We start from the raw sequence: 57,671 nt of genomic DNA on the forward strand, positions 1-57,671 counted from the left end.
CTTCAACTTATACAAAGTCGCTACGTATTAGTTTTTTTAATCCGAGACATTATAATTTGTCCGTTGAGGAAGCTCCAGCAAATACCTATAGTTGCCGCACTTCCTGAGCCGGAACGAAAAGATTTCTAGAAACGTGCGAGAGATCGCAGACATTTGGAGAGCTTTTGGCTTGTGGTCGTGATGTTGTGTTTGCATTTTGATCTGACGATTGCAGATCAAGCTTTTAATTCCTGTAGATTTACCCTGTCTGTCCATAGTGATTTTAAATAGCACCGCAAATTGCGGTGCTTTTTTTTATCTAAAAAACAGACCTTACTGGCCCATCTCTACCATCTCTTTGACGTCAGAGCGGTTAATCTGTTGCTTGTTGCCATTGGCATCTTGATAGCTGATCATACCGGTTTCGTCATCAACTTTAGGTTTGCCATCCGCAACAATGGTGCGACCATCATTGGTGTGCATCACGTAATTGCTTGAACATGCGGCCAGGGTAAAGGCCATGGTGCACACGGCCAGCACTGCGGTGAGTTTATTCATCTTCTATCTCCTTGCAGATTGATTGCATTAAACCACCCGCATGCGCGTGCCAGCGTTGGCAACAGTGAAATCAACTATGAATAGCGATTCGTTATGCGGGTTTCGGTTCAAACCTTGCAATAATTAGCATAACGCGCTTTTCCAGCTTTGCCAGGCAACAGGCCAGCTTTCGTCCTGGTCTTAAATCATTAACAGTGGACTGAGTATGACGCTTTTTTCTCCCACCACCTTTCGCCAACAGTTTCCAGCGCTGAGCGATGCGGGTATCTATCTCGATAGCGCCGCCACCACGTTGAAGCCGCAAGCGGTGATTGATGCCACCGCGCAGTTTTACAGCTTGAGCGCAGGCACCGTTCATCGCAGCCAATTCGCCGCCGCACGTGTCTTGACTGAAAAGTATGAACAAGCGCGCGGGTTGGTGGCTCGCTTACTGCATGCAGCTGATGACCGGCAAATCGTCTGGACGCGCGGCACCACCGAAGCCATCAATCTGGTGGCGAACAGTTGGCTGATGCCGCGTCTGCAAGCGGGCGACGAGATTGTGGTGAGCGAAGCTGAACATCACGCCAATCTGGTGCCGTGGTTAATGGTGGCGCAAGCCAGTGGTGCGAAGGTGGTGAAATGGCCGTTGGGCGCCGATCGGCTGCCGGATATCACACAACTGCCTGCGCTGCTTAATCAACACACTAAATTGCTGGCGATTGGACAGATGTCCAACGTCACCGGCGGCTGCCCTGATCTGGCGCAAGCCATTCAGCTAGCGCATGCCGTCGGCGCGAAAGTGATGGTCGATGGCGCACAAGGCGTGGTGCATTGCCCGCCGGATGTGCAGGCGCTGGACATCGACTTCTACGCCTTTTCCGCACATAAACTCTACGGACCGATGGGCATTGGCGCGCTGTACGGCAAAGCCGAATTGCTGGAAGCCATGCAGCCGTGGCAAGGCGGCGGCAAGATGCTGACGCAGGTGGATTTCAACGGCTTCACACCGCAGCCAGTGCCGTGGCGCTTTGAAGCCGGAACGCCAAACGTGGCGGGCGTAGTGGGATTAAGCGCCGCGCTGGAGTGGCTGGCACACAATCACACCAATAAAGCCGAAATGTGGAGCCAGCAACTGGCAAGCCTGGCGGAAGAACAGCTCAGCGAGATCCCCGGTTTCCGCAGTTTCCGCTGCGGCAACGCCAGCCTGTTAGCCTTTGATATTGATGGTATTCATCATAGCGATATCGTTACATTGCTCGCTGAACAAGGCATCGCGCTACGCGCCGGACAGCATTGCGCGCAACCGTTAATGGCGGCGCTCGGCGTCAGCGGCACGCTACGTGTCTCATTCGCCCCCTATAATAATTTGCAGGACGTGGATGCGCTGGTGCGCGCCATGCACCATGCCGTGGACTTATTGAGTGAATAACATGACCGCAACCATGCTCGCCCCGCATCCGTTTGGCGATTTGATTACCGCAACCAGCCTGACGGAAAAATTCAGCCATTTTCATCAATGGGAAGATCGCTATCGCCAGCTGATCCAACTTACCCGCCAGCTACCAGCGTTAGCGGAAGAACTTAAAACGCCCGATATCGAATTAACCGGTTGTGAAAATCGTGTCTGGCTGAGCAGCCAGTTGTTGAATAACGGTACGCTGCACTTCTATGGTGACAGCGAAGGCCGCATTGTGCGCGGTTTGCTTGCGGTGTTATTGACAGCGGTGGAAGGCAAAACGCCAGCCGACTTGTTGCAACACGATCCGCTGGCGTTGTTTGATACTTTAGGCCTGCGCGCGCAGTTGAGTGCGTCACGCAGCAGTGGTTTACAGGCGCTGGCGGATGCCGTGAAACGCGCCGCGCAGTTGCACAATCAAGCGGCCTGACGCGCCGCCTTAGCCAGAAACTTCTTCAGCGCATGGGAAACAGCCACAAAACCAAAGGTGGCTGTCACCATGGTCGCGGCACCAAATCCGGCGGCACAATCCATACGTTTCGGCCCTTCGGCGGTTGAACGTGAGGTACACACACTGCCATCCGGCTGCGGATACATCAGCGCTTCGGTCGAGAACACGCAGTCGATACCCAACTTGCCTTTACTGTTCTTCACCACGCCAAAATCGCCCTTCAATCGTTCACGCAGCTTTGCTGCCAGCGGATCCTGAATGGTTTTCGCCAGATCGCTAACCTGGATCTGCGTGGGATCGATCTGTCCGCCTGCGCCGCCGGTGGTAATCAGCGGGATCTTATTGCGACGGCACCAGGCAATCAGCGCCGCCTTTGGCCGCACGCTATCAATCGCATCAATTACGTAGTCAAAACCAGCAGACAACAGCTCGGCGGTATTTTCCGGCGTGATGAAATCATCAATGCAGATCACTTCACATTCGGGATTAATGGCGCGCATACGCTCGGCCATCACCTCGGTTTTCGCCTGCCCCACTTTGCCTTGCAAGGCGTGAATCTGGCGATTGGTATTAGTAATGCAGACATCGTCCATATCAATCAGCGTAATTTTGCCGATGCCGGTGCGTACCAGCGCTTCCGCCGCCCACGAACCGACACCACCAATGCCAATCACGCAAAAATGCGCGTCGGCAAAACGCTGTAACGCGTCCTGCCCATACAGACGCGCCGTGCCGCCAAAGCGTTGTCGCCAGACGTCGCTAACCACAGTCATAACCAACCTTTCTCTATAGAGCGGACCAAATGCCCGCCACCAACATTAATTAGAACCTAACAGCAGCGAACCGTTGTTGCCATTTTGTGGGTTGCTGAACACTGGTTGACCGGTGCCCGGCGCCGCTTTCAGCACCCAGACGCGACCATAATGATTGTAGAAGCCGGCCAAGTGGGCAGCATCCGGGCCAACCCCTTGATAGATATCAAAATGCTGACCTTTAATCGCGCCGCCCACATCCAGCGCCACCATCAAACGCATCTCATATTTGCCATTGAATTTGCCCTTCTCATTCAACTGCGGCACTTCCGCCAGCAGCACGGTTCCGGCAGGAATCAATGAACGGTCGGACGCGACAGACGCTTTGGCAATCAGTGGCACCGCGCTAGCGCCGCGTACGGGAACATACTCTTCAGGTTTGAAGAACACGAAGGATTGGTTGGTTTCCAATACCGAACGGACCTCTTCCGGCGAATGCTCTTGCGCCCACTGGCGAATCGCTTGCATCGACATATCTTCGCGCTTCACTTCGCCGCGATCGATCAGCTCTTTACCGACGCTGTGGTACGCCCAGCCATTTTTGCCGCCATAACCAAAGAAGCGCAGCGGGCGGCCATCACCAAAGTCGACGTAACCGCTGCCCTGCACATCCATCATAAAGTTATCAATCAGCGAATTGCTGTAAGCGATAACGTAGCGATCGTCGAGACCACCACTATAGATAGAAGCGCGGCTCGGCAATTTCTGCCCGCGCGTGCGCGGCGGCATGCGATAGATCGGATACTGGAACTCGCCCTGACGGGTATAACGCGCTTCGACCACTGGCGTGTAGTAACCGGTAAACTGTACGTTGCCGTAATTGTCGGTGCCTTCCATCTGATAGGCGTTCAAACCAAACTGGTTGAGCTGACGCGTATCGGCACCCGATAACAGCCAGTTTTGAATCGCGCTGTACGTGCCGTTGTTACGACCGAACAAGCCAGCCGATGCGGTTTGAATCTGCACCACCTGGTCACTAAAATCTTTGCCATTCACCGGACGCCCTTTGGCATTCGGCTGATTGACCAGCCCGAGCGGTTGCTCCAGCTTGCCATCTATATATTGTTGACCGCGATCGGTCGGTTTGGAGCTACAACCCGCGAGTAGCGCGAGAAACGCGCCCGTCAGTGCATACTTCGCCCAATGTGCTTTCATAACTTTCTCTTTTTATCGATTGTTTGCCCGGCGACGATAGCAAAGGGGCGCAGAGAATGAAATCCGTCGCTCGCGGCCTTGCTCACATCTGTATAATAAATAATCGAATGGTGGGTTTGTTCACCAACTGACTGTAAATTTGAAGCTTTGTCTCAAAAAGGGGTTGCATCACAGCGCGCCGAGAGTATAGTGCGCATCCACGGACGCGGGGTGGAGCAGCCTGGTAGCTCGTCGGGCTCATAACCCGAAGGTCGTCGGTTCGAATCCGGCCCCCGCAACCAATTCTTCTTAAATGAAGAGACAATGTGAAGTGTCGTGTAACGCGTCAGTCGGACGCGGGGTGGAGCAGCCTGGTAGCTCGTCGGGCTCATAACCCGAAGGTCGTCGGTTCGAATCCGGCCCCCGCAACCAATTGTCTTAAGAAGAATGGATGGGAAGTAAAATTTCGCGAAATGCGTCATTCGGACGCGGGGTGGAGCAGCCTGGTAGCTCGTCGGGCTCATAACCCGAAGGTCGTCGGTTCGAATCCGGCCCCCGCAACCAATCATTTAAACACCTTAACGGGTGTTTTTTTGTTTCTGCTGTTCGGAAAAAAGCGGCATTGCTGCCACTTTTCCTCTTATCGATGTGCCAGCGCCGCGCCCTTATCAAAATACGCCTTAATGCCATGCAGAATCGCCTCAGCCACTTCATGCTGATAGCGCGGTGTGCGCAGTTTGCGCTCCTCTTCCACGTTACTGATAAATGCGGTTTCCACCAGGATGGACGGTATATCCGGCGCTTTTAATACTGCAAATCCCGCCTGATCTACCGTGCGTTTGTGCAGATGGTTGATGCGTCCCATACGCGTCAGCACCTCTTTGCCAAACTTCAAACTGTCGCTAATGGTCTGACGCTGCACCATATCGAACATGGTGTGATCGAGGTAGCGATCGCCGCTCATACTGACGCCGCCAATCAAATCGGCTTCATTTTGTGTTTGAGCAAGAAAACGTGCCGCCGCTGAAGTCGCGCCGCTGGTTGAAAGCGCAAATACCGACGAACCACGCGCAGCTCGGCTGGTAAAGGCATCGGCGTGAATCGAGATAAACAGATCAGCACGCTGTTTACGCGCTTTCGCCACCCGCACGCGCAGCGGAATAAACACATCCTCGTTGCGCGTCATATAGGCTTTCATGTTGCGTTCTTTGTCGATCAGCGACTTTAGATAGCGACCAATCTTCAGCACAATATCTTTCTCACGCGTTTTGTTTTTGCCGTGCGCGCCGGGATCTTCCCCGCCATGACCGGGATCGATCATGATGATAATCGGTCGATCGCGCCCCGCTTTACCAGGTAACGCGGCTTGCACCGGCTGATCGCGCTCCAGATCGCCCTGATTGTAATCCTGTAGTAATGCCAGTAAGGGATCCTCTTCCTGCGACTTTTGGCTCGGATAGAGATCGATCACTAATCGATGCTTGATGCCCGCGACAGGCGCCAGCGTGAAGGTCTTCGGCGTAATACTGCGCTTTAGTTCCAGCACGATACGCACGGTATTGGCGTCGAATTGGCCGACACGCGCGGTTTTAATGTAGGGATCGTCAACACGCACCAATTTATCGACACCTTTCAGTACCGGATTAATGTGCATATTTTCGATATCAATCACCAGCCGATTAGGATTACTCAGCGTGAACTGCTTGTACTTGAGAGGAACGTTGGATTCCAGAGTAACGCGGGAGTAAGTCGATGATGGCCAGATGCGCACCGCCACAATATGCTGGCTAGCTGCCATCCCGGTGCGCGTGACGCTAAGCAGCCATAATGCGCCTGCGCCTTGTAATAATCGTCGTCGTGTAAAAGCTTCGGACATGCCGCTCCAACTGCTGTGCTTTGTCTAAAATATCGTCATTTGATGACCAGAAGGCGAAAACTTTATTCAATCAGGAATGTCTTGTCTTGCCGGAAAAACCAGATAATGCAGGCTGTTAGCGTGGGTTGCATCAGGAAAATCGTAAAGTAACGTCAGGTCCGACGCTTGCATTAATCGGCAAAAGAGCATAAAAATACGAAAATTACGAATAAACATGCATAGAGGGTTTGCCGTGAAGGAACGTAGTACAGAGCTGGTTCAGGGTTTTCGTCATACCGTTCCCTATATAAATACCCACCGTGACAAGACCTTTGTCATCATGCTGGGTGGTGAAGCCATCGAGCATGAGAACTTCTCTAGCATCGTAAATGATATTGGCCTATTGCATAGCCTTGGCATTCGCTTAGTGGTGGTATACGGCGCACGTCCGCAGATCGATGCCAGCATGGCCCAGCAAAATCTGGAACCGATTTACCACAAACACACGCGTGTGACTGATGCACAGTCGCTGGAACTGGTGAAGCAAGCGGCGGGCCGTTTGCAGCTGGACATCACCGCGCGTCTGTCGATGAGCCTCAACAATACGCCGCTGCAAGGCGCGCATATCAATGTGGTCAGCGGTAACTTCATTATCGCGCAGCCGTTGGGTGTCGATGATGGCGTAGATTATTGTCACAGCGGCCGTATCCGTCGTATTGATGAAGAGGCGATTCATCGTCAACTGGATAACGATGCGATTGTGTTACTCGGCCCGGTGGCCGTTTCAGTGACTGGCGAAAGCTTTAACCTAACCTCAGAAGAAGTGGCGACGCAGTTAGCGATTAAGTTGAAGGCCGAGAAAATGATCGGCTTCTGCTCTGAGCAAGGCGTAACCGATCGCGAAGGCAACATTATCTCCGAGCTGTTCCCGAACGAAGCGCAAGCGCGCATCGACGAAATGGAGAGCGATGGTGATTTCCTCTCCGGCACAGTGCGTTTCCTGCGTGGTGCGGTGAAAGCCTGCCGCAGCGGCGTGCGTCGCAGCCATTTAATCAGCTATCAGGAAGATGGCGCGTTGCTGCAAGAGTTGTTCTCGCGCGACGGTATCGGTACGCAGATTGTGATGGAGTCCGCTGAACAGATTCGCCGGGCCAACATCAATGATATTGGCGGCATTCTGGAGCTGATTCGTCCGCTGGAACAGCAAGGTATTTTGGTGCGTCGTTCACGCGAGCAACTGGAGATGGAGATCGATAAATTCACCATCATCCAACGCGATAATCTGACCATCGCCTGTGCGGCGCTTTATCCGTTCCCGGATGAGTTGATTGGTGAGATGGCGTGCGTTGCGGTACATCCGGATTACCGTAGTTCTTCGCGTGGCGAGTTATTGTTGGATCGCGTGGCGCTCCAGGCACGTCAGATGGGCTTGAAGAAGCTGTTCGTGTTGACCACGCGCAGTATTCACTGGTTCCAGGAGCGCGGATTTACGCCGGTGGATATTGAGTCGCTGCCTGAGAGCAAGAAGCAGATGTACAACTATCAGCGCCGCTCGAAAGTGCTGATGGCCGATTTGGGTTAACGCCTGATGTAAGTGGTCGCCATGAATGGCGACCCTACAACATCTCGGACGTAAGGTCGCCATTTATGGTGACCTGGCTGAAAACCGCACGGGATTGCCAACAATCACTCCCCGCCCAACCGCTCCAGCAATCCGCTGCGACGCTGCGTACGTAACTGCACCGCACGACGGAATACGCTTTCATCGCTATACAACGTCAACTGCTTACGCGCACGGGTAATCGCGGTATAGATTAATTCGCGTGTCAGCACCGGCAGGAATTGTGCGGGCAACACCAGCGCGGTGTGATCAAACTCCGAACCTTGTGATTTGTGTACCGTCATTGCCCATGCGGTATCGTGGGTAGGTAAACGGCTTGGCTGTACCGCTTTGATGCTGCCATCTGGCAACGGGAAAAAGACTTTCAACAAACCTTCATCATCGAACAAGGTAATGCCGATATCACCGTTAAACAGGCCAAGCGCATTGTCATTGCGTGTCACCATCACCGGACGTCCTTGATACCAGCGGCTGCCGCCCGTTGGACGGCGAATCAGTTGCAACTGAATCAATTTCTGCTCAATACGCTGATTTAATCCCTGCACACCAAACGGGCCCTCACGCAATGCGCACAACAACTGATAACGACCAAACGCCGCGATGATCTCCGCCGGATCGGCGCGCTGACTAATCAGCTGCAAGAACGGCTGATAACCTGCGGCAATCTCCGCTAACATCGCTTGATAAGCATCGCCATCATTCAACGGCTGCCGCGTGATATCGCTGAATCCTGCCATGAATGCTGCATCAACCGCTTTGGCATCACCGCGATTGACCGCAGTGGCAAGCTGGCCAATACCTGAATTGGCATCAAAGCGGTAACTTTTGCGCAGCAGACAAATCGCATCACGCACCGCAGGCGCGCTGTCATCATCAACACCTTCCACATTGCAGCCGGTTAACTCGCTCAACTGCACAGCGCGCGCCATGCTGTAACCGGCTTCGGCGCAACGACAGATATCGCCCAGCACCGCACCGGCTTCTACCGACGCCAACTGATCGCGGTCGCCGAGGAAAATCACCCGCGCCTGCGGTGGCAGTGCCGCGATGAGGTTTGCCATCATGCCGAGATCGACCATTGAGGCTTCATCCACCACCAGCACATCCAGATGCAATGGATTGCCCGCGTGATAGCGCAATCGCTGCGTTTCGGGCTGTGCGCCAAGCAAGCGGTGCAAAGTGGTGGCATCGGTAGGGAAGCGCTGGCGCTCTGCCTCGCTAACCGGCAGTTTTTGTAGTGCTTTACCCAATGATTCAGTGAGTCGCGCCGCCGCTTTTCCGGTTGGTGCCGCTAATTGAATGCGCAATGCACCTTGGCTAAGACGAATCAGCGCCGCCAACAGTTTTGCCACCGTGGTGGTTTTGCCTGTGCCGGGACCGCCGGAAATCACCGCGGTTTTCTGCGTCAGGGCCACAGCCGCCGCGATTTTCTGCCAGTTGTCTGACTCGGTGCCAAAAAGCTGATCCAGCACCGCCCTGACCTCTTCTGGCGCAAAATGTTGCATAGTGGATGCAGACTGGAAGAAGCGCGCCACTTGCCCTTCGTTTTGCCACAGTCGATGCAAATACAAACGGCCGTTACTCATGACAATCGGTGCCGCCTGTTCATCGCTACTCAGCGCAGACCAGCCATTAACCATCGAATGCCAATCTTGCGGCGATCCCGCTGCCTGCCAAATCGCATTGGCTAATTCTGAATGACGGCCATTAAAAAGATTGTCGCGGCTTAATTGCGTTAGCGGCAAGCAGACGTGCCCGTCGCCCGCTTCGGCACTTAGACATGCCGCAAGTAATAGTCGCGCAGGTTGCTGATCATCAGCCAATAGTTGGGCGAACTGCACATCCAGCGATCGCAGCAATCGCAGTTCAGCCGCCTGAGCTAATAACGCCGTCATCCCGCTCATGCTGCGGCTCCCGGCCCGCGAAACAGGCTATCCAGTTGTGAAACGAAGTCGAAAGTGGGTCGCGTATGGAACACGCCATTGTCCGGCGAGCTGCCATCCATGCCGCGCAGGAACAGATAGAAGACGCCGCCAAAATGCTGCTCATAATCGTAATCCGGCACGCGATGTTTTAAATAGCGATGCAGCGCCAGCGTGTAGAGTTGATACTGCAAATCGTAGCGGTGGTCGATCATCGCTTGCGCCATGGCTTGAGGCGTATAGGCTTCATGGCTTTCACCGAGCCAGTTAGATTTGTAATCCAGCAGGTAATATTTACCCTGCCAGCGGAACACCAGATCGATAAAGCCTTTCAGCATGCCTTGCACCTGACGAAAATCCAGCGGCGGCGCCTGTGCGGACAGTGCATCCTGCGCAATCAACGTGCTCAAATCACGTGCCGTCAGCACATTATCAATCGGCAGATAAAATACCATTTCCACTAAGCAATCACTGCGCTGCACGCCTGCCAGATGAATACCTTCTGCATTTAGCGGTGTGCTAACGACACGGGCGATCCACTCGCTGAGCATCGGCTGCCAGTGCAGCGGATAACCGTTGTTTTGTAGATGCTGCGCTAGCTTCTCGTCTGGCGGCGGCTGCGGGAAATCCAGTGATTCGAACAGTCCATGCAAGAAGGTGCCGGGAGCCGCACCGCGCGGAAAATGATGTGGCGTCAGCGCGGCCTGCAAATCATCTTCACGATCCTCTTCACCCGCCGCTTCAACATCAAAATTGGGCATCACCTCTAACACACGATGGGTGCCATGCTGCTGCAATCCAGAATAACTGGTGACGCGCCATGGATCGGCCAACAAACGCGTTATGCTGCGAGCATCAAGCTGGCTGTCAGCAACCGCGTCAATCTGCCAGCGCTCGGCCTGAATATTGTCTGCCACCACCACATCGGTGCCGCTGGCAGCTATTTCGTTGAGTAAGCTGGCGAGTTGCTCTGACGTTGCCGCTTCGCCACGTTGTAGCAAGTAACCCAGCGCACTTTTGTGCAAATCGCTCTCGCCCTCTTTTTTGCGCGTGCCTCGAAACAGCGGCGCGACGCCCACGCTACAGTGATAGATCGAACGCGTCAGCGCCACGTACAGCAAGCGCAGATCTTCAGCCAGACGCTCCTGCTCGGCCAGCGCCAAACTCTCCTTGTCGGCTTGCAGATCCAGCACCGCGTCAAAATTTTCACGGTCGTGATACAGCGCGGTATCCGCTTCCCGAAAACCGGCAGCAAACGGCAACCACACCAACGGATATTGCAGCCCTTTGGATTTATGGATGGTGACGATTTGCACCAGATGGCGATCGCTTTCAAGGCGCAATTGCTGGCTGGATGATTGGCTATCGGGCCGCGCAATTTGCTGTGCCAGATGACGCACTAATGCATGCGGACTGTCGAGTTGAGACGCGGCTTCCTGTAACAGTTCGCCGAGATGCAGCAAATCGGTCAGGCGTCGCTCGCCGTTTTCCGATGCCAGCAAGTTTTCCGCCAACTGACGCTCCAGCATCATTTCGCGCAGCATCGGTAATACGCCACGCTGCTGCCACACCAGTTGCCAGCGCGCAAAAGTATCCACCAGCTCATCCCAACCGCGTGCATCCTGATCCAGTGCATCAAGTTGCGCGGCGTCGAAGGCAAACAGCGACGTTGCCAGCGCGGTTCGTAGCATGCGCTCTTGCTCTGGCGCTAATATCGCCTGGAGCAACCACAGCAGTTCACGCGCTTCCGGCGTGGTGTAAACACTGTCGCGGTTGGAGAGATACACCGATGGGATGCCCAATTGATTGAGCGCCTCACGAATCAGGTTGGCTTCATTGCGACTGCGCACCAGCACCGTGATGTCAGACGCTTGCACCGGCCTTAACGCTGGCGCTTTGCCCAACATGGCACGCTGTTGCTGTCCGGCTTGCAACCAGCGGCTGATATCCGCAGCACATTGCTGCGCCATGCGCTGTTGATAATCGGCCACGCTGCAACTTTCCGGCTGTAACCAAAAACGCAATGCCGCTTGTTCAAGCTGATCGATACTCAGCGACAGCGGCTGATTCGGCGGCGCAAAATGCACCGGTAAGAAGGGAATTTCGCTGAATAAAAACGGTGAATCGAGGCGCGCAAACAGCTGGTTAACGCTATTCACCATGGCGGGAGAGGAGCGCCAATTAGTGTCGAGCGTGTAGTGGGCGCTAACTTCATTACGCGCGCGAATGTAGGTAAAAATATCCGCGCCGCGAAAGGCATAAATCGCCTGCTTGGGATCGCCAATCAGCAACAGCGCGTGCTGCGGTTGGTTGACATACAGCGTGCTGAAAATGCGATATTGCAGCGGATCGGTATCCTGGAACTCATCGATCAACGCCACCGGGAAACGCTGACGAATCGCTTGCGCCAATTGCTCGCCGCTCGGCTGTTGCAGCGCTTCGTCCAACCGACTGAGCAAATCGTCAAAACCCAATAACGCCTGCTGGCGTTTCTCTTTGCGTACCGCAGCGCGAATGTCCACTAACGCGCGCGCAATCACCAGATCGCGCAGCGACAGCGGCTGGGCGATAAAGCGGTCGATAGCGTCGAATAAGGCATGCTGCGGCGGATGGCCCTTTTTGGTCTTCTCATCCAGCATGCGTTGGCCGAAGCGCGCCAATTCAGCCGGCACCTGATAATCATGCGTTTCGCTCTGCGCCCAGAAACTGATTTTGTTCACCCAAACGGGCAAGTTTTTACTGCTGTAGCTGCGCTTATCCACATCGGATTGCCCAACCAGCGTCAACACATCGTCACCAACCGCTTGCCATTGCGCTTTAATCGCGGCGATACGCGCCAGGTTTTCGCTGTGACGTGATGCCAGCGTTTCATTATCGCCAGGTGGCAAAAGCAAGCTAGGTGATTCACCTTGCAGCCACGGGCGCAAGGTTGCCAACAGTTGTTCAGGGCCACTCCACTCGCTGACAATCACCCGTGCGACATCCAATGTTAGCGGATAGCAATGTCGACGCCAGAAATCTGCCGTCGCCTGGCGCAGCAGCAGTTGTTCATCTTCAATAAGCTGCTGTTCAAACAGCATGCCGGACTCAAACGCATTGAGATTCAGCATGCGCTGGCAGAAACCGTGAATGGTGAAGATTGCCGCTTCATCCATCTGACGTTCCGCCGCCAGCAACAACGAAGCGGCATCAGCGGGTTGCGGAATCTCTTGCAGCAGTTGCATCAGCATTGGGTTACTGCTGACGCCGCGCAGGCACGCTAATCGCAGCTCGTGGATATTGGCGCGAATACGCCCGCGCAGTTCAGCGGTGGCGGCCTCGGTAAAGGTCACCACCAGAATCTCCTCCACCGACAGCGGGCGAGAATAGGCGTTTGGCCCACCCAAGCCCAGCAGCAAACGCAGGTAGAGCAAACCGATGGTGAAGGTTTTGCCTGTTCCGGCGGAGGCCTCAATCAGACGTTCACCGCACAGCGGCAGCGTCATAGGATTGAGCGATTCAGGCAGTTGACTCATTGCGCATCACTCTTCACAGGCAAGGATTGTTGTAACTTCTGCACTTCGTCCCACGTGGTCCAGCCCGGCAGTTGCGCATAATCATCTTTGGTGGCGCCATCATGGCTACCGCCAATTTGCGAGATCATCGCCATGCCTTGTTGGCTTAACACCGCCTGATGGAAGAAATCCGCCAGACCAGTTGGCGTCAGTTTCTGGATCTGCTCAATGGCTTTTTCACGCGTATCGAAGGCAAAATTCTGCCGTTTAAAATCGCGATTGAAGCGGTTTGCTTCTTCATCAAGCGTTTGCGGGCGCTGCTTCATATCGTTGATCAGCGACTGTTGATACTGGGCGAAATCTTCCGCTTTCATGCTGCGCAGACGCTGTTCCGCCTGCGGATAGAACGCCTGGAAGCGTTGCAACAAATAGGCTGGCTGCTTGCTGTTACTTTGCAGCAAGAAACCGATGCCCCATTGGCGGCCAATCGGCATCTGATAAGCAAACACCGCGTAGCCAAGCTGCTCCTCGGTACGTAGCTGATTGTAGAACCATGGCTGCACGATCTGGCTCAACATAGTGCTGTTCGCCATGCTTTGGTACTCGTCATAGCCCAACGGCACATACAGCGCGGCCAATGCCGAATCGGTGCTGCTACCGGCTTTTTGCAGGTTGGCTTTCATCGCTTTATCCACCACCACGTAATCGCTGTGCCAGTAGCCATGACCATCGCTTTGTAACTGTTGCTGTAGCTCGCCGCCGAGCGTTTTGACGCGGTCGGCAGAGAGATTTCCCACCACCATCATTTCCGGCGTCGCGTGATGAATCAGCGCATCACGATAATCTGTGACCTCTTTCAGCGTAATGTCTTTCACCAGATTGCGACGGGTTTCGCGCTGGGTGTAAGGCAGTTGTGACAGCATCTGCATCGGCTGAATCGCCTGCTCGAAGGCTTTGCCTTTTTCTGCCGCTTCCAGACGATCCAGATACCATGATTTGGCCTGTTCCAACTGCTGCTGATCCGGCGTAAAGGTAGCGTAGCCTTCCACCAGTTTTTTCAGCAATTCCGGCAAGCGCTGCGTGAAGCCACTGGCGCTAAATACGATGCCATCATCTTCGCCAGTGGAGAAACTGATGCCGCCGACAGAAGCCTGCGAGTTGAGTTCATCCAGTGCCACGCTGGAAAGGTAGTCATTGAGACCAAACAGCACCTGCTGACGCGCATCGCTGATTGCCGCTTTGTTGCGCAGCGCCAGCGTAATCGCCGCTTTGGGTTCGCTGGCGAACAGCTGGCTTGGCATCCAATAGATACGCATGCTATCGCCATTAGTCAGGGCAACCGGGTGCTGATAGGTTTTGCCGTCTGAAGGCATGATTGAGAAATCAGAAGGAATGTAGGGATTCAACGTCGGCATCGACAGGTGTAGCTGTGTAGCGCGTTGCTGCCAATCGCTGAACTGGGCGGCGCTGATTTTATCCACCTGATACGGCGCATTGACAAAGTAGGCTTCTTTATTGTGCGGCTCTTGCGGGCTGATATACCAGATACGCGCATTTTGCGGCGTCATTTCATCAAGGCGAGATTTGATGGCGGCCGGATCAAACTGATCGGCGAGATAAGGCGCATCCAGCGTGTGTTCGACCGGCACGCGCAGCATGGTATCCACTAACCATTCGATGTAATCCATGTCACGTGTGATCGACGGATAACGGAAATCCAGCGCCAATACATGTGAGACTTCATCAAAGTAATCCTGACTGATGCCTTTATCGCGCAGCATGTTGAGATAGCTAAACACCGCTGCTACCACTTCGTCGCGCTGCGCCAGGCCTTTATCGGTTAACGATACGCTGATGGCAAACACGCCGCTGTTGCGTTCGGTCATTGGATCGGCTCCGGCACTGACACCGTCAGCTAAACCTTGTTTTTGCAGCCAATCATTCAACGTGTTTTTGCTGCGATTGCCGAGAATGTAACTGATCAGCGTATCGGTTTTACTGCGGAATTTGTCGCTGTTGTTGGCGATGCGGAATTCAATTTTTAACTGCTTGCGCGGCTGAGCGGGTACGTAATGGATGATGATGCCTTTCTGCGCATCGGTCACCACCGGCACTTCAATCTCCGGCACTTTGGTTTGGCTATTGGCCACGCGGCCAAAGGTTTTCGCCGCAATATCCGCCATTTCAGGCAGTGGTTTGTTGCTGTAGATCACCGCCTTCATCAGATTGGCTGAATAGTGGCTGTGATAAAAATCGGTCAACGCCTGATGCAGTTTGCTGTCCGGTTTGTCGCTCAACGTATCAAGGTTACCGCCTGAATAGCGCGAACCTGGGTGCGCGGGATTGAGGGTTTCCGCACCGACCTGCGCCATACGCAAGCCATCACGAGAACGCGCCATGGTCAATTCGGCATTGACCGCATGACGTTCACGATCGGCATTAACCGGATCGAGTAACGGTTCAGCAATCGCATCCGCCAGACGATCCACCGCCGGTTGCAACGCATCGTTCTCCACTTCCAGATAGAATGCGGTGCGATACGAAGCGGTGCTGGCGTTATGGCTACCACCGTGTTTTTTCAGGAATTCGGCGAGATTGTCAGGCTGTGGATACAACTTTGAACCCATCAACACCATGTGTTCGAGATAATGCGCCAGTCCCAATTGCTGATTGGGATCATCCAGTGAACCGATGGGTAACGTCAGCGCTGCCAGTGATTTTGGTGCATCAGCATCCGAAACCAGCAGAACCGTCATGCCGTTGCTTAATGTGATCGCCTGATAGCTGCGCGGATCGTGGTCACTTTTACGAATAGTTTCTTTGATAGGTTGCCAACCGCTATCGACATCGGCAAAGGCATTCAGCGCTACGGTACTCAGCAGCAGCGCGCCTATCCAGCGTGCGTTAATCCGCATTTAAACCCCTTTCATTACCCTATATCGCTGGCTGTGTGCCCAGCGATGAAATAAAACCAATTTTTATAGTGTTGGTAGCCGCGTAATACATGCGACCACCTGTTGCTATGCATCATTTTGCTGTGCGAGACGCACCGGTAAATACCATTGTTTTGCTGACGCGATAATCGCCTGAACCGCATCGTCATCTAAAGTTCGGCTTAGGCGCTGCAAATAAGGATCGCTGCCCTCGCCTTCCACTTGATAACCACCCTGCCAGGCTTGCAGCAGTTTGTTAAGTGCCTTTTTCTGCGTTGCTTCGTCTTCCAGCAATTGCTGTGACTTGCTATCAAAGCTGGCATCCAGCCATGCACCACCACTTTTATTCAACAACATCAGCGGCTGTATTAATCCGGCCTGATATCCTTCAACGTATTGATTAAGCAGATATAATGCCTGCTCGGCTGGCAGTACAGCAAAGCGCCAATGGCTTTGCTTGCGCCCATACATGCGACTTTCCCCATTGCCGCCTAAAGCGCAGTACACCAGATGCTCCAGCCAAAGTAGCAAACCATCGTTCATGTTCAGCACGCCAGGCCGCCAGCGCAGCAATCCGTCAGCTTGCACCTGAGTCAGCCAGCCGGTCAATTGCACGTCACCCAAGGTGAGGTTGATTTCCCAACTTTTAGCCGCTTGACGCTGACCGCTGACTTCTGCCGCCACTTCCTGCATCTCTTCGGTCTGACTCTGCCAGAAAAGTTCCCCAAACGCGCCATAGGGCAGATTGCCTGCGGCACGGTGGCGCGCATATAACTGCGCCGGATCGTCGCCGTTGACCAGCGTATTCAGCAGCTGAGCATTGATTTGGTAACGTTCTAAACTGTCAGGTGCGAACGGTTCGCTATCCGGCAGTTCGCTATCCTCCATCCAGAAAGCCACACCCAAACGCTGCTGGAACCAGGCGCGCACCGGATGACGCCAGAAGCGTAACAATTGCTCTAGCGATACGGTTTCCACTGGCTGCGCAGATAACGGCTGAATAAAATCAGGCTGCGCCACACCGCTGCCGGTGGCGGCTGGCAACCATTCCGCAGCAAAGCTTTGTCCATACGCGCCCGGCTGGAAGTTCTCCGCCGCAAACGGCATACGGCTATGCAGCGTTTGCAGATGCTCACGCACGCGTTGTTCGCTGACATCTGGCTCGCACGGTTCATCGCCCGGCAAACAAAAACTTTGCCCCAAGTAATCGGCCAGTTCGCTCACCAGAACCGATGGATAGCGTTCGGTATTGTCCTGAATCGCACGACCGATGTAGCTGATATACAGCTGTTCTTGCGCCGAAATCAGCGCTTCGAGGAACAGATAACGGTCATCATCGCGACGACTACGATCGCCTTTGCGCATTTGCTGCTGCATAAGATCGAAGCCAAGCGGCGCTAATGTTCGTGGGTAAACACCGTCGTTCATTCCCAGCAAACACACCACCTTGAAGGGAATGGAACGCATTGGCATCAACGTACAGAAGTTGATTGGACCGGCCAGAAAACGCTGGCTAATGCGCTGTTGGTCAAGGCGCGATCGCAGCTCATCGCGTAAGAGCGTGACCGGAATGGGTTGTTGATATGCTGCCTGCATTCCCTGTTCAATGATCTGCTGCCATTGCGTTTCCACCAGCAACAGCGCGGCATCGCTTTCCGCATCGCCAGCGAAGAAGCACTCCACCAGCTCACGGCACAACGGTAGCCAATCGGCCAGCGTGCGCTCAGCGGCCAGTTTTGCCCGCCAGTCTTCAAGCCGTGACAACAATTCCGCCAGATGTCCCGCCAATTCAGCAATTAAACCGCTGGATTCGTCATACGGCAGAATGCCTTGCCAGGCACCGTTGTGGCTCTCTAGCGCGTAGCCGAGCAGCATGCGCTGCAAGCCGAATCGCCAGGTATGTTGTCCGGTTACCGGCAACGCTAATGCTTCCACGCTGGCATCATCCAGGCCCCAGCGAATCCCCGACTCCATCACCCAACGGCGTAGCAAGCGCAATCCACTTTCATCCACTGAGAATCGCTGCGCCAGAGCCGGAACTTCCAGCAGCGCTAACACGTCTTCCGAAGCAAAACGGCTGTCTGGCAACGCCAGCAAGCTAAGTAACGCCAGAATCGCCGGGTGCGCCTGGCTAGCGCGGCGATCCGAAATCGCGAAGGGCAAATAGCGTTCGGCTGGCGCGCTGGCAAATGCTGCCTGAATAAAGGGCGCGTAGCTGTCGATATCCGCCACCATCACGATAATGTCGCGTGGCTTGAGGTCAGGATTTTCCTCCATCAATGCCAGCAGATGATCTTGTAGCACTTCCACTTCGCGTTGCGCGCTGTGGCACACTTGCAATGTAATTGAGCGATCTTGTGGATCGAGCTGACGTTTTTCGCTGCTGTTAGCCAGCTCACCGGCATTGAGGCCGATCACCGCTTTGTCATCCAGATTCAGCAGATCCGCTTGAAGGCTATGCAGCAGGTTGTCCGGCGTGAGCTCAACAAAAGCGTCAATATCGTTAGCGGCTGACTCCATCTGGCTGAGCAAAAACAGGTTGTCTCGCCCCAACTTGCCCCATGACGCCAGCAACGGATTTGTCAGTTGTTGCTCGCCAAGATCGTTGAATAACGCGGTCGCGCCCGCAGGATCGCGGAATAGCGGCTGCATCTCGTCGGATTGGATGCGGCGGCGCTGGCGGCTTTGCAGCTTCGCCAAAAATGCATAATCCTGAATGTCGCCCCAATAGTGGCGACAAGGATTGGTGAACAGCAGATGGATATCAATGTGACGGCCCAGTGCTTCCAGAGCCTGAAGATAGACCGGCGGCAGCGCGGATATGCCGCAGATGAACACGCGCTGCGGCAAACCTGGCGGCGGCGTTTGCGCCTGTTCCAGCTCGCGAATAAAGCGTGCATAGAGATTGGCGCGATGCCACATCGGCTGGCCGAGACTTTCGGTGAAACTGACCAGATCACACCACAGCGGCGCTTGCCACAACTGTGATTCACCTAAGCCGTCAATAAGTTCGCCACGCTCCCAACTGTTAAGCCAATCCGAGCGGTACACAAGATATTGGTCAAACAGGTCGGCAACGCGGGCGCTGAGTTGATACAGCTTGCGCTTGTCGTCATCATCGTTGAGATAGTGACGCAGCGGCTGAAATGCTTCTTGCTTCAGCAGAGTCGGCAAGCGATGCATTAGCTTCCAGCTCATGCTGGCTTTGGTAAAAGCGCTCTCTTCGGGAATATCCGGCAGCACCTTAACGAACATGTTCCAGATAAAACTGGCGGGCAGCGGGAAGTCAATATTGGCGGCGATGCCGAAACTGTTTGCCAGTTCCATTTGCAGCCATTGCGCCATACCGGGGCTTTGCACCAGCACTTGCTCAGCCGCGAGAGGATCAGCAAGCGGTTGATTTTCAATCAAAATGCCTGCCAGATTTTTCAACAGATCAAGTTGATTGGAATGGTATACCCGGAACATAAGTCTCCTTTGAGAGATATAACAGCGCAGCCGAGCCACTCTACCGTTTATCACCGGTGATGCCTACCGCTAGTGGCAATTGAGCTGCGCCAGCAAAGCGCTACGTTGCTGTGGCCCTGTAACGGTAACGCGCTCCAGCACGCAACCACCCGAAAAGCTTTGCTGCTGGCGCTGTATCTGCCAATCAGCAACCTCCCGCCCCAATAGCGCCTGACCTGCGACGCGCCATGCCTGTCGCTGCTGCCATTGCTGACTGAAACCCAAGGCTAAAGCGCGATGGTATTGCAGCAGCGTGCTGATGGTCATCGCCAGCAGCAGCATCGCCACCAAAGTTTCCGCTAAGCTAAAACCCTGCTGCTTCGTGCTGACACAAGGTTGTCTGCGACAGCGGACAGTAATCGATCCAGCCGTGTTCTTGTAATTGCGGCTGCGTATTGCGCATTGATACCCAGCGATACAGCCACAGCGCGCGCCCTTCTCCACGTCCCGATAACAACGCATTGTCATCCTCCATGCGTAATAAGCAGCTTTGCCATTGTTCAGCCGTCCATTGCTGGCATTGCCAGCCGGTTTGCTGTGGCCAGTTTTGCACGCTGCCCCAGGTTAAGGCGGAGTGCGCCAGCCAGAAATCCTGATGATGTTGTTGTTCATCCGCCACCAACACCATGTTTTGCGACAGTTGGCTGCGCGTCGCGTGCAACGTCAATCCGCCCATTAACAACATCATCAACACCATGCCGAGCGTACTGTTCCCTGTTTGCTTCACAGATTGATTCCTTCAATCCAGCTTTCAAGCTCAACGCTTTGATTGCTGGCTTTGGCAGCCAGTTGCAGGATAAGACGTGAACCTTGCCGCTCAAGTTTGAAAGCGCTGATGGTGAGAAAGGCCGGATCGGATAATCTCTCCCAGCCAGCGCTGTTACATTCATCGACACCGCGTTGCATTTCTAGCTGTCCACTGCGCAGCCGATAGCCGTAATAATCACTTTCACTGTGGCCAACACCCTCCCAGTGCCCGTTACTGTTCTCATCCCAACGCAGCAATACACAGCTTCCGTTGGCCGCCAGCGTCAATGCCGAACCGCTGCATTGCCCATGACAATAGCCTGCGCGGCGTAGCGCCTTGTGCAGTGTGTTGGCGATCTGCTGCAACTCTTGTTGTAGCTGCACGCGCTGTTGCAGGCGCAGATTTTGTTCCAGCAGCAGCGGCAGAAATCGGCCAACGCTGACCATCAAAACCGCCCCGACCGCCATGGCGATCAGCATTTCCAGTAGGCTGAATCCGCTTTGCCGCACTCTGCAACTTACTCGCATCCTTTCTCTCCCGGCTGGCAGGCGCGAATACGCGCTCTGGCGGAGATGATGAGACGCCAGCGTCCTGCAGCGCTTGCAATATCAACGCTGCCAGGACGAGCCACATCACGTCGGCCATAAAAACCCACTTCACCATTGAGCGCGACCAAGCGCACGCCTTCATGCGGCAGTTTGAATAACCAGCGTGAGGCATCGGCACAGCCTTCTGCGGGTTTTGGCCCCGCGCCCAGACAGCCGTTTTCGCCCGGCTGTAACCACAATACCAAGTCGCGATTGTGCCAGTTGGTATGCGCGCGTAATCGCAGTAGAAATCCCTGCAATTGCTGCACGCTGTCGCGCAGTTGTTGATACTGCTGCCAGCGCTGCCAACCTTGTAATGCGCCAACGCTGAGTATGCCGGCAATCACCATCACCAATAACAGTTCGGGCAAGGTGAAGCCGTGGTTAGGGTTTCTGTTCATGGCGAGTAATTTGCGCGTCAGGAAGAGAGACAACAAGTGAGAGAAATTGGTGTTGGAAAGCGTTACGCAAGGAATCGTTGCGGTGTGCAGCGGGATACAGATTTTTGCGAGCGGGATTCAGAATCAGGATGGTGCGAGGGTTCGGTCACCATAAAAAAGCCCTGCACGCTGGCAGGGCTGATATTCAATTGCGGAAGGGTTAAATCGCGACCGGCGCTTTAATTGCCGGGTGTGGATCGTAACCTTCAATCTCAAAATCATCGAACTGATAGTCAAAGATTGAGGCGGGTTTACGTTTGATCACCAGCTTCGGCAGCGGACGCGGTTCACGCGTCAGTTGCAGACGTGCCTGCTCTAAGTGATTGCTGTACAAGTGAGTATCGCCACCGGTCCAGACAAAATCGCCCACTTCGAGGTCGCACTGCTGTGCCACCATATGCACCAACAACGCATAGCTGGCGATGTTGAATGGCAGGCCAAGGAAGATATCGCACGAACGCTGATACAGCTGGCAAGAGAGCTTGCCGTTCGCCACGTAGAACTGGAAGAAGGCGTGGCAAGGTGCCAATGCCATTTGGTCCAATTCACCAACGTTCCACGCCGAAACGATGATACGACGCGAATCTGGATCGCGCTTCAACTGCTCAATCACTTTGCTAATCTGGTCAATCTCTTCACCAGAAGCCTTACCCCAGCTGCGCCATTGCTTGCCGTACACCGGGCCAAGATCACCGTTTTCATCCGCCCATTCGTCCCAAATGGTCACCTTATTATCTTTCAGATAACCAATATTGGTGTCGCCTTTGAGGAACCACAGCAGCTCATGAATAATGGAGCGCAGGTGCACTTTCTTGGTAGTCACCAGCGGAAAACCGTCTTGCAAATTGAAACGCATCTGGTGGCCAAAGATTGAGAGCGTGCCGGTTCCGGTGCGGTCGGCCTTTTCTGCGCCTTCATTCAGCACATGTTGCATTAGGTCCAGATACTGTTTCATTTTACCTCACGAGTTTGCTGCTGCGGATGGCGGCGATAGGCCCAGATCATCATAATCACGCCGGCCAGAATCATTGGAATCGACAAGATTTGTCCCATGCTGACGCCGCCTTCAAACAGACCAAGCTGCGCATCCGGCTGACGGAAGAACTCCACGATAATGCGGAAAGCGCCGTAACCAATCAGGAACAGGCCAGAAACGCTGCCCATTGGACGTGGTTTGCGAATAAACAGGTTGAGAATGATGAACAGCACGATGCCTTCCAGGCACAGTTCATACAGCTGTGACGCGTGACGCGGCAGCACACCGTAGGTGTTCATTAACTCTTGATATTGTGGATTATTGGCCGCCAGCGCGAGATCTTCGCTGCGTGAACCCGGGAACAACATGGCAAATTTGAAATCGGGTGCCACACGGCCCCACAGTTCACCATTGATGAAGTTGCCGAGTCGACCTGCGCCCAAACCGAATGGAATCAACGGAGCAATGAAATCACTCACCTGGAAGAAGGTGCGTTTGGTGCGGCGTGCGAAGATCAGCATCACCACGATTACGCCGATCAAGCCGCCGTGGAACGACATGCCGCCATCCCAAACCTTGAACAGATACAGCGGATTTTCCAGGAACAGCGGCAAGTTATAGAACAGCACATAGCCGATACGTCCGCCGAGGAATACGCCAAGGAAACCGGCATACAGCAGGTTTTCAACTTCCTCTTTTTTCCAGCCGCTGCCGGGTTTATTGGCGCGGCGCGTTGCCAGCCACATGGCAAATACAAAGCCCACCAGATACATCAAACCGTACCAGTGAAGCGAAACCGGTCCGATTGAGAAAATTACCGGATCGAATTGGGGAAACGAAATGTAGCCGTCAGTCATCTTTCACCATCGTTTATTCTGCCGTGAAACGGGTTTTGGCAATAAAAGGCTGCGCATAATAGCACAGCCGGTTTTTACACAGGTCGCGAAGAATGTAACTAACGTCCGCCGCGAATCAGACCGCCTAAACCTCGGCGCTCCATAAAGGTTGAAACCAGATGGCGCACTTCCGATGCGGTATGTGCCGCCAATCCATGCTCGCTCAGCTTCTGCGCTTCTTCAAAATCGAGATGACGCAGCAGATATTTCACGCGCGGAATGTTTTTGCCGTTCATGCTGAGGTGGTGATAACCCATGCCCACCAACAGCGCGACACACATTGGATCGCCGGCCATTTCACCACACAAACACAGCTCTAATTTGGCCTGGCGGGCTTCATGGGCGATGGTGTGCAGCGCGCGCAACATCGCCGGATGCAGCGAATCATACAGATTGGCGACACGCGTATTGTTACGATCAACCGCCAGTAAATATTGCGTCAAATCGTTGGTGCCAACCGAAACGAAATCCACGCGATCGGCCAGATGCGGAATCATAAACAGCATGGATGGCACTTCGATCATGATGCCGATTTGCGGTTTAGGAATCACATAGCCGAGCATCTCTTCCACTTCACGACCGGCGCGATCAATCAAACGACGCGCATCATCGATCTCATCGATGTGGCTGATCATCGGCAGCAAAATGCTCAGGTTGCCCGACGCCACGTTAGCACGCAGCATGGCGCGCACTTGCACCAGGAAGATTTCGGGTTGATCGAGCGTTAAGCGAATGCCGCGCCAGCCGAGACACGGGTTTTCTTCGCTGATCGGCATATACGGCAACTGCTTATCCGCGCCGACATCCAGCGTACGCAGCGTGACCGGTTTGTTGTAGAACAGCTGCAACATACCTTGATACTGCGCCACCTGCTCCTCTTCGGACGGGAAGCCGTTGTGCAGCATAAACGGGATTTCGGTGCGATACAGACCAATGCCGTCGACCCAATTATCCAGCGCCTGTTCATGCTCCGGGCTCAGTCCGGCATTCAGCATCACCTGCACACGTTCGCCGCTTTTCAGCTCGCCCGGCTGCTCGACCACGCCTTCCGCCATTTTGCTCAGCGCGTTCTCTTCGCTGATCAAACGCTGATATTCCTGCACCAATACCGGTTCAGGATCGATCAACACTTCGCCGCGATAACCATCAACGATCAACAAACGTTTGTTGAGCTGCGCCGGCAGGATATCCGCGCCCATTACAGTGGGAATGCCCATCGCGCGCGTCAAAATCGCCGCATGCGAGTTAGCGGCACCATCGCGCACCACTACGCCAGCGAGACGTTCCTGCGGCAATTCTGCCAGCGTGGTCGCCGTCAGTTCATCGGCCACCAGCACAAAGCGTTCTGGCCACGCGTTGGTGCCCACCAAAGTATCATCGAGGTGAAACAGCAGGCGTTGTCCGAGCACGCGAAGATCGCCGGCACGCTCGCGCAGATATTGATCCTGCAAGTTGGCGAACTGTTCGGCGAACTTCTCGATCACCGTTTTGACCGCCCATTCGGCTACCGATCCGCGTTCGATCTCGTCGAACAGATCTTTTTTCAAGCGCGCGTCGGTGAGCAAGTGCGAATAGAGATCGAAGATCGCCGCACTCTCTTTCTGCACGCTGGCGGCAAAACGCTTGCTGAAGCGGCGGAACTCGTTACTCGCATCCCCCATCGCCTGCACCAGACGTTCTCGCTCACGCGCCACATCTAATGTTGAAGCCGCAGAAACCTGATCAAGCAGCGGCTGGGTTTCATCTACCCAACCCGGCGCAACCGCCACGCCTGGCGCGGCAGCAATCGCTTTTACCCGCGTTTGGCGGAACTGACCAAACAGTTGACCAAGTTGCGATTGCGACAACAATCCGGCCATTTGTGTGGCAAGCGTGACGAGGAAAGACTCTTCGCTTTCATCAAACTGACGGTGTTCGCGCTGCTGAACCACCAGCACGCCAAGTAACTGGCGACGGCTGATAATCGGTACGCCGAGGAAGGAGCGATAACGCTCTTCTTTTACAGAAGGAATGTATTTGAAGCTGGGATGGCTTTGCGCGTCGGCGAGGTTGATCGGTTCGGCTAAACGTCCGACGAGGCCAACAATACCTTCGTCAAACGCCAGCGTGACCGTACGACCACGCGGCTTTTTTAGCCCGCGCGTCGCCATTAAGTAGTAGCAACGACGATCGTGATCGGCGAGATAAACCGAGCAAACCTCGGTTTCCATCGCAAGGCAAATTTCGTTGACCAGAATGTCGAGTGCTTCATTTAAACGTGGAGCACTCGCCACTTTTTCGACAATTTCGCGTAACTGAGTGAGCATAAAGGGCGTGGCCTATCCTCTTTTACGTCGTTGGGCGGCGTTATTACGCTGCCCGGCACTCTCCTGCATCGACATCACTACGCCCGCGAATTCTTTCATCACGCGGCGATAGACATCGCGTTTGAAAGAGACCACCTGACGTACCGGATACCAGAAGCTCACCCAGCGCCAGCCGTCAAACTCGGGCGTGCTGCTGTGTTGCACATTGATCTCCGCGTCACTACACATCAACTGCAGAAGAAACCACTTTTGTTTCTGGCCGATACACACCGGCTTTGTGTCCCAACGCACCAAACGTTTTGGCAACTTGTAGCGTAACCAGTTACGGGTGGAAGCAAGTATTCGAACATCTTTGCGGTGTAAACCCACTTCTTCGAACAGTTCGCGATACATCGCCTGTTCAGCGGTTTCACCCGGATTGATGCCTCCCTGAGGAAATTGCCAGGAGTGCTGTCCAAAGCGCCTGGCCCATAACACTTGTCCTTGCCTGTTACAGATTACGATACCAACATTCGGGCGGTAGCCATCATCATCGATCACTGGACTACCTCAAAGCTAAATTTGAATAGCCTGATTGTTTCACACTCCTTACAGGCGGTAAACCACTGGATATCGTGGCGATCGCGGAATAAAAGCAGGATAACTCACAGAGAATAGCCAAGTTATAAACAGCAAGGCAGATTTAAGGGTGATCTTATTCACCTTTTCTGTGGATAGCTTTGTGCAGAACACGGGAATGAATTGAATAACCTCTTCAGAAATATCTTAGTACCAATGATAAAAATAGCTATAAAGATGTTTTATTTCATAATGATATAAATAATTCACAGCCAAAATGCCATCAGGATCAAGTGCGGTATAGTTTTGCATTTTGGCGTTCGGTTAAAGATCCATCACCGTCGTTTTTATCCACAGAGAATGCCCTAAACCTGGTCAAAGAAAGGAAAAAAAGCGTTCAAAACGCGAAAGTCAAGGCTGTAAATGGAAACAGGGGTCGTTGCGCAGGGGGGTTATCCCACTTTTCTGTGGATAACTAGGCTCAACATCTGTTCATTGTCGATAACAAGCTGGGATAACCTTGGCATACCATTAACGGCATTCATCCTATCGCGATAAAAAAGCATGCTGAATCATGCTATTATCACGGTTATTCACCTTAATGCCGTGTGGACAAACTGATCACGAATTTACTGTTCACTCTTCAACCAATGTGAGTTTTAGCATGTCATCCGCCGCTTTATTGCCACCACCGCCTGAAAATGAAACAGAACTGCTGCAACGCGCGCAGGGGTTAGCAGGCCAAACCTTCGCTGCATTGGCGGCACAGATCAATCTGCCGATCCCGGCGAATCTAAAACGCGATAAAGGTTGGGTTGGCATGTTGTTAGAGCTGCATTTAGGTGCCAGCGCCGGCAGTAAAGCCGAGCAGGATTTCGCCCATCTCGGCATTGAACTGAAAACCATTCCGGTCGATGCGCAAGGTAAACCGCTGGAAACCACCTTTGTCTGCGTAGCGCCGTTAACCGGCAACAGCGGCGTCACCTGGCAAACCAGCCACGTGCGCCACAAACTGGCGCGCGTGTTGTGGATTCCGATTGAAGGCGATCGCGCCTTGCCGCTGGCGGAACGCCGCGTGGGATCGCCGCTGTTGTGGCGTCCTAACGAAGAAGAAGAGCAGCAGCTACGCGAAGATTGGGAAGAGTTGATGGACATGATCGTGCTCGGCCAGGTTGAGCGCATCACCGCACGCCACGGCGAGTGGCTACAAATCCGTCCGAAAGCCGCCAACAGTAAAGCCTTAACCGAAGCGATTGGTGAACATGGCGAACCGATCATGACCTTGCCGCGTGGCTTTTATCTGAAGAAAAGCTTCACCGGCCCGCTATTGGCGCGACATTTTTTACTGTAAATGCATATTGCTGCCGATAATTTTAGGAATGATGCGATTACTCCTAACGACGAAAGCATTTATTACTACACTTTTGCTGTTGAAGTTGCGTGAAGGAGAAAGGAATGAAAGGGTTGGCGAGTGCAGTGGGTTTAGCATTGGTAGCAGTATTGCTGAGTGGTTGCAGCAGTGATTACGTGATGGCGACCAAAGATGGCCGCATGATCATGACAGATGGCAAACCGGCCATTGATAAAGAAACGGGTTTGGTGCAATACACCGATGAGAAAGGCCATCAGATGCAGATCAATGGTGACGAGGTTTCCACCATCATTGAGCGTTAAGTGCCAAATTGCCTTGCCTGCACGCGTTTTCCCCCTGTGCAGGCGATTTCCCGAACTTTCCCCTCTTCCTTCCGCGCGGCTTCACACGTTATAGTCCCACAGGACACAACATTCCCTTTCATAATGAAAAAAGGATGCCGGCAAATGCACTATCACCGTATTCCCCATAGCACGCTGGAAGTGAGTCAGCTGGGGCTAGGAACCATGACGTTTGGTGAGCAGAACAGCGAAGCCGACGCCCACGCACAGCTTGATTACGCGGTTAGCAGTGGCATTAACCTGATTGATACCGCGGAAATGTATCCGGTGCCGCCGCGCCCGGAAACGCAGGGATTAACTGAACAGTACATCGGTAGCTGGCTGAAGAAGCGTGGCAGCCGCGACAAAATCATTCTTGCCAGCAAAGTGGCCGGTCCGGTACGCGGCGCTGATGCGTCGATTCGTCCCAATCAGGCGTTAGATCGTAAAAACATCCGCGAAGCGCTGGATGCCAGCCTGAAACGCCTGAATACCGATTATCTCGATCTCTATCAGCTGCACTGGCCGCAGCGTCAAACCAATTTCTTCGGCAAGCTGGGTTATCAATACAGCGATAACAGCGTGCCGGTTACTTTGCTGGAAACGCTGGAAGCGCTGACCGAACAAGTGCGCGCCGGTAAGATTCGCTACATTGGCGTCTCGAACGAAACTGCGTGGGGCGTGATGCGTTATTTGCAGCTGGCTGAGAAGCACGAACTGCCGCGCATCGTCACCATTCAAAACCCGTACAGCCTGCTGAACCGCAGCTTTGAGGTCGGTTTGGCGGAGATCAGTCAGCACGAAGGCGTTGAGCTGCTGGCCTATTCCAGCCTGGCGTTTGGTACCTTGAGTGGCAAATATCTGAACGGTGCGAAACCCGCTGGTGCGCGCAATACTTTGTTTAGTCGCTTTACCCGTTACAGCGGCGAGCAGTCAAATCAGGCCATTGCCGCCTATGTGGATTTGGCGAAGAAGCACAATCTCGATCCTTCGCAGATGGCGCTGGCCTATGTGCGTCAGCAGCCGTTTGTTGCCAGCACCTTGCTGGGCGCAACGACGCTGGAGCAGTTGAAGATTAACGTGGAGAGTTTCAATCTGACGCTGAATAGCGAAGTGTTAGAGGAACTGGAAGCGATTCATCGCCAATATACTTACCCGGCGCCATAAAAAAGGTGCGCATGAATGCGCACCCTACGATTTTCTGCCGTAAGGTCGCCATTCATGGCGACCTTGTTAATTACCGCACCCGCTAACGACGGCCTTTCCACCACAACACCGCAATCGCCACGGCGAAAATCGCGCCGAAGCCCACGCCGGTTGCCACCGCTGGCGCACCCAATTTTATCGCCACGGTATACAAACCCAGCATCAGCAACATCGCGGCATTCTCGCCGAGGTTCTGCACCGCAATCGCGTTACCGGAACCAACAGATTCCTTGCCGCGTTCCTGCAACAGCGCATTCAACGGCACCACGAAGAAGCCGCCCAGCGCGCCGATCAGCATCAGCACCAGATAGGCATTCAGCAGGCTAGTTTGCAGCGCGAATACCACCACCATCACGCCAATCAGCACACCCGCGGGCATGCAGCGACGCACGGTTTGCAGCGTCACCAACTTCGCCGCCGCCGCCGCACCCATCACGATGCCAATCGCCACCATTGCGTTGAGAGTGGTCGGGGTTTTGTTGTCGCTGATACCCAGCGCCACCGGCACCCACAGCACCAGCAAGAAACGCAACGTTACGCCTGCGCCCCAAAACAAGCTGGTGCCGAGCAGTGAAAAACGCGTCTCGCCGTTACGCCACAACAACTTGGTCGCCGCCACGAAACTGCGCAGCATCGCGCCAAAATGCCAGCTTTGCCCCGGTCGCGCCGCGCTCAAGCGTGGAATAAAGATGTTCGCCACCACCGCCATCGCGTAAGTCATGGCGCACACCACCAGCGCGGCGACCAGATTCCAGTCGGCTAAAAATCCGCCGGCCACCGATCCCAATAAAATCGCCGCGATGGTTGAGCCTTCCATCAAGCCGTTGGCTTTAACCAAACGCTCGCCGCTGGTGATCTCCGTCAAAATGCCGTACTTGGCGGGCGAATAAGAGGCTGCACCAATTCCCACCAGCGTGTAGCCGATAAACGGATTGAAGCCAAAGCAGATGGTGAGCGCGCCCAGCAGTTTGAGGCTGTTGGCGAACATCATCACCCGACCTTTGGCAAAGCTATCCGCCATCTGCCCGACAAACGGCGCGAGCAGAATGTAAGTGGCCACAAACAACATTTGCAGGATCGGCTGGCTCCAGTCGGGATAGAACTGATTTTTCAGCACCGCCAGCGTGACGAACAACAGCGCGTTGTCGCCAAATGCCGAGAAGAACTGCGCAACAATCACCGCCAGCATATTGCGCGACATTAATGGTGCGTCCGGATTAACCGTCTGGCTCATGCCTGCTCCTGTTCTGCCAGCTGTTTCAGGCTGACATAGTCCGGTTTGCCGCTGCCGAGGATCGGCAACTGCTTCATAAAGCGGATATCGCGCGGCACCGCCAGTTCTGGCGCACCCAGTTCGCGCGCGGCTTTCAACAGCGTATCGCGGCTCAATGCGCTGTCGGTAGTAAACAGCACCAAGGCTTCACCACGATTACCATCTGGGCGCAGCGACGCCGCATGTTGCTTCTCGTGCGAGGCTTTCAGGGCAATTTGCTCAACGATCTCCAGCGAAACCATTTCCCCGGCAATTTTGGCAAAGCGCTTAGCGCGGCCCTGAATTTGGCAGAAACCGCCTTCATCAAAACTAACGATATCGCCGGTATCGTACCAGCCGGCTTCCATCTCGCCTTCTCCGTTGTCCGCCACCGGCACTTCCAGCACGCCAGGATTTTCGACACGCAGATAGCCGTTCATCACGTTCGGTCCGCGCAATTGCAAACGACCGCCCTGCTCGATGCCCGGCACCGAAATCAGACGTGAATCCATGCCCGGCAGAATCCGTCCGACGGTGTGACTTTTCGCGGCCATCGGCACGTTGATCGCCACGACCGGCGCGCACTCGGTCACGCCATAACCTTCGAGGATGCGAATGCCGTATTTCTCCATGTAAATCTGGCGCGTGCCTTCCTGCAACTTCTCAGCACCGGCCACCACATAGCGCAAGCGGGCAAAATCGTAAGGTGCGGCGAAGCGCGCATAGTTACCGAGGAAGGTCGACGTGCCAAACAGCACGGTGCAGTTACGGTCATAAACCAGTTCCGGCACGATGCGATAGTGCAGCGGGCTTGGATAGAGGAACACTTGCGCACCGGTTAACAGCGGCGTGAACAACCCCACGGTTAAACCAAACGCATGGAACAGCGGCAGCGCCGACATAAAGCGGTCGCGCGGGGTGAAATCGGCCACGGTGCGAATTTGCTCAACGTTGGCCAGCAGGCTCTTATGCGAATGCACCACACCTTTGGGATGGCCTTCCGAACCCGAGGTAAACAGCACCATCGCGGCATCTTCCGGTTGCTGCGGCACCTGCGCGCGGCGTGGCATCAGCAGATGCGTCAAAATCCACAATTTGTCCTGCAACGTGACGGTATCTTTCAGATCTTCGAGGTAAATCCACTGCACGTCGGTTAAACCTTGCGGCAGATGCCACAAGTTGCCTTTTTCGAGGAACTGACGCGAAGTAAACACCGTTTTGACTTGCGATGCGGTTAACGCCGCACGCATGCCATTAACGCCTGCGGTGTAATTGAGCATCGCCGGGATACGTCCGCGCAGCGAAGCGCCCAGAATCGCCGCCGCCGTGACCGTGGCATTTGGCAGTAGCAGGCCAACGTATTCGCCCTGCTTGCTGTAACGCTCCAGAATGCGGCCAACGCCGAGCGATTTCTTCAGCAATCCGGTGTAGCTATCCGCTTTGAAATTGACGTCTTCAATGCACGGCTTCATCACGCCATAACGCTGACGCGCATTAAGGAAAGCGTCGAACAGCGTTTCACGCGGACGCACCGCCATGCGCGCTTCCATCATCACATGGTGTAAGTGCTCACCCGCCAGCGTACGGCGATCGCGCGCGCGTTTGGCTTCCGGCATCGGGATCACCGTCGGCGGCAACACGGTTAAGGTGATACGTGGGAACAGACGACGTTTAAAGATGCCCGCCAGACGACCAAACGGCGTGTACTCCGCGCCTTCAATACGCATCGGCACCACGGTCGCGCCAGATTTCGCCGCCACAAAGCCGGCACCGCTGTAGATCTTCATCAGCGAGCCCGTCACGGTAATGCGTCCTTCCGGGAAGATCACCACCGGACGGCCTTCATTGATCATGCGCACCAGATGCTTGATCGACATTGGCTTGCTCGGATCGAGCGGCACGAAGTCGATGATCGGCTTCAGCAGGCGCATAAACCATTGATCGCTGATCGACGAATAGACCGCGAACACCGGTTTGATCGGCAGGAACAACGCCACCAACACGCCATCAAGGAATGACATATGGTTCGGGGTGATCAGCACTTTTTCTTTATGTAGTGCCGTGAGATCGCCGCGCAATTCCACCCGCCACAGCAGGCGGAAGAGAGTACGGAAGAAGGTGAGTAACATGCCAGCTCCTTAGCAGTCGCAAAAAATGGCTCTTACGATGCCGGATAAGCGATGACAACTCAATCCGAGGCCAAAAAAATTGCGGCGCTAGATTATATTTTTTGGAACCAAGCGGAATCACCCATAGGAATTTTGTGTGACGTGGGAAAACCGCCACATGCTGCGTTGCGCCCATAGCTGCATCAACGGCAATGATGCTTAAGGGGATAAAATGGCTAATCGCCTCATTCTTCAGGTAATTTTACCCATGACGATCTATTGCGCCTTTTCTATAACCTGCAATCCGCAATCACGTGGTTGATCCCCAGCTTTAACGCTTTTTCTTATACAACAAAACGCCTGACATACTTCTGCATTCCAATCACATCATCCACTTAAATATAAAAATCCATTAAATATAATTTATATGAAATAAACAACCAATTTAAATTAAATAAATAGAACAATAATTAAATTCGCCACTCAAACCTTAACAAAGTCGCTCAAAAATCACTCCATTTACATGCTACACGTTCTAGTTTAGCTTGAATTGACCGGGCAGCATGAGCCGCCTTCTGTTCACTATAAAAATGACGCTTTGGAGTATGAACATGCCAACACCAGTTTCTTTTCGGGGAATAGCCAGCTCGTTGTTGTTACTCACTGCGGGAATGGGATACAGCAGTCTCAGCGCGGCAGCAGAAAGCACCACCTGCGCCAAAACCTACACCATCGGCTTCAGCCATCCGGTCGGTGAATCCCAATTTGCCATTGCATTGAAGAAAAAAGTGGCCGCTGCTGGAGAGAAAAACGGCTGCGTCAAAGTTCTGCTGGATAACACCCAACAGAGCAATCTGGAATCGCAGCGTTCAACGTTGGAAAGCTGGGTGACGCGCCGGGTCGATGCGATTGTCGTCTTACCGGTTGAAGCCACTGCACTTGATGGCTTGCGCAAACAAGCGCAGAAAAAAGGCATCAAATGGCTGACCTACGCGGGCGCAACGCCCGGTGCTGACGGCTCGGTTGGTTTCGATAACGTACAAAGCGGCGACTTAGTGGCAAAAGATGCCTTGAACTGGGTGAAACAGCGTTATCCAGATGGAAAAGTCAGTGCCGCCGTCACCACGCTCACCCCACTGAAAGGGTTTGCGGGTCGTTGGGATGAACCGCTGAAACAGTTCAAAGCCGCCAATCTACCGGTAGTGTCACAGCAGGATTGCGCGACCCAAGCCTGTGGTCTGCAAATTGCCGAAGACAGTCTGCGCCAACATCCTGATTTACGCGTCTTTATTGGCATCAACGATGATGCTGCTCTGGGTGCGCTGCGCGCCTTTAAGAATGCCGGAATTAAACCTGAAGACGCTTACATTGCCGGTCAGGATGGCACCGTTGAGGGCCTGCAAGCCGTCAAACAAGGCGGGGCTTATCGCGCCTCTGCGGCCATCTTATTGGACGACTTAGCGCGTTCCATTATTGAGAACTCGCTGGCCGCCATCACCGGCAAAGGCAGCACCAATTATGAAACGCCGGTCGAGTTGGGCACCTTACGTAACCCTCAACGACTTGATGCTCTGATTGCGCAGTACTAGGAGCCATTATGAGCATTAATCTCACGTCGAAAGGGCTGATTGTCAGTGATATTCGCAAGTCCTTTGATGCTCAGGCCGTTCTGAAAGGGGTTAATCTGGAATTTAAAGCGGGTGAAGTCCACGCGCTGCTCGGCCCCAATGGGGCCGGCAAATCCACCCTTTTAGGCTGTTTGAGTGGGGCCACCACGCCCGATTCTGGCGACATTACCATTGGCGAAAACGTCTACAAATCGTTCACGCCAACCTCGGCATTTGAAGCCGGCATCGCCAGCATTTATCAACACTTTCAACTGATTGGTCCGCTCAGCGTCAGCGACAACATTTTCCTGGTTAATGAGCTGACCAGCGCAGTCGGGACGACGCAGCAACGCGCGCAGAAACAGCGCAGCCGCGAACTGCTGGAATCACTCGGCGTGGAGATCGATCCTTCGCGTCCGGTGGACGATCTCAGCGTCGGCGAGCAGCAAACCGTTGAAATTGCGCGCGCGTTGCTGAAAGAACCTAAGGTGCTGATTCTGGATGAACCGACCGCCGCGCTGAGCGATAACGAAGTCACCGCCCTGCTGGAACTGGTGCGACGTCTGGCGCAAGAGCATGGCCTGATCGTCATCTATGTCACGCATCTGCTGCGTGAAGTGTTGGAAGTGGCGGACAAAGTTACGGTATTGCGCGACGGCAACGTGCTGTGGACCAAAGAGATCGATGCCCTGAATCTCAGTGACTTGGTTCACGCCATTTCGCCAGAAAGTGCTGCCGCGCGTAATACGCTGCCGAAGACATTTACCTCGTCATTAATTCATTTAGAGGATTACCGCTCAAGTTGGACTGGGCCGGTCGATCTCACGCTGCATGAAGGTGAAATCATTGGCGTATTTGGCCTGCTGGGTTCTGGGCGCACCGATTTGCTCGAAGGTCTAGCGGGCGTCAAACGCAGCAGCGGACGACTGCGTTTCGGCAGCCATAACTTACGCGCCCGCACGCCGCAACAGGCACGTCAGCAAGGCATTGTGCTGGTGCCCTCCGACCGCAAAGAGCAAGCACTGTTTGGCAGCATGAGCGCCAAAGAGAATTTGCTGCTGCCGCATTACAGCCGTTTATCGTGGCTGTGGCGCTCAGCCAAAAAAGAGAAAACCATTTTCCACCAACTGGCCCAACGCGTGGGATTGAAACCGGTTGATCCTGAACGTGAAGGAGCCAGTTTTTCCGGAGGTAATGCGCAGAAATTGATGGTCGGCCGCTGGATGACCGGCATCGATCAAAGCCATCTGTTGCTGCTGGATGAACCCACGCAAGGGGTGGATGTTGGCGCGCGTCAGGATCTGTATGACCTGATCCGTGATTACGCAGCCCAACCCCATCACGCAGTGATGTTCGCCTCCAGCGATCCGGAAGAAATAGTGGCATTGGCGACCCGCGTTATCGTGCTGGTTGAGGGGGAAGTCGCCAGCATTGTTGAACCCGACATTGGTGAAGAGAAGCTCATCGCGCTGGCGCATGGCTAACCCGACCTTGATTACCCGTAAAAGGCAAAAAGTATGTCAGACACAATCAAAACCGCCTCAGACATGACGAGCAAGCACTCTGCCGTTTCCGCCTCTGGGCAACGAAAAAAAATTGGCTTAGCCATTACGCGCTGGATTTTACCGGTGGCCACCATCGCCCTGATGATCTGGTTTGCCTGGCAGACGCCGGTGTTTTTCACCCTCGATAATCTGCTGTCGATCGCCACGCAGAACGCCCCCACCTTCATCGTTGCAGCGGTTTTTGCCATGTTAATGATGGCGGGCTATGTCGATCTTTCCGTCGGATCGGTACTGGCGCTGGTCGGTGTTTCAGCCGGTCTGGCGCTCAACGCCTGGGGATTGGTGCCCGGTATTGTGGTGGGATTAGCGGTGGGTGTAGCCGCTGGACTGGTCAACGGTGTGCTGATTGGCATGCTCTCCTTCTCCCCGATTGTGGTCACACTCGGCGGACTCGCCGCCGCGCGCGGCCTTGCTCAATATCTCGGCCAGGGTTCGATTTACGGTTTTCCCGATGCGTTTGCCAATTTCGGCTCGGATAGCACCTTCGGCGTGCCAAACCTGGTATGGATTGCTGCACTGGTGTGCGTTATCAGCATCATCGCCACCAGCTGTTTTCCGGTAGGTCGTCAGATCATTGCGATTGGCGTGAATGCGCGCGCCGCGTTTCTGATCGGCATCCGCGTGCGTCTGGTCACCACCGCGTTGTATGTCCTGACGGGTTTAGCGGTTGGCATCGCCGGTTTGCTGCAAATTGCCCGTTTAAACAGCGCCCCTTCGGGCACCTTGGGCGACGGTTTTGAGGTGATCATCCTTACTGCGGTGTTACTCGGCGGCGTGCCTTTTACCGGCGGCAAAGGCAGCATCTGGCGGGTATTAGTCGGCGTTTGGCTGATTGGCACATTGCGCAATGGGTTGATTCTACTGGATATCGGCACCGAACTCAGCGGCATTATCACCGGCGGCGTGTTGGTGATGGCCGCCGCGTTAGAAGCCGCGCGTTACTACATCCATAAATCAAAATAAGAGGAAACGAGCATGCTCATTGGCTACCTTTCTACCCTCAACTGCCGCGCAGGCGACAGTGTGGATGTGATGATAAGCAGCAGCGTTGCCGAGGTAAATGTTGACCTGGTTCGCCTGATCCACGGCGATGATAATCCCGCCGGGCCTGGCTTTATTTTTCAGCCGATCGCCGAAGTCGCGTCGCAGACGGTTAGCGCACAACCGCAGCAGACGCCAATCGGCTCCTGGGGTGAAAGTATCAAACCACTGCAACTGGCGGCCAACCTTCGCTGGGAGGTTGCTCTGTGGCCGACCTTGCTGCCACATCACGCCGAACAAGGCATTCTGGCACTGCCGGATGCCGGAATTACGCTGATTCTGGATACGCAAGGCTGTTTACAGTTGCGCCACCAGCAGCAATGTTTACTGAAAAGTGACGTGTTGAAATCCCGTCAATGGGCGCAGGTGAGCGTTACGCTGTCGCAGGAGTGCTGCACGTTACAACTCAAGACGGACACATCTGACACGACGTATCGCAGCGAAAGCGGCGTCACCTTGCCCTCTCACTCCAGCTTGTTGATTGCCACCACCCAGGTTGATGATATCGGCACACAGCGTTTTGCACGCAACGTCTACAACGGCAAACTGGCGCAATTGACTCTGGCGCTGGAGCAACAACCGGTGGCGAGGTGGGCGGCGGAGCAGCAGATGCAAAGTCAGCAGATCCCCGATACTGGCGAGCATGGCTATCATCTGCGTTTGATTAATGCCCCAACGCGTGCGATGACTGGCCCCAACTGGAGCAATGCCGAGCATGACTGGAAACAAGCGCCGCAACAGTACGACGCGGTGCATTTCCATGATGATGATTTGGCCGATGCATGTTGGCCGGTAGCGACGCGATTAACGGTGCATGACGATTTAAAAAGTGGCGTGTATGCCGTGCGCTTACGTGCTGCCGGACTGAAAGATGATTTTATTCCGCTGATCGTGCGCCCATCGGCCCAGCAGCAACCGGCAAAAATCGCCATGGTGATGGCGACGTACACCTATATCGCTTACGCCAATGAGCATTTAACCGAAGGTGACTTCGAACAAGGCAGTGAAATTCCGGTACAAACCGGCGATTGGGAAGATCTGGTAGCAATTCATCAAGAGTGGGGGAAAAGCCATTACGATCTGCACAACGATGGTTCGGGAGTTGCTTACTCCAGCTCACTGCGCCCGATCCCTAATATGCGGCCTAACTATCGCTTTTGGGGCTTCCACGCGCCGCGTCGCTTCTCAGCCGACCTCTACATGGTGTGGTTACTGCATCAAATGGGCGTAGATTTTGACGTGGTGAGTGAGCACGATTTGCACGCGGATCACGCCACTCTGTTGCAGCCTTATCAAACGGTGATTACCGGCAGCCACCCGGAATATTACAGCGGCCAAATGCTCGACGCCTACGAACAGCATGTCGCGCAAGGTGGCGGCTTAATGTACCTTGGCGGCGACGGTTTTTATTGGGTGACCACGCCATTCGACGATTTGCCGCATCTGCTGGAAGTACGTAAATCAGAAGGATTACGCCATTGGGACGCCGATCCCGGCGAACGTTATCACGCCAGCACCGGTGAACTGGGCGGCATCTGGCGCAGTCGCGGTCGCAGTGCACATCGCTTATTTGGTGTCGGCATGGGCGCACACGGTTGGGATAATAAAGCGCCGGGTTATCGTCGTAGCAATCGTTCTTATCATCCGGATGCGGCATGGGTGTTTGCTGGCATTGAAGAAGAGGTGATTGGCGACTTTGGCTTGATCATGAACGGTACCAGCGGCGATGAAATTGATCGTGCCGATAGCCGTTTTGGTACGCCCGATCACGCGATTATTCTGGCTTCGTCCGAACCGCATAGCGAATGGTATGTGCCTGTTCCAGAAGATGTCACAACGGTTTCGAACAAACTTAACGCAAGATATAATCGCGACGTGCGTTCCGACATGGTGTTAGTCGAACACAGCTCAGGCGGTGCGGTATTTTCAGTCGGCTCGATTATCTTTACTGGCGCCGTGCCGGTGAACGGTGGCGAGAATAACGTGGCGCAGCTGCTGCGCAATGTGATTGAAAACTTCACCGCGAGAAATCAGACCGACATCTAAGGGATGTTACGCAAGATGGTGCTGCATCATAGCTATGAATAAACCTGCAACCATGCTGACCAGCTCTGGCTTCGCGCTTGCCAGCGCCGATCAAGTCAGCAGTGCCCAATGGCGTAGCACCATCAATACTCGCTTTACCCAACCGCAATTCCTGGCGCTCAATGGCTTGTTGTATCGTCCAGGAATTGGTCACTATGAATTGGCGGATAGCGTCGGCGTGGACCGCGCCTCAATGGGGCCGATGCTCAACCGCTTGATTGAACAACAGCTGGTTGAACGCCGCAAAGATCCCAAAGATTCTCGCCGCTCAATGCTGTTTCTTTTACCGCAGGCAGAAGCATTGCTGGAAGAGATGGCCGCGCTGGTGGATACCGTCGATACCTTGCTGATGTCGCCGCTCAATGCCTCAGAACAGGCAGCACTGGTGCAAAGCTGGGCGATGGTGGTTGATGAACCGATCTTCTCGACGCACGACGTGGTGATCAACCCGATCATTCGCCCATTAACGCATTATCCCTGGTTCTATTTGCGTGAAGCCTGTCGGCATTATCGTCGCTTGTGGCGCGAACATGTTGATGATGCGATCAGCGCTTCGCTGTTCAGCTTGATGGAAGTGGTGGCTAACACGCCGGGCATTGATATTCGCAGTGCTGCGCAGATGGCATCGATTGAAGAGAGCAACGCGGTACGCATGGTGATGCGCATGGTGCGTACCCGCATGATGCGCGATCCCCGCGATCCCAACGATGCTCGCCGCTCGCTTTTGTCATTGACCGAGAGCGGCGATCTGCGTTATCGCGAACTCAGCACCCGCTTACCGCTGGTGCAAAGCGCGCTTACCCGCCGCTTGCCGCCACTGGCGATTGGCGAATTCCATCGCCTGACGTGTTTGGTGGCACGTTTGTAGCATCAGCTTGCCAGCCGCCGCCCAACGCAGCAATTAACGCCACGCTGCTCACCCATTGCGCGCTCTGCAACGACAGCAAACTCTGCTGCGCGCTCAAGCTGCTGTTTTCCGTGGTGGCGACATCGAGATAATCAATCATCCCGGCATCATATTGATTGCGCGTCACGCGCGCCGATTCCTGCGCGGCATCGGTCGCGGCCTGCTGCGAGGCGATTTCGCCCTGCAAGGTGTTGAGCTGCACCAGATAATCTTCCACTTCGCCCATGCCGGTGAGCACCGCCTGACGATAGCTGGCTACGCTGGCGTCATAAGCCGCTCGCGCTTGCTCAACCTTGGACGAGGTGGCGCCGAAATCCAGCAGCGTACCGCTGAGTTCTGGCCCCAATGACCACACGCGATTAGGCAGTGAGAACAAGCTGTTGATCGCCGATGAACTGACGCCGCCGCTGGCGCTGAGGGTTAAATCCGGATAGTAACCAGCAATCGCCACGCCAACCGCCGCATTAGCCGCCGCAACATTGCGCTCGGCGTAGGCGATATCCGGACGGCGCTGCAATAGCTGCGATGGCATGCTGTTGGGAATCGCCGGTAATGCGGCATCCAGTTTCGCCACCGGCAAGCTGAAATCAGCCGGTGCGCGGCCCAGCAGCAGCGCAATCGCATGCTCCAACTGCGCGCGCTGCCACTGATAATCCTGCGCTGAGGCGCGGGCGCTTTCCAACTGCATTTGCGCCTGCGCTAAGGTAGCGCGCGATTCGCTGCCCGCTGCATATTTGTTTTGAATCACCGTCAAATAACGCTGATAGGCATCAATGCTGCGTTGATACAGCGCGATTTTCTCGTCGATAATGCGCGTCTGGAAATAGTCCTGCGCCAGTTCAGATTGCGCGCTCAAGGTGATGTTGGCCAACTCGGCTTTGCTGGCCTCGGCGCTGGCGTTGTTCTCTTCCAGAGTACGACGCAATTTGCCCCACAAATCCAGTTCCCAACTGGCGCTGAGATCGGCGGCGTGGCTATTGCTGACGCTGCGCTGTCCAGTGGTGCTGGCGCGGCTGCCGCTACGCGTGGAGCTGGCGTCATAGCCGACAGTTGGCAACAACTCGGCACGCGATTGTCCGGCCAGCGCCTGCGCTTGGCGATATTGCGCAGCATAGTTAGCGACGTTCTGATTAGAAATGCTGACCTGCCTGAGCAGGCTATCCAGCGTGGCATCGTGGTACACCGACCACCAATCCCCTTTGCTTTGTGCATCCTGCGGCGTGGCCTGCGTCCAGCCTTTGGCTTCTTTAAAATGGGTCGGCATCGCCACGCTTGGGCGCTGATAATCCGGACCAACCGCACAACCCGCCAACAGCATGGCGACCAAAAACGGGGTTATTTTCATAGACATTTTCATCAATCAGGATTCCACATGACGCAACCGCTGCCACTGACGTCGTGTGGCGCGGCTTAAACGATCGAGCCAGAGATAAACCACCGGCGTAGTAAATAGCGTTAACAGTTGGCTCAGCGCCAAACCACCGGCAATCGCCAGCCCGAGCGGGCTGCGCAGATCGGCATCGCCGCCGCTGCCCAGCGCCAATGGCAGCGCGCCGAAGAACGCCGCCAGCGTGGTCATCATGATCGGGCGGAAGCGCATCAAGCAGGCTTGGGTGATCGCCTGCTGCGGCGTCATGCCTTTGCTGCGTTCGGCATGGATGGCAAAGTCGATCATCATGATGGCGTTCTTCTTCACGATGCCAATCAGCAGAATGATACCGATCAACGCGATCACCGTGAGCTGCGTGTTGGTCAGCAACAGCAACAACAGCGCGCCGACGCCCGCCGACGGCAACGTCGAAAGGATAGTGATCGGATGGATATAGCTCTCATACAGCACGCCGAGCACGATATACACCGCCGCCAGCGCCGCGATAATCAGCCACGGCATAGTCGCTGTAAGCTGAGCAAACGCCGCCGCCGTACCAGCAAAACCGGCCTGAATGGTGGATGGCAAACCAAGCTGCGCCATCGCCTGCTTTATTAGCGCCTGCGCTTGTTCCAGCGATACGCCATCGTTGAGGTTGAAGGCAATGGTGCTGGTCGCCGATTGGCCCTGATGCGCCACCGACAGCGGCGCGTTGCCGCCTTTAAAGCTGGCGAAGGCCGCCAGCGGCACGCGATCGCCGCTGTCGTTAATCACATATAGCTGCTGCAAAATATCGGGATCGCGCGTGTAGCTGCCCTGTAATGACATCACCACATGATACTGATTGAGCGTGTGATACAGCGTGGCGACCTGACGCTGGCTGAAGGCGTTATTCAGCATGGTATCGAGCATCTGCACATCCACGCCGAGCCGTTTCGCGCGATCGCGATCAATGTTGATCACTACTTCCTGACCGCCGGTTTGCGAATCGGAATCGACGCTGTTCAATTGCGGGATCGCCTCCAGCGCCGCCTGCACTTTCGGCGTCCATTCGCGCAGCACATCGAGATCGTCCGCCTGCAAACTGTATTGATACGTGGCGTTGGCGCTGCGCCCGCCGATGTGCAGATCCTGCGCCGCCATCAGGAACATCTGCGCACCGGCGATATGGCTGGTTTTCACACTCAGGCGATTCGCCACTTCGGTAGCGGTGGCATCGCGCTGGTCAAAATCTTTCAGGCGTACAAAGAAGTTGGCACTGTTACGCGAGCCAAACATGCCACTGCCCATTGACGACATCACGCTTTCCACCGCCGGATCGGACTGGATGATTTTGGTGAATTGCAGCATTTTCGGCTTCATCGCCTGAAACGAGATGTTCTGATCGGCGCGCAACGCGCCCATCAGCAGGCCAGTATCCTGATTGGGGAAGAAGCCTTTTTGCACCACCGAAAACAGGAATAGGTTGAGCAACACCGTCAGCACCAAACTGAACAGGGTGAGCTTTTGGTGCGCCATCACCCACGCCAGACCGCGTGCGTAGGCCGCCAGCAGCGCATTAAGTTGGTTTTCGATAAATTGATATAGCGGATGCGGCCGCTTGGTGACTTTGGCTTTCGGCTTGAGCAAACGCGCGCACAGCATCGGCGTTAGGCTCAGCGACACAAACATCGAAATCAGCAGCGAAATGGTCAGCGTGACGGCAAATTCGCGGAACAAGCGCCCAACGATACTGCCCATCAGCAAAATCGGGATGAACACCGCGATCAGCGACATGGTCATCGATAGCACGGTGAAACTCACTTCCTGCGCGCCACGCAGCGCCGCACGCAGCGGACTCAAGCCCTCTTCGATATGGCGCGTGATGTTTTCCAGCACCACAATCGCGTCATCGACGACAAAACCGGTGGCAATAATCAGCGCCATCAGCGACAGGTTATCGAGGCTGTAACCGAGCAAGTACATCACCGCGCAGGTGCCGATCAACGAAACCGGCAGCGCCAGCGCCGGGATCACCACCGCTTGCACGTTGCGCAGGAAGACAAACACCACGGCGATCACCAGCAGCATCGCCACCAGCAACGTCTCTTCGGTGTCGTACAGTGAAGCGCGCACCGTCGGCGAACGATCGACCACTACTTTGAGCTGGGTATCGGCGGGCAGATCTTTTTCCAGCGCCGGTAACTGCGCTTTCACCGCATCTATGGTGTCGAGCATATTGGCACCGGCTTGCCGCTTGATCCCCACCATCACCGACGGCATCGAATTGAGGAAACCGGCCTGATACTGATCTTCTACCGAGTCATACACGGTGGCGACATCATGCAGCCGCACGGCTTTGCCGTCTTTGTAGCTGACGATGATGTCCTGATACTGCGCGGCTTTATCCAGTTGGCCGTTGCTGTCCACCACCCACGATTGGCTGCTGCCCTGTAAAATGCCTTTGGGTTTGTTGGTGGTGCTGTTGGCGATGGCGCTACGCACCGTATCCAGCGAGATGCCGTACTGCGTCAGTTTTAGCGGCTGCAAATCAATGCGCACCGCCGGTAAGGCGCTGCCCATCAGCGACACTTCGCCAACGCCTTTCACCTGCCCCATCGCCTGCTCAATTTTGCTTTCGGCCAGATCGTAGAGTTCGCCCGGCGTGCGCGTGGCCGAGGTCAGCGCCAGCATCACAATCGGCGCATCCGACGGATTGGCTTTGCGATAAGTCGGCAGCGATTCCATGGCACTCGGCAGCAAGCTGCGTGCGGCATTGATCGCCGCCTGCACATCGCGCGCCGCACCGTTGATGTCGCGATCGAGATCAAACTGCAAAATGACGCTGGTCGATCCCTGCGAACTGCTGGAGGTCATCTCGGTGACGCCAGCGATTTGCCCGAGTGAACGCTCCAGCGGCGTCGCCACCGTCGCCGCCATGGTTTCTGGGCTGGCACCGGCTAAGCTGGCGCTGACCATAATGGTCGGGAAATCCACCTGCGGCAGCGGCGCGACCGGCAACAGCCGATAACCCAACGCGCCGAGCAGCAGGATCGCCAGCGTCAGTAACAGCGTGGCGACCGGGCGGAAGATAAACAGCCGCGTCAGGTTCATCGCTGGCCTCGCGCCTGTTGCTGTTTACGCTGCACGTAACGCTTGCCGCGCTGCGCGATGGCATCAAACCACAGGTAAATCACCGGCGTGGAGAACAGCGTCAGCACCTGGCTGACAATCAAGCCGCCGACAATCACCAATCCCAGCGGCTGACGCAGTTCCGCACCGGAACCAGAGGCCAGCATCAGCGGCAGCGCGCCGAGCAGCGCCGCCATGGTGGTCATGAGAATCGGGCGGAAACGCAGCAAGCAGGCTTGATGAATCGCGTCACGCGCACTCATGTGCTGTTTGTTTTCCGCTTCGAGCGCGAAGTCGATCATCATAATCGCGTTCTTTTTCACGATGCCGATCAGCAGGATCACGCCAATCAACGCGATCAGGCTGAATTCGCTGCCGGCCAGCAGCAGCGTCAGCAATGCGCCGACCGCCGCCGACGGCAGCGTTGACAGAATGGTCACCGGATGAATAAAGCTTTCATACAGAATGCCGAGCACCACATACATGGTGATCAGCGCCGCCAGAATCAGCCACAGCGTGTTGCCGGTGGCACTTTGGAACGCCGAGGTTTCGCCCTGATAACGCAGGGTAATGCTTGAGGGCAGATTGAGTTGCTGCGTCACCTCGGCAATGGCTTTCTGCCCATCTTCCAGCGAATAGCCGCTGTTAAGGTTGAACGACACCATCACCGCCGGGAATTGGTTCAGCCGCATGTGCATCAACGATCCGGTGCGCTGATGAATGGTGGCGATGGAAGTCAGCTTCACCATGCCGGTGGTGGTCGATGTGCTGCTATCGCTGGTAGACGATGTACTGCTATCGCTGCTGCTGGTTGATGCGGTGTCGCTGGTGACCGGCAAATAGACATCATCAAACGACGCGGGCGACTGCTGATATTGCGGCGCGACTTCCAGCACCACGCGATACTGATTGGCCTGGGTAAAGATGGTGGAAACCAGCCGCTGGCCGAAGCTGTTGTATAGCGCGGTATCGACGTCGGCGGCAGTTATGCCGTAACGCGCGGCTTTGTCACGATTGAGTTCAACATAGGCAACGCGCCCTTGATCCTGCAAATTACTGACTACGCCATTAAACTCCGGACGCTGCTGCAAGGCGGCAATCATCTTCGGCGTCCAGCTCACCAGATTTTCGCTGTCGGCATCATCAAGGGTGAATTGATACTGGCTCGGCGAAACCTGATCGTTAACCGTCAAATCTTGCGCCGGTTGCAGATAGAGTTGAATCCCCGCCACCTGGTTTGCCGCCTGTTGCAGCTGTTTGATCACCACATCCGCTTTGTCGTCGCGCTGGTCAAAGGATTTCAGGTTGATCTGGATGCGCCCGCTGTTCAGGCTGGTGTTGCTGCCATCAATACCAATGGTCGATGACAAACTCTCCACCGACGGATTTTGCAAAATCACTTTCGCCAGCGCCTGCTGGCGTTTTGACATCTCGCTAAACGACACATCCTGCGTTGCCACGGTCACGCCCTGAATCAAGCCGGTATCTTGCGTCGGGAAGAAACCTTTGGGAATCGCGATATACAACAGCGCGGTGAGCGCAAAGGTCGCCAGCGCCACCAGCAACGTCAGCTTCTGATGATTGAGCACCACGGTCAGCAAACGGTCGTAGCCGCGCACTAACTTCTCGAATACCTCACCGCCTTTGCGTGAAAAGCGCGACTGTTTTTCCGGCGGAATGTGCTGCAACAAATAGGCGCACAGCATTGGCGTTAGCGTCAGAGAAACCAGCATCGACACCAAAATCGACACCGCCAGCGTGATGGCAAATTCGCGGAACAAGCGCCCAACCACATCGCCCATAAACAGCAGCGGAATCAGCACCGCAATCAGCGAAAAGGTTAATGAGATAATGGTAAAGCCGATTTGCTGCGATCCTTTCAGCGCCGCCTGCATCGGCGTTTCGCCCTCCTCCAGCCGCCGCGAAATGTTCTCCACCACCACAATCGCGTCATCAATAACAAAGCCGGTGGCGATGGTCAGCGCCATCAACGACAGGTTATTCAGGCTGAAATCGGCCAGATACATCACGCCAAAGGTGCCAATCAGCGACAGCGGCACCGCCACGCTGGGAATCAAGGTCGCTGCCACGTTGCGCAGGAACAGGAAGGTCACCATCACCACCAGCGCCACCGACAACATCAGTTCAAACTGCACGTCGCTGATGGAGGCGCGAATGGTTTGAGTACGGTCTGACAACACGCTCATCTTCACACCATCCGGCAGCGCCGCCTGCAGTTTCGGCAACTGCGCTTTGATGCTGTCGACCACCTGAATCACGTTGGCGCCGGGTTGGCGCTGCACGCTGATGACAATCGCCGGGCTGTTGTTGGCCCACGCCGATTGGAAACTGTTCTCCGGTCCTTGCTCAATGTGCGCGATGTCTTTTAACCGCAACGCCGCGCCGTTTTGATAAGTGATGATCAGATTGCCGTACTCATCGGCAGTGCGCAGTTGGTCATTAGCGTCGATGGTCACCGAATGGTATTTGCCATCGAAGCCGCCTTTAGAGCCGTTGACGTTGCTATTGCCGATCAAGGTATTCACGTCTTCCAGCGACAACTTGTGCGCCGCCAGCGCTTTCGGATCCATCTGCACGCGAATCGCCGGTTGATGACCGCCCGCCAGCGTCACCATGCCGACGCCGTTGATCTGCGACAGCTTCAGCGCCACGCGGGTATTCACCAGATCCTGCACCTGCGTCAGCGGCAAGGTATCGGAACTCACCGCCAGGGTAATCACCGCGGTATCGGCTGGATTGACTTTTTTGTAGGTCGGCGGATTGGGCAGATCGCTCGGCAGCAAATTATTCGCCGCATTGATCGCCGCCTGCACTTCCTGCTCGGCGACATCCAGCGACAGATCGAGGCTGAACTTCAAGGTGACGATTGACGATCCGCCGGAGCTGGTTGAGGTCATTTGGCTCAAGCCAGCCATTTGCCCCAACTGACGTTCCAGCGGCGAGGTCACCGAGGACGCCATCACATCCGGGCTGGCACCGGGATAGAGCGTGGTGACCTGAATAGTCGGATAATCGACCTGCGGCAGCGCCGAAGTCGAGAGAAATTTATAGGCAAAAATCCCGGCAATCAGCACGCCAACCATCAACAAAATGGTAGCGACCGGACGCTGGATAAACAGGCGAGACGGATTCATTTGGCCTCGGCGGTCGCGGTGGTTTTGCTGTTATCAGCCAGTTGCACTTTGCTGCCGTTGGTCAATCGATCGATGCCTTCCGTCACCAACCGCTCGCCCGGCTCCACGCCTTTGAGGATCGCCTGCTGATCTTCGCCGAAGCTTGGCCCGGTGGTCACCGCTTTACGCGTTACGGTGTTGTCCTGATTGATGACAAACACAAAGCTGCCATCGCTGCTAAGTTGCAGCGCCTGCGCCGGGATCACCGTGGCATTTTTCAGGATGCTGGTTTGCAGACGCAGATTGACGAACTGATTGGCAAACAGCGATTCGTCTTCATTAGGGAACGTGGCTTTCAGCTCAATGGTGCCGGTGGCGGTATCAATCTGGTTGCTGATGAATTGCACCGCACCTTGCGCCAGCTGCGTGCTGTTGTCCTGATCAAACGCCACCGCGGGCAGACTTTGATCGCTGTGCAGCGCCTTGGTGAGCTGCGGGATATTGCTCTGCGGCACGCTGAACGTCACCGCGGCGGGCTGCATCTGCGTCACTACCACAATGCCGGTGGTATCGCTGGTTTGCACCATGTTGCCGGGATCGACCAAACGTAAACCCACGCGTCCGCTGATCGGCGAGGTGATGCGCGCATAGTCGATATCCAGTTTCGCGCTGGCGATTTGCGCTTCATCGGCGGCGACTGCGCCTTTGTATTGGCCGACAGTGGCGGTTTGCGTGTCGAGATCCTGACGCGACAACGAATCCTGCGCCGCCAGTTTCTGATAACGGGCCAGCGTTAACTGCGCGCTTTTCAGTAATGCCTGGTTCTGATTGAGATCGCCCTGATACTGCGCCAGCGTGGCTTGATAGCTGCGCGGATCGATCTGCGCCAACAACTGTCCGGCGCTGACTTTCTGCCCTTCGGTGAAGAACACTTTCTCCAGCTGACCGGCCACGCGGCTGGTCACCGTCACGCTGGCATTAGGGATCACCGTACCCAACGCGTTGAGATACACCGGCACATCGGCGGTGCTGGCCACGCCGCTGTGCACCAGCGTTGCGCCGCCGATCATCGCCATGCCCGGCGGGCCGCCGGCGCCACCACGATGACCGCCACGCCCGCCCTTCTCGCCGCCTGGCGGCATGCCGCCGTGACCGCCAACCACGCGCCAGATCACTCCAGCCACAATTAACAGCACAATCAACAGAAGCAGCCATTTCAGCCAGCGAGAAAAAGCGGAGCGAGGAGCGTTAGGTGTCATCAGGATCTTCAAGTCAGCAAGGAATAGGAAAATCCCCTGTAAAACAGGGGATTATTGCAAGGTTAAACTATCACTGCGCGCATTATCAGCTTAATGCTCGAACGATTTCCATACGCGAACCGTAAGGGTTTTGTTAAGACCATCAGGCTTTCCAACCGCCGCCCAGCGCCTTGTAAAGGGTGATTTTCTGGCTCAACTGCCCCAGGTGCGCGCTGATCAGCGACTGCTGCGAACTGTAAAGCGATCGCTGGGCCACTAATACATTGAGATAATTGTCTACACCTTGCTTAAAGCGCAATTCGGAATAATCGTAGTCGCGTTGGTTCGCGCCGACTTCCTGTTGCAGCGCCGTCAGCTGATCCTGCCAGGTATCCTGACCGGCCAACGCATCATTCACCTCTTTGAACGCGGTCTGAATCGCCTTCTCATAGTCAGCAATTTCAATGCGTTTCTCGATATGCGCGATGTTGAGGTTAGCCTCGTTTTTACCGCCGTCAAAAATCGGCAAATTGATCGATGGCATAAACGACCACGCGCCGGTGCCGCCGCCCAGCAAGCTGCCGAGCGAACTGCTGGTCGATCCGCCCGAGGCGGTCAAGGTGATGCTCGGGAAGAAGGCGGCGCGCGCCGCGCCAATATTGGCGTTCGCCGCTTTCAGCGTGTGCTCGGCCGCCATGATGTCAGGGCGACGCGTCAACAGATCCGACGGCAAGCCCGCTGGCGTTGGCGGGAATTGCCAGTTGGCATCCAGCGTGGCGTGCGACAACAGCGCGGCAGGCAAATCCGTGCCGACCAGCAGGCGCAGCGCGTCCACATCCTGGCGTACCTGCCGCGTGTAACTCGCTACATCCGCCTGCGCTGCCCGCACCGTGCTCTCCGCCTGGGCGAGATCCTGATCGCTGCTGGCGCCGCCGTCGTAACTGATTTTGGTTAGACGGTACGACTCCTGCTGACTTTGCGCGGTGTGTTGCGCCAGATGCAGCAGATCGTTATCCGAGCTCAGCGTCAGCCACGCCGTCGCCACTTCGGAAATCAGCGAAATGCGCGTGGCACGTTCGGTCGCCGCGCTGGAGAGATAGGTTTCCTGCGCCTGATCGCTCAGGCTTTGCAGGCGGCCAAAGAAATCCAGCTCCCACGAAGTGACGGCTAATCCGGCGTTGAGTTCATGATAAGTCACCGCGCCAGTGGTTTTGGTGTTGTAGAGATTAGCCGGTTCATGCGCCGAGGTTTGCCCTGCGGTAGCGTTGATTGACGGCATCAGCGCCGCACGCTGCACCGTCACGCCCTGCCGCGCTTCTTCCACATTCAACGCCGCGACGCGTAGGTCACGGTTATTGTTGAGCGACAGCTCGATCAGATTGCGCAGCGTGGCATCGGTGAAGAAGTTCTGCCACGGCAAATCCGCCACGTTATCGACCGGCGTCGCCTGATCGTATTTGGCATCTACCGGCATCGCCGGACGCTGATAATGCGGTTCCATGGTGCAACCGGCCAACACCAGCAGCAGCGGCAGTAGTGCGCGCGGGAAGGTTTTACTGTTCATTGTTGACCACCTCTGCGGATGTTTGTTTTTTGCGCGCAAAGAACTGCGAAACCACCACGTAGAACATCGGCACAAAGAAGATGGCGAGGAAGGTGGCGGTGATCATCCCGCCGGCCACCGCCGTACCAATCGAGTGCTGGCTACCGGCACCGGCGCCGTTGGAAATGGTCAGCGGCAGCACGCCGAGGATAAACGCCATCGAGGTCATGATGATCGGACGGATACGCAAGCGCGCCGCTTCTACCGCCGCTTCCACCAGCGTTTTGCCTTCGCGCTCATGCAACTCTTTGGCGAACTCGACAATCAAAATGGCGTTTTTCGCCGCCAACCCGACCGTGGTTAACAGCCCCACCTGGAAGAACACATCGTTCTGCAAGCCACGCAGCAACACCGCGCTGATGGTGCCGAGAATGCCGAGCGGCACCACCATGATCACCGAGAACGGAATCGACCAGCTCTCGTACAGCGCTGCCAGACACAGGAACACCACCACAATTGAGATCAGATACAGCTGCGTGGTTTGACTGCCGGACGCTTGTTCCTCATAAGAGATGCCGTACCACTGCACACGGAAGCCGCTTGGCAACTGCTTCGCCAGTTGCTCCACTGCTTTCATCGCTTCACCGGTACTTTGGCCCGGCGCAGGCGATCCGAGAATCTCTTCGGCGGTTAAGCCGTTAAAGCGCTCGAAGTGCGGCGAACCGTACACCCATTTGCCGGACGCAAAGGCGGAGAATGGCACCATGGTGCCGCTGCTGTTGCGGAAGTACCATTTGTCGAGATCGGATGGCGTGACGCGTGAATCCGCTTTACCCATCAGATACACCTCTTTCACGCGGCCGTTATACATGAACTGATCGATGTAGCTGGAACCCCACGCCACCGACAAAGTGTTGTTGATATCGGTCATGCTTAAGCCGAGCGCGCTGGCCTTCTCGTCATTGATCTCCAACTGATACTGCGGCTCATCTTCCAGACCATTGAGACGCACCTGCGCCAGATGCGGATCTTTGTTGGCTAGCGCAATCAGCTGGTGCGCGGCATCCATCATCTGCTGATGGCTGTGCGCGCCGGTATCCTGCAAGTAGAGATCGAAACCGGTGGCGTTACCCAATTCCATCACCGCAGGCGGCACCATGGCGAAGATCTTGGCGTTCTGATAATGGGCAAAATGCGCCATCACGCGGTTAGCCAGATCCTGCACACTTTGCCCGCTGTGGGTACGGTCACTCCAATCTTTCAGGCGCACAAACGCCATGGCGTTGCTCTGTCCACGACCGGCAAAGTTGAAGCCTGCCACGCCAAAGGTGGTGGTCACCACCGATGCTTCGTTCTGCTGCAAATAGGCGTTGAGATCGTCGATCACCTGCTGGGTACGCTGCGACGATGAGTTCACCGGCAGCGTCATTTGCACCATCATCAAGCCCTGATCTTCACCCGGCAGGAAAGTTGTTGGTACGCGGGTGAACAAAAAGCCCGTCACGCCGACGATCACCAGGTAGATCACCAAGAACAGGCCGCGACGGGAAATCACTTTGCTGACGCCGTTGGTGTAATGCATCGCACCGCTGTCGAACTTGCGGTTAAACCAACCGGCGAATCCGGTGGTTTTGTGCTCGGCCGCCGCCGGTTTCAGTAAGGTGGCGCACAGTGCAGGCGTGAAGATCAGCGCCATGATCACCGACAGCGCCATCGCCGAAACGATGGTGATGGAGAATTGGCGATAGATAACCCCGGTCGATCCCGAGAAGAACGCCATCGGCAACAGCACCGCCGACAGCACCAGCGCGATACCAAACAGCGCACCTTGAATCTGCTGCATTGATTTGATGGTGGCGCTTTTCGGATCGAGATGTTCCTCGTGCATCACACGCTCGACGTTCTCCACCACCACAATCGCATCATCCACCAATAGCCCGATGGCCAGCACCATGCCGAACATGGTCAAGGTGTTGATGCTGTAGCCAAACGCCGCCAGCACGCCGAAAGTCCCGAGCAACACCACCGGCACCACCAGCGTGGTGATCAGCGTAGCGCGCAGGTTCTGCAGGAAGATCAGCATCACAAAGAACACCAGCACTACCGCTTCAATTAGCGTTTTCACCACTTCTTCAATCGATGCGCTGACCACCGGCGAGGTGTCGTACGGATACTGCACTTCGACGTTATCCGGCAGCGATTGCTTTAGATCGGCGATGGTTTGGCGCACCGCTTTGGCGGTATCAAGCTCATTGGCGCCGGTCGCCAGACGCAGCGCAATCCCCGCCGCCGGTTTGCCGTCCATGGTCGCGTCAATGCCGTAGCTCTGCGGCCCAAGCGCCACGCTGGCCACATCTTTCAAGCGTACCTGCGAGCCGTCGCTGTTCACTTTCAGCAGCACATTTTCAAACTGTTTCACCGTGGTGAAACGGGTTTTACCGAGAATGGTGGCCTCGGTTTTTGCGCCCTGAATGGTCGGCAAACCGCCCAATGAACCCGATGACACCTGCACGTTCTGGTTATCGATCGCGGTAGTCACATCGCTCGGCATCAGGTTGTATTTGTACAGCTTGGCCGGATCGAGCCAGATGCGCATGGCGTATTCCGAACCCAGCACCATGAAGTCACCGACACCCGGCGTACGTGAGATCGGATCTTCCAGTTTCGATACCAGCATGTCGGCCAAATCGCCGTTGGTCAGCTTGCCGTCTTTGGAGATCAGCCCGATGACCATCATGAAGTTTTTCTGGTACTTACGGATGCGAATCCCTTGCTGCGTTACATCGGTCGGCAACTGTGATTCCGCCAGCGACACACGATCCTGCACCTGCACCTGGGCGATGTCGGGATTGATGCCCTGATTAAAGGTGGCGATGATCTGTGCGCTGCCGTCCGAGGCGCTGCTGGATTCCAGATAGCGCAAGCCATCAAGCCCGTTGAGTTGTTGCTCGATCACCTGCACCACGGTGTTTTGCGTGGTTTCGGCGCTGGCACCCGGATACGTCACCGAGATCGATACCGCTGGCGCGGAGATGTTGGGATATTGATTGACCGGCAAACTGATGGCGGCAATCGCGCCCACCAGCATCACGATAATCGCGATCACCCAGGCAAATATCGGACGTTCAATAAAAAACTTCGACATGCCGCCCCCTTATTGCGCTGCTGCGTCGGTCATGGAAAGACTGACCGCGCTGGCGGATGGCGTATCGTTGGTATTGGCGGCGGTGGTGGTGACTTTCACCCCGTTGCTCACGCTTTGCAGGTTGTTAACCACCACATTTTCCCCTTGCTGCAAGCCTGCGGTCACCAGCCATTCACCTTTGATCATCTCGCCGGTTTGGATAGTGCGCTGCTCGATGGTGTTGTCACTTTTCACCACGTAAACATAGGGTTGGCCTTTGGTGTCATGCATGATCGACTCTTGCGGCAGCAAAATGCCCTGCTGCTGAATGCCCTGCGGGAAGCTGGCGTGAACGTACATGCCGGGCAGCAACTCATTGTTAGGATTCGGGAACACCGCGCGCAGCACCACGGTGCCGGTAGCGGTATCGACGTTCACTTCCGAGAACGCCAACTTGCCTTGCTGATCGTATTGGCTGTTATCTTCCAGTGACAAGCCAACGGCGGCGGTGTTGTCGGCAACTTTGGCAATCTTGCCTTCCGCCAACGCGCGGCGCAGACGCAGCAGATCGGTGGACGATTCGCTGACATCGACATACATCGGATCGAGTTGGGTAATGGTGGCGAGATAATCGGTTTGACCGTTGGTGACCAGCGCACCGGCGGTATACAGCGAACGGCTGATGTGGCCGGAAATCGGCGCTTTCACCAGCGTGTAATCAAGATTGACCTTGGCGGTTTCGACATCGGCCTGCGCTTCACGCTCGGCGGCAATCGCATCATCGTAAGTTTGCTGGCTAATGGCATGCGCGGCGGCGAGCGGCTGATAGCGTTTCGCCACCATCGCATCGTTTTGCCAGGTCGCCATCGCTTTGTCGTAAGCGGCTTTATAGGTGGCCGGATCGATCTGGTACAGCGGCTGACCGGCTTTGACTTCACCGCCTTCGGTAAACAGGATTTTTTCAATCACCCCGCTAACCTGCGGGCGCACCTGCGCGGTACGCACGGCGGTGGTGCGGCCAGGTAATTGGCTGACAAGCGTAACGGGTTCTGCTTTCAGGTTTACCACGCCAACTTGCGGTGTTGCGGATGCGGCGGGTTTTGCTCCGCCCTGGTCACAGGCTGCCAGTAAAAACACCACGCTGGCAGAAAGAATTTTCAGGCGCATAGTTGTTCTCTAAAAGATAGGAGGAGAATAGTCACGAATGTAATGACTCTAAAAAGCCATTGTAGGGAGGAGGCTAAGGCGGGGTTGTTAAGGTTGCGTAAAATATATTTTCCAAAGGAAAATGGTAAACCTTTCGTGCCATAAATCGCTGGGATCTTTATCTTTTTGCGGGTTTTATGGGCCGCTATAAATGATGCCCTGACGTTCGTGCAGACATCACCTGTAGGGTCGCCATTAATGGTGACCGGAAAATGCACGGTGCGGCGATTGGAACGGTCACCATAAATGGCGACCCTACAGTTATCCCTTGGGCTCAATGCCGCGCCGCCGCAACTCGCGGCGCGCCAGATCCTTTAACCAGCACGACAACGTGACGTTATCGTCTTCGGTCAACTCGCGCAGTTGATCGTGCAATTCAGGATGAATACGCAACTGAAACGCCGTGGAGCGGCCTTCACCTTTAGGGGTACGGTCTTTGGTTTTGGGCATCGGGGTTGGCCTCAACGAATCGCAATAAAAACGCCCCAAAGCCGTGCTACCAACACGCTTTGGGGCTGGCGAACCGAAATGGAATGCGGCATCGCGGTGCGTTAGCGCTAGGTTACACGGCAAGATATTTTTATGTTGCCGGGGAAATGTTAAGACCTGGTTAAGAGGTGTGAACGATTTCGCGCGGCGGTAAATTCTGGGCAAAAAAAACCCACGCATCTGCGTGGGTCGGTGTAATAACAGGGTACTGCCGAAGCAGCTTGTTTCACACCCATCAATACCTCTGGGATGTCTATCCTCGCACCGTTTGACCGACGAAAGACAGGTGGAAAAAGCAACCGTATTCGGCGAAGTGAAACGAGGTGTGAATTTCCTGCACACCGCGCTTACACTTCTGATTTAACTAAGATTTATCTTACGCAAACATGACAAAATCGTTACTTTCATGGTGAACCTAAACGCCGCGCCAACCGTTCTAATTTAATCATCAAGCCCATAATCGTCACCACCAACACCACGGTAAGCGCGGAACCGTCCGCAATGCTGCCGCGGTCGGTCAGGCTGAAAATCGTTACTGGCAAGGTTGTCCAACCCGGAGGATAAATCATCACCGTGGCGCCCAATTCGCCCATCGACAGCGACAAACTCAGCGCTAAAGCCGATAACATCCACGGCATCAGCAACGGCAAGGTGATGCGCGTGAGTCGATAAAAAGGCGTGGCGCCCAAGCTGGACGCCGCATGTTCAATCTCCGGCGCAATGCGGCTTAATCCGGTAGAAACGTTGCTGAAGGTCGCGGCAGAGATCAGTACAAAGTGCGCCACCAACACGATCAGCAAGGTACCGTTCATCTGCATTGGCCCCTGGCTGAACGCCACCAGAATGCCCAATCCCACCGACACCGAAGGCACCGCGCTGGGCAGGAAAAACAGCATATTCAGCCGCTTCTGCCAGCGTGGCGCTTGCTGGCGCAATGCAATCGCCGCCCAAGTGCCACACAGCAGCGCAAACAGACTGGCGGCAAAACCGACTACCAAGCTAGCGAACAGCGAATCCCAGGCCGCACCGCGGAAGGCATTAACAAAGTGATTGAGGGTAAAACCGCTGGGCAGCACGCCGTTCCACTGTTGCGTCAAACTGGAGAGCAGAATCACCGATAAGGGCAGCAGGAAAAACAGCGTAAACAACATCATGCCGAGCAAACTGAGCGCCTTGCGCGCGCTACGTGACCAAATCAACATGCTTAGCTCCTTATTCCGGCACGCGACGCGGCCAAGCGATACAGCAGGAACAGGCCGACCGACAGCAGGATGTTGATCACCGCAATTGCGCAGGCCGCGCTGTAGTCCGATTCCAAAATGGCTTTGCTGTACACCATCATCGGCAGCGTGTTGACCCCTTTTGCGCCGATAAACAGCACGATGCCAAACTCATTGGTCGCCAGTAACAAGCACAAGCTGCCGCCCGCTAACAGCGCGGGTAACACGGCGGGGAAAATCACCTGACGAATCACGCGCGCCGGATGTGCCCCCAAAATGCTGGCGGCTTCCAACTGACTGCGATCAATCTGCCGCAGCGCCGCCATCAACGGACGCATGATCAGCGGGGTGAACACGGTGATTTCGGCCAGAATCACGCCGGGCATCGAATAGAGAAAATCCACCGGCGGCAATTCGAACGGGAACAGCGCCATCAATCCACCATTCACTAAGCCCGCCGAGCCGTAGATAAAGGTGAACGCCAGCGTAATCAGAAAGGTTGGCAGCGCGATAAAGGTATCAATGGTTAAGGTGATAAACCGGCTGCCTTTGAACGGGATAAACACCAGGATAAAGGACATCACCGCGCCTAAAATCAAGCAACCCAGCGTGGTGCAAAGCGCGATTTGCACGGTATTAAGCAACGCGCTGACAAAGCGCCGTGATTGCAACACCTGCCAGAATGCCGTGAAGGCAAAATGCCCGCTGTTATCCTGCAACGCCTGCTGCACGATCAGTAATAACGGATAGAAGAACAGCACCACAATCACCAGTAGTGGCGGCAAAATCGCCAGTACGCGTTGCAACTTCAGTCTCGAACGGTGCGGGTGCGCCAGAACACTATTCTCAGCCATTTCACACCTCAATTAACACGGCGTCTTCGGTTTCAAACCACAGCGTGAGCCGCTCGCCCGGCTGCGGTTGCGTGTTGAGTTGCGTCAACACCACGCGCACGCTTTCGCCCGCCACATCGCAAATCAAATGGGTGAGATCGCCCTGCCAGTGCGATGCCACCAAGGTGGCTTCTAACCGGTTACTGTGCGCGCTGCGCGCACTCAACGAAATGTGCTGCGGGCGCAGGCATAGCAGCTTATTGCGGCTGCGCATCGCGCCCTGCGTGTAGGCGTTAACCACGCTGCCGCCGCAGGTGACATGCACTGCACCGGCCTGCGTTGACAACTCCAGCGCCGTGGCCTGCAAGATATTGGCGCGGCCTAAAAATTCCGCAGCAAAGCGGTTGGGTGGATAGCGATACAGCGATTGCGTTTCACCGTAGGCGATCATTGAGCCGTCTTTCATGATGCCGATTTTGTTGGCTAAAGTGAGCGCTTCGGTCTGATCGTGCGTGACATAAAGGATGGTCAGCTCCGGCAATTCGCTGTGCAAACGCGCAATCTCCTCCACCATGCTGTGACGGATTTGCGCATCCAGCGCCGAAAGCGGTTCATCCAACAACAGCACTTGGGGACGTGTGGCAATGGCGCGCGCAATCGCCACGCGCTGTTGCTGTCCGCCTGAAAGCTGGTGCGGATAACGGGTGGCGTAATCGCTCATCCCCA

The 57,671-nt window shown here is 55.2% G+C and carries 40 protein-coding genes and 3 tRNA genes (1 of these 43 running past the window's edge); 14 read left to right on the forward strand and 29 right to left on the reverse strand.

Annotation, left to right across the window (positions count from 1 at the left end):
* Positions 1 to 312: 312 nt before the first annotated feature.
* Positions 313 to 537, reverse strand: a complete 225-nt coding sequence (locus ABDW13_RS09695; RefSeq protein ID WP_007891746.1) for a YgdI/YgdR family lipoprotein — start codon at positions 535 to 537, stop codon at positions 313 to 315.
* Positions 538 to 742: 205 nt separating this feature from the next.
* Here ABDW13_RS09695 and csdA point away from each other — a divergent pair, with 205 nt between their 5' ends.
* A complete protein-coding gene (csdA, locus tag ABDW13_RS09700; RefSeq protein ID WP_343552354.1) occupies positions 743 to 1,948 on the forward strand; it encodes a cysteine desulfurase CsdA in 1,206 nt (401 codons plus the stop codon).
* A gap of 1 nt (position 1,949) precedes the next feature.
* Positions 1,950 to 2,405, forward strand: a complete 456-nt coding sequence (gene csdE, locus ABDW13_RS09705; protein WP_343552355.1) for a cysteine desulfurase sulfur acceptor subunit CsdE — start codon at positions 1,950 to 1,952, stop codon at positions 2,403 to 2,405.
* Here the strand turns inward: csdE and tcdA are convergent.
* Positions 2,393 to 3,199, reverse strand: a complete 807-nt coding sequence (gene tcdA, locus ABDW13_RS09710) for a tRNA cyclic N6-threonylcarbamoyladenosine(37) synthase TcdA (RefSeq protein ID WP_343552356.1) — start codon at positions 3,197 to 3,199, stop codon at positions 2,393 to 2,395. The genes csdE and tcdA overlap by 13 nt on opposite strands.
* Before the next feature lie 45 nt (positions 3,200 to 3,244).
* Positions 3,245 to 4,393 (reverse strand): murein transglycosylase A, encoded by a 1,149-nt coding sequence (mltA, locus tag ABDW13_RS09715; RefSeq protein ID WP_343552357.1) that lies wholly within the window; start codon positions 4,391 to 4,393, stop codon positions 3,245 to 3,247.
* A gap of 204 nt (positions 4,394 to 4,597) precedes the next feature.
* Between mltA and ABDW13_RS09720 the strand changes: the two genes are divergently transcribed.
* The 3 genes from ABDW13_RS09720 to ABDW13_RS09730 all read left to right on the forward strand — a co-directional run bounded on the left by ABDW13_RS09720 (position 4,598) and on the right by ABDW13_RS09730 (position 4,936).
* A tRNA-Met gene (locus tag ABDW13_RS09720) sits at positions 4,598 to 4,674 on the forward strand.
* A 53-nt stretch (positions 4,675 to 4,727) separates the two neighbouring features.
* Positions 4,728 to 4,804 (forward strand) — tRNA-Met (locus tag ABDW13_RS09725).
* A gap of 55 nt (positions 4,805 to 4,859) precedes the next feature.
* Positions 4,860 to 4,936 (forward strand) — tRNA-Met (locus ABDW13_RS09730).
* A 76-nt stretch (positions 4,937 to 5,012) separates the two neighbouring features.
* Here ABDW13_RS09730 and amiC read toward each other — a convergent pair.
* Positions 5,013 to 6,248 (reverse strand): N-acetylmuramoyl-L-alanine amidase AmiC, encoded by a 1,236-nt coding sequence (gene amiC, locus ABDW13_RS09735; protein ID WP_343552358.1) that lies wholly within the window; start codon positions 6,246 to 6,248, stop codon positions 5,013 to 5,015.
* A 214-nt stretch (positions 6,249 to 6,462) separates the two neighbouring features.
* Here amiC and argA point away from each other — a divergent pair, with 214 nt between their 5' ends.
* Complete coding sequence (argA, locus tag ABDW13_RS09740) at positions 6,463 to 7,809, forward strand: amino-acid N-acetyltransferase (RefSeq protein WP_343552359.1); 1,347 nt, start codon at positions 6,463 to 6,465, stop codon at positions 7,807 to 7,809.
* Between the two features lie 104 nt (positions 7,810 to 7,913).
* Here argA and recD read toward each other — a convergent pair whose 3' ends face one another.
* The 12 genes from recD to rppH form a co-directional block, all read right to left on the reverse strand.
* Positions 7,914 to 9,752: an exodeoxyribonuclease V subunit alpha gene (recD, locus tag ABDW13_RS09745; RefSeq protein ID WP_343552360.1), complete on the reverse strand. Its 1,839-nt coding sequence runs from the start codon at positions 9,750 to 9,752 to the stop codon at positions 7,914 to 7,916.
* Positions 9,749 to 13,285, reverse strand: coding sequence for an exodeoxyribonuclease V subunit beta (gene recB / locus ABDW13_RS09750; RefSeq protein ID WP_343552361.1), 3,537 nt, complete (start codon positions 13,283 to 13,285; stop codon positions 9,749 to 9,751). The genes recD and recB overlap by 4 nt, the downstream gene beginning before the upstream one ends.
* Positions 13,282 to 16,179: a pitrilysin gene (ptrA, locus tag ABDW13_RS09755; protein WP_343552362.1), complete on the reverse strand. Its 2,898-nt coding sequence runs from the start codon at positions 16,177 to 16,179 to the stop codon at positions 13,282 to 13,284. Before ptrA ends, recB begins: the two co-directional genes overlap by 4 nt.
* 105 nt (positions 16,180 to 16,284) lie before the next feature.
* Positions 16,285 to 19,665 (reverse strand): exodeoxyribonuclease V subunit gamma, encoded by a 3,381-nt coding sequence (gene recC, locus ABDW13_RS09760; RefSeq protein WP_343552363.1) that lies wholly within the window; start codon positions 19,663 to 19,665, stop codon positions 16,285 to 16,287.
* A gap of 69 nt (positions 19,666 to 19,734) precedes the next feature.
* Positions 19,735 to 19,986 (reverse strand): prepilin-type N-terminal cleavage/methylation domain-containing protein, encoded by a 252-nt coding sequence (locus ABDW13_RS09765; RefSeq protein WP_343552428.1) that lies wholly within the window; start codon positions 19,984 to 19,986, stop codon positions 19,735 to 19,737.
* 22 nt (positions 19,987 to 20,008) lie between these two features.
* Positions 20,009 to 20,431, reverse strand: a complete 423-nt coding sequence (locus ABDW13_RS09770; RefSeq protein ID WP_343552364.1) for a DUF2509 family protein — start codon at positions 20,429 to 20,431, stop codon at positions 20,009 to 20,011.
* Complete coding sequence (locus ABDW13_RS09775) at positions 20,428 to 20,979, reverse strand: prepilin peptidase-dependent protein (protein ID WP_343552365.1); 552 nt, start codon at positions 20,977 to 20,979, stop codon at positions 20,428 to 20,430. The genes ABDW13_RS09770 and ABDW13_RS09775 overlap by 4 nt, the downstream gene beginning before the upstream one ends.
* Complete coding sequence (locus tag ABDW13_RS09780; protein WP_343552366.1) at positions 20,970 to 21,440, reverse strand: prepilin-type N-terminal cleavage/methylation domain-containing protein; 471 nt, start codon at positions 21,438 to 21,440, stop codon at positions 20,970 to 20,972. The genes ABDW13_RS09775 and ABDW13_RS09780 overlap by 10 nt, the downstream gene beginning before the upstream one ends.
* 199 nt (positions 21,441 to 21,639) lie before the next feature.
* The gene (gene thyA / locus ABDW13_RS09785; RefSeq protein WP_343552367.1) at positions 21,640 to 22,434 is read right to left on the reverse strand and encodes a thymidylate synthase; all 795 of its coding nucleotides are present in this window, start codon (positions 22,432 to 22,434) and stop codon (positions 21,640 to 21,642) included.
* Positions 22,431 to 23,312: a prolipoprotein diacylglyceryl transferase gene (lgt, locus tag ABDW13_RS09790; protein WP_343552368.1), complete on the reverse strand. Its 882-nt coding sequence runs from the start codon at positions 23,310 to 23,312 to the stop codon at positions 22,431 to 22,433. Before lgt ends, thyA begins: the two co-directional genes overlap by 4 nt.
* Before the next feature lie 98 nt (positions 23,313 to 23,410).
* Complete coding sequence (gene ptsP / locus ABDW13_RS09795; protein WP_343552369.1) at positions 23,411 to 25,657, reverse strand: phosphoenolpyruvate--protein phosphotransferase; 2,247 nt, start codon at positions 25,655 to 25,657, stop codon at positions 23,411 to 23,413.
* Between the two features lie 12 nt (positions 25,658 to 25,669).
* Positions 25,670 to 26,197, reverse strand: a complete 528-nt coding sequence (rppH, locus tag ABDW13_RS09800; RefSeq protein WP_007890933.1) for an RNA pyrophosphohydrolase — start codon at positions 26,195 to 26,197, stop codon at positions 25,670 to 25,672.
* A 682-nt stretch (positions 26,198 to 26,879) separates the two neighbouring features.
* Here rppH and mutH point away from each other — a divergent pair.
* From mutH to ABDW13_RS09815, 3 genes are all read left to right on the forward strand, one after another.
* Positions 26,880 to 27,566, forward strand: coding sequence for a DNA mismatch repair endonuclease MutH (mutH, locus tag ABDW13_RS09805; protein ID WP_343552370.1), 687 nt, complete (start codon positions 26,880 to 26,882; stop codon positions 27,564 to 27,566).
* A gap of 104 nt (positions 27,567 to 27,670) precedes the next feature.
* On the forward strand, positions 27,671 to 27,889 hold the full coding sequence (locus tag ABDW13_RS09810) for a YgdI/YgdR family lipoprotein (RefSeq protein WP_343552371.1): 219 nt from the start codon (positions 27,671 to 27,673) through the stop codon (positions 27,887 to 27,889).
* A gap of 144 nt (positions 27,890 to 28,033) precedes the next feature.
* Complete coding sequence (locus tag ABDW13_RS09815) at positions 28,034 to 29,074, forward strand: NADP(H)-dependent aldo-keto reductase (RefSeq protein ID WP_343552372.1); 1,041 nt, start codon at positions 28,034 to 28,036, stop codon at positions 29,072 to 29,074.
* Positions 29,075 to 29,156: 82 nt separating this feature from the next.
* Here the strand turns inward: ABDW13_RS09815 and lplT are convergent, their stop codons facing one another.
* Complete coding sequence (gene lplT, locus ABDW13_RS09820; RefSeq protein WP_343552373.1) at positions 29,157 to 30,347, reverse strand: lysophospholipid transporter LplT; 1,191 nt, start codon at positions 30,345 to 30,347, stop codon at positions 29,157 to 29,159.
* Positions 30,344 to 32,494: a bifunctional acyl-ACP--phospholipid O-acyltransferase/long-chain-fatty-acid--ACP ligase gene (aas, locus tag ABDW13_RS09825; RefSeq protein WP_343552374.1), complete on the reverse strand. Its 2,151-nt coding sequence runs from the start codon at positions 32,492 to 32,494 to the stop codon at positions 30,344 to 30,346. The genes lplT and aas overlap by 4 nt, the downstream gene beginning before the upstream one ends.
* Before the next feature lie 590 nt (positions 32,495 to 33,084).
* On the opposite strand from aas, the gene ABDW13_RS09830 reads away from it, so the two are divergent.
* The 5 genes from ABDW13_RS09830 to ABDW13_RS09850 are packed head-to-tail and all read left to right on the forward strand — an operon-like array spanning position 33,085 to position 39,639.
* A complete protein-coding gene (locus ABDW13_RS09830; protein ID WP_343552375.1) occupies positions 33,085 to 34,062 on the forward strand; it encodes a sugar ABC transporter substrate-binding protein in 978 nt (325 codons plus the stop codon).
* Between the two features lie 8 nt (positions 34,063 to 34,070).
* On the forward strand, positions 34,071 to 35,564 hold the full coding sequence (locus ABDW13_RS09835) for a sugar ABC transporter ATP-binding protein (protein ID WP_343552376.1): 1,494 nt from the start codon (positions 34,071 to 34,073) through the stop codon (positions 35,562 to 35,564).
* 33 nt (positions 35,565 to 35,597) lie between these two features.
* Positions 35,598 to 36,608, forward strand: a complete 1,011-nt coding sequence (locus ABDW13_RS09840; protein ID WP_343552377.1) for an ABC transporter permease — start codon at positions 35,598 to 35,600, stop codon at positions 36,606 to 36,608.
* Between the two features lie 12 nt (positions 36,609 to 36,620).
* Positions 36,621 to 38,732, forward strand: a complete 2,112-nt coding sequence (locus ABDW13_RS09845; protein ID WP_343552378.1) for a N,N-dimethylformamidase beta subunit family domain-containing protein — start codon at positions 36,621 to 36,623, stop codon at positions 38,730 to 38,732.
* A gap of 34 nt (positions 38,733 to 38,766) precedes the next feature.
* Positions 38,767 to 39,639 (forward strand): MarR family transcriptional regulator, encoded by an 873-nt coding sequence (locus ABDW13_RS09850; protein WP_343552379.1) that lies wholly within the window; start codon positions 38,767 to 38,769, stop codon positions 39,637 to 39,639.
* Here the strand turns inward: ABDW13_RS09850 and ABDW13_RS09855 are convergent.
* From ABDW13_RS09855 to phnT, 11 genes are all read right to left on the reverse strand, one after another.
* On the reverse strand, positions 39,569 to 41,023 hold the full coding sequence (locus ABDW13_RS09855; protein WP_343552380.1) for an efflux transporter outer membrane subunit: 1,455 nt from the start codon (positions 41,021 to 41,023) through the stop codon (positions 39,569 to 39,571). The two genes, ABDW13_RS09850 and ABDW13_RS09855, sit on opposite strands and share 71 nt — an antisense overlap.
* A 15-nt stretch (positions 41,024 to 41,038) precedes the next feature.
* Positions 41,039 to 44,140 carry an efflux RND transporter permease subunit gene (locus ABDW13_RS09860; protein WP_343552381.1) on the reverse strand — a complete coding sequence of 1,034 codons (3,102 nt, stop codon included), beginning with the start codon at positions 44,138 to 44,140 and terminating at the stop codon, positions 41,039 to 41,041.
* Complete coding sequence (locus tag ABDW13_RS09865) at positions 44,137 to 47,313, reverse strand: multidrug efflux RND transporter permease subunit (RefSeq protein ID WP_343552382.1); 3,177 nt, start codon at positions 47,311 to 47,313, stop codon at positions 44,137 to 44,139. The genes ABDW13_RS09860 and ABDW13_RS09865 overlap by 4 nt, the downstream gene beginning before the upstream one ends.
* Entirely contained in the window at positions 47,310 to 48,551 is a 1,242-nt protein-coding gene (locus tag ABDW13_RS09870) for an MdtA/MuxA family multidrug efflux RND transporter periplasmic adaptor subunit (RefSeq protein ID WP_343552383.1), read from the reverse strand. Before ABDW13_RS09870 ends, ABDW13_RS09865 begins: the two co-directional genes overlap by 4 nt.
* Before the next feature lie 142 nt (positions 48,552 to 48,693).
* A complete protein-coding gene (locus ABDW13_RS09875; RefSeq protein WP_343552384.1) occupies positions 48,694 to 50,094 on the reverse strand; it encodes an efflux transporter outer membrane subunit in 1,401 nt (466 codons plus the stop codon).
* Entirely contained in the window at positions 50,084 to 53,218 is a 3,135-nt protein-coding gene (locus tag ABDW13_RS09880; RefSeq protein ID WP_343552385.1) for an efflux RND transporter permease subunit, read from the reverse strand. Before ABDW13_RS09880 ends, ABDW13_RS09875 begins: the two co-directional genes overlap by 11 nt.
* A gap of 9 nt (positions 53,219 to 53,227) precedes the next feature.
* Complete coding sequence (locus ABDW13_RS09885) at positions 53,228 to 54,364, reverse strand: efflux RND transporter periplasmic adaptor subunit (protein WP_343552386.1); 1,137 nt, start codon at positions 54,362 to 54,364, stop codon at positions 53,228 to 53,230.
* Positions 54,365 to 54,664: 300 nt separating this feature from the next.
* Positions 54,665 to 54,853 (reverse strand): toxin-antitoxin system HicB family antitoxin, encoded by a 189-nt coding sequence (locus tag ABDW13_RS09890; RefSeq protein WP_343552387.1) that lies wholly within the window; start codon positions 54,851 to 54,853, stop codon positions 54,665 to 54,667.
* A gap of 443 nt (positions 54,854 to 55,296) precedes the next feature.
* Entirely contained in the window at positions 55,297 to 56,094 is a 798-nt protein-coding gene (locus ABDW13_RS09895) for an ABC transporter permease subunit (protein WP_343552388.1), read from the reverse strand.
* 2 nt (positions 56,095 to 56,096) lie between these two features.
* Positions 56,097 to 56,966: a 2-aminoethylphosphonate ABC transporter permease subunit gene (locus tag ABDW13_RS09900; RefSeq protein ID WP_343552389.1), complete on the reverse strand. Its 870-nt coding sequence runs from the start codon at positions 56,964 to 56,966 to the stop codon at positions 56,097 to 56,099.
* A gap of 1 nt (position 56,967) precedes the next feature.
* On the reverse strand, positions 56,968 to 57,671 hold the 3' portion of the coding sequence (gene phnT, locus ABDW13_RS09905) for a 2-aminoethylphosphonate ABC transport system ATP-binding subunit PhnT (RefSeq protein ID WP_343552390.1). Its footprint extends 394 nt past the window's final position; only the last 704 of its 1,098 coding nucleotides appear in the window; its start codon lies beyond the right edge, outside the window — the gene reads right to left on this strand; it ends in the stop codon at positions 56,968 to 56,970.

Origin of the sequence: Pantoea sp. (genome assembly GCF_039594315.1) — a bacterium.
In the GTDB taxonomy this organism is placed as follows: Bacteria; Pseudomonadota; Gammaproteobacteria; order Enterobacterales; family Enterobacteriaceae; genus Pantoea.

Excerpts from the sequence above, each read along its gene's own strand:
- ABDW13_RS09900 (WP_343552389.1), bottom strand. The coding sequence starts at position 56,966 with ATGGCTGAGAATAGTGTTCTGGCGCACCCGCACCGTTCGAGACTGAAG.
- ABDW13_RS09895 (WP_343552388.1), bottom strand. The coding sequence starts at position 56,094 with ATGTTGATTTGGTCACGTAGCGCGCGCAAGGCGCTCAGTTTGCTCGGC.
- ABDW13_RS09695 (WP_007891746.1), bottom strand. The coding sequence starts at position 537 with ATGAATAAACTCACCGCAGTGCTGGCCGTGTGCACCATGGCCTTTACC.
- ABDW13_RS09815 (WP_343552372.1), top strand. The coding sequence starts at position 28,034 with ATGCACTATCACCGTATTCCCCATAGCACGCTGGAAGTGAGTCAGCTG.
- ABDW13_RS09835 (WP_343552376.1), top strand. The coding sequence starts at position 34,071 with ATGAGCATTAATCTCACGTCGAAAGGGCTGATTGTCAGTGATATTCGC.
- csdA (WP_343552354.1), top strand. The coding sequence starts at position 743 with ATGACGCTTTTTTCTCCCACCACCTTTCGCCAACAGTTTCCAGCGCTG.
- aas (WP_343552374.1), bottom strand. The coding sequence starts at position 32,494 with ATGTTACTCACCTTCTTCCGTACTCTCTTCCGCCTGCTGTGGCGGGTG.
- ABDW13_RS09870 (WP_343552383.1), bottom strand. The coding sequence starts at position 48,551 with ATGACACCTAACGCTCCTCGCTCCGCTTTTTCTCGCTGGCTGAAATGG.
- recC (WP_343552363.1), bottom strand. The coding sequence starts at position 19,665 with ATGTTCCGGGTATACCATTCCAATCAACTTGATCTGTTGAAAAATCTG.
- ABDW13_RS09850 (WP_343552379.1), top strand. The coding sequence starts at position 38,767 with ATGAATAAACCTGCAACCATGCTGACCAGCTCTGGCTTCGCGCTTGCC.
- ABDW13_RS09810 (WP_343552371.1), top strand. The coding sequence starts at position 27,671 with ATGAAAGGGTTGGCGAGTGCAGTGGGTTTAGCATTGGTAGCAGTATTG.
- tcdA (WP_343552356.1), bottom strand. The coding sequence starts at position 3,199 with ATGACTGTGGTTAGCGACGTCTGGCGACAACGCTTTGGCGGCACGGCG.
- ABDW13_RS09885 (WP_343552386.1), bottom strand. The coding sequence starts at position 54,364 with ATGCGCCTGAAAATTCTTTCTGCCAGCGTGGTGTTTTTACTGGCAGCC.
- ABDW13_RS09780 (WP_343552366.1), bottom strand. The coding sequence starts at position 21,440 with ATGAACAGAAACCCTAACCACGGCTTCACCTTGCCCGAACTGTTATTG.
- ABDW13_RS09765 (WP_343552428.1), bottom strand. The coding sequence starts at position 19,986 with ATGCTGCTGCTGGCGATGACCATCAGCACGCTGCTGCAATACCATCGC.
- ABDW13_RS09845 (WP_343552378.1), top strand. The coding sequence starts at position 36,621 with ATGCTCATTGGCTACCTTTCTACCCTCAACTGCCGCGCAGGCGACAGT.
- ABDW13_RS09880 (WP_343552385.1), bottom strand. The coding sequence starts at position 53,218 with ATGTCGAAGTTTTTTATTGAACGTCCGATATTTGCCTGGGTGATCGCG.
- lgt (WP_343552368.1), bottom strand. The coding sequence starts at position 23,312 with ATGACTGACGGCTACATTTCGTTTCCCCAATTCGATCCGGTAATTTTC.
- csdE (WP_343552355.1), top strand. The coding sequence starts at position 1,950 with ATGACCGCAACCATGCTCGCCCCGCATCCGTTTGGCGATTTGATTACC.
- recB (WP_343552361.1), bottom strand. The coding sequence starts at position 13,285 with ATGAGTCAACTGCCTGAATCGCTCAATCCTATGACGCTGCCGCTGTGC.
- mltA (WP_343552357.1), bottom strand. The coding sequence starts at position 4,393 with ATGAAAGCACATTGGGCGAAGTATGCACTGACGGGCGCGTTTCTCGCG.
- ptrA (WP_343552362.1), bottom strand. The coding sequence starts at position 16,179 with ATGCGGATTAACGCACGCTGGATAGGCGCGCTGCTGCTGAGTACCGTA.
- ABDW13_RS09890 (WP_343552387.1), bottom strand. The coding sequence starts at position 54,853 with ATGCCCAAAACCAAAGACCGTACCCCTAAAGGTGAAGGCCGCTCCACG.
- lplT (WP_343552373.1), bottom strand. The coding sequence starts at position 30,347 with ATGAGCCAGACGGTTAATCCGGACGCACCATTAATGTCGCGCAATATG.
- ABDW13_RS09840 (WP_343552377.1), top strand. The coding sequence starts at position 35,598 with ATGTCAGACACAATCAAAACCGCCTCAGACATGACGAGCAAGCACTCT.
- thyA (WP_343552367.1), bottom strand. The coding sequence starts at position 22,434 with ATGAAACAGTATCTGGACCTAATGCAACATGTGCTGAATGAAGGCGCA.
- ABDW13_RS09830 (WP_343552375.1), top strand. The coding sequence starts at position 33,085 with ATGCCAACACCAGTTTCTTTTCGGGGAATAGCCAGCTCGTTGTTGTTA.
- recD (WP_343552360.1), bottom strand. The coding sequence starts at position 9,752 with ATGAGCGGGATGACGGCGTTATTAGCTCAGGCGGCTGAACTGCGATTG.
- ABDW13_RS09860 (WP_343552381.1), bottom strand. The coding sequence starts at position 44,140 with ATGAACCTGACGCGGCTGTTTATCTTCCGCCCGGTCGCCACGCTGTTA.
- amiC (WP_343552358.1), bottom strand. The coding sequence starts at position 6,248 with ATGTCCGAAGCTTTTACACGACGACGATTATTACAAGGCGCAGGCGCA.
- ptsP (WP_343552369.1), bottom strand. The coding sequence starts at position 25,657 with ATGCTCACTCAGTTACGCGAAATTGTCGAAAAAGTGGCGAGTGCTCCA.
- argA (WP_343552359.1), top strand. The coding sequence starts at position 6,463 with ATGCATAGAGGGTTTGCCGTGAAGGAACGTAGTACAGAGCTGGTTCAG.
- ABDW13_RS09775 (WP_343552365.1), bottom strand. The coding sequence starts at position 20,979 with ATGCGAGTAAGTTGCAGAGTGCGGCAAAGCGGATTCAGCCTACTGGAA.
- mutH (WP_343552370.1), top strand. The coding sequence starts at position 26,880 with ATGTCATCCGCCGCTTTATTGCCACCACCGCCTGAAAATGAAACAGAA.
- ABDW13_RS09865 (WP_343552382.1), bottom strand. The coding sequence starts at position 47,313 with ATGAATCCGTCTCGCCTGTTTATCCAGCGTCCGGTCGCTACCATTTTG.
- ABDW13_RS09855 (WP_343552380.1), bottom strand. The coding sequence starts at position 41,023 with ATGAAAATAACCCCGTTTTTGGTCGCCATGCTGTTGGCGGGTTGTGCG.
- ABDW13_RS09875 (WP_343552384.1), bottom strand. The coding sequence starts at position 50,094 with ATGAACAGTAAAACCTTCCCGCGCGCACTACTGCCGCTGCTGCTGGTG.